Origin of the sequence: Bacillus salacetis, assembly GCF_049177075.1 — a bacterium.
GTDB classification, from domain to species: domain Bacteria; phylum Bacillota; class Bacilli; order Bacillales; family Bacillaceae_B; genus Rossellomorea; species Rossellomorea salacetis_A.
In genome coordinates this window covers 3,106,892-3,164,562 of record NZ_CP185377.1, presented here as the reverse complement: position 1 = coordinate 3,164,562, position 57,671 = coordinate 3,106,892, and the positions used below count along the sequence as shown (strand labels likewise).

The window sequence follows — 57,671 nt, the reverse complement described above, 5'->3', positions numbered from 1 at the left end:
ACGGCCCGATAACTCCCTAAATGGGCCAGCATCACTGGGAAATTCGGATCTCGATGGTCCGATAATTCTCTAAACGGGCCAACATCCTCCGGAAATCCGAATCTCACCGGCCCGAAAACGCTCGATATCATTTCCTTCCCCGGGAAAGTATGACAAATAAAAAAGCTTGCTGGCGCACACCAGCAAGCTTCAATTTGAATTTTAACGATTGTTAGAAATTGATCTTTTCCTCAAGGAATCCTTTTACTTCGCTGATCGGCATGCGGACCTGGTCCATGGAGTCACGGTCACGTACCGTTACCTGACCATCTTCCACAGAATCAAAATCAAATGTGATACAGAATGGTGTACCGATTTCATCCTGGCGTCTGTAGCGCTTACCGATGGATGCTGTTTCATCGAAATCAACCATCAAGTCCTTAGACAGTTCTTCATATACTTTGAAGGCATCATCTGATAGCTTCTTGGAAAGAGGAAGAACTGCAGCTTTGAATGGCGCAATAGCAGGATGGAAACGAAGAACAGTCCTTGTTTCTTTCTCAAGTTCTTCTTCCTCATATGCATCACAAAGGTAAGCAAGTGTTACACGGTCTGCTCCAAGTGATGGCTCGATACAGTAAGGCACATATTTCTCATTTGTTTGGGGATCCATGTAATGGAAGTCTTCATTGGAATGTTCCATATGGCGTTTAAGGTCAAAATCAGTACGGTCAGAGATACCCCATAGCTCGCCCCAGCCGAATGGGAATTTGTATTCAATATCCGTTGTCGCATTACTGTAATGAGATAACTCATCATCATCGTGGTCGCGAAGCCTCATGTTGTCTTCTTTCATGCCCAAGGATAACAGCCAGTTTTTACAGAATTCTCTCCAATAGGAATGCCATTCAAGGTCTTCGCCGGGCTTGCAGAAGAATTCAAGCTCCATCTGTTCAAATTCCCTGGTGCGGAAAGTGAAGTTACCAGGAGTGATTTCATTACGGAAACTCTTTCCGATTTGTCCGATTCCGAACGGAACTTTTTTACGCATGGAACGCTGGACATTTTTAAAGTTAACGAAAATTCCTTGTGCTGTTTCAGGACGAAGGAAAATTTCATTTGTGGATGACTCGGTTACTCCTTGATGTGTTTTGAACATCAGGTTGAACTGGCGGATTTCCGTGAAGTCACGGCTGCCGCAGTCCGGGCAGGCAATTTCATATTCATTGATGATTTCAGCCATTCTTTCAAACGGGAGGCCATCGACGATCATTTCAACGCCTTTCTCTTCAAGAGCATTTTCAATGATTTTATCTGCTCGATGACGGGTCTTGCAATTTTTACAGTCGATCATCGGATCATTGAAATTTCCTACGTGTCCTGATGCTACCCATGTCTGGGGGTTCATCAGGATGGAAGCATCAAGCCCCACATTATAAGGGGATTCCTGTATGAATTTTTTCCACCATGCCTTTTTGATGTTATTTTTCAGTTCGACACCAAGGGGACCGTAATCCCATGTGTTTGCAAGGCCTCCATATATTTCAGACCCAGGGAACACGAATCCTCTGTGTTTTGCTAAGTTAACGATTTCTTCCATGGACATTGTCAACAACTCCTTAAATTTTTGAAAAAGTGAAATAAAAAAAGCTCGTCGCTAGGCATTATGCCTAGGGACGAGCTTTGCCCGCGGTTCCACCCTAGTTGATATACGTTTGGGTATATCCACTTTCGTTTCAGATGCTCAGGAATGCCGTTTCCTTGTCTTCCGGGCTTTCACCACCCCCGGATCGCTAATTATACAAGTACTTATCTTTCCATCAACGCATATAACATTATTGATTTTTGATTTTCAAAGAAGAGCTCTTTGAAAGATGGAATAATTTTATCACTTTCTATAAGAATATACAACATATGATCCACAATACAAAATAATTGCAGTCTTCCAGTTAAAAAGCTAACCTAATGAAAGAGGGCTGTATCCTCCTTAGTGATGATAAAATAGGCTTTTTCAAAAAGTCTTTCTTTTCTTTTTTCTTTAATAGTATATAATATTTAGTATAAAGTATAACACTTATTTTATACATTGTCCGTTAGGTGGTGAGCGAGATGGAACTAAATAACCGGCAGGAGCATATTCTGCAAATTGTAAAAGATAATGGACCGATAACAGGAGAGCAGATTGCTGAGAGGCTGAACCTGACCCGAGCCACATTGCGGCCCGATTTGGCCATATTGACGATGGCGGGCTATTTGGATGCAAGGCCGCGTGTAGGATATTTTTATTCAGGGAAGACCGGTACACAACTTTTAACAGAAAACCTTAAAAAAATACTTGTAAGAAATTATCAATCCATTCCTGTAGTTGTGAATGAGAATGTTTCAGTATATGATGCAATAGTGACAATGTTTCTTGAAGATGTAGGCACCTTATTCGTAATAGATGAAAACACCCATCTGGTGGGTGTTCTCTCAAGGAAGGACCTGCTCCGTGCAAGCATAGGCAAACAAGAGTTATCTTCCATACCGGTGAATATCATTATGACCAGGATGCCTAACATCACAACTTGTGAAAAAGATGATTTGTTGATTGATGTAGCTAAGAGCCTGATCGAAAAACAGATTGACGCTGTCCCGGTGGTGAATGTTACGGAAAACGGAGACCTCGAAGTAACCGGGAGGATCACAAAGACAAACATAACTAAAGCATTTGTTGCTTTAGCGGAAGACATTTAACTTGTAATTTTGACTGGGTGGTGATGATTTTGAAAGAACCATACATTTATGTTGTATCCGATTCAGTAGGGGAGACAGCTGAACTTGTTACAAAGGCAGCGATCAGCCAGTTTGACGGTTCCAATACCGTAATCAAGCGGTTCCCATACGTAGAAGATTTTTCTCATCTTGATGAAGTTCTTTCATTGGCAAAATTGAATAATGGATTAATTGTCTATACTCTGGTTAAGCCTGAGATGAGACAATACCTCAAGGAGCATGCTGAAAAGGATCAGTTATATGCTTTTGACATCATGGGGCCAATAATGGATACCTATCAGGAAAAGTATGATAAAACACCTTTAAATGAGCCTGGGGTTGTCCACAAGCTGGATGCCGATTATTTCAAAAAGGTTGAGGCCATTGAATTTGCTGTAAAGTATGACGATGGAAGAGATCCAAGGGGTCTTTTAAGAGCGGACATTGTTCTGATCGGTGTTTCCCGGACATCCAAAACACCGTTGTCTCAATATTTGGCACTGAAAAGATTGAAAGTGGCCAATGTGCCGTTGGTACCGGAAGTAGACCCTCCCGAAGAACTTTTCAAAGTTTCTCCTTCAAAGTGCTTTGGATTAAAAGCTGCACCGGAAAAACTGAACAGTATCAGAAGGGAAAGGCTTAAATCCCTTGGATTGAACGACCAGGCAAGCTATGCAAATCTGGATCGTATACAGCAGGAAATTGAATACTTTGAAAAAATTGTTGATAAAATCGGCTGCAGTGTAGTGGATGTTACCAATAAAGCGGTTGAAGAAACAGCAAATATTATCATGCACGAAATTCATAAATCAAACTAAGGATGGCATTCAAGGATGTCATCTTTTTTTCGCTTCTTCTAAAAATATAAGATGTCATTTGAAATGTACGTCAATAAAATATCAACGCGAAAATAATGTGTTTCAATCAGGAATACGCAAGGCTTAGAAAAAATATATTGTAAACGGGGTTTTTAGTGGTCAAACAGAAGAAGATATACTATAATAAAAAATTGTGATAAAAATATATTCAAAAATAGGTTTAGACTGATGTATAAACGAATAAACTAATTATTGGGTTATGTCAAGTCACTGGCGAAGAAAAAAATCGACAAAATGTTATCTTTAAGATGGACAATGTGAAAGTTGTCATATGAAGAAGGATATTTTGGGGTGATGTAGAATAGATAACAGTAACAACAAAGACGCTGTAGTCTTTGTGGATGCGGACGCATGTCCTGTAAAAGAAGAAATCACGGACATTTCAAGTGCGTTTGGAATAAAAGTCATCTTCATTGCATCAAATGCCCACAGAAAGAGCAATCCTGATGGGGGTGAATGGGTGTATGTGGATTCATCCAAAGAGGCAGCGGACCTTTATATCATGAACCATATAAAAAAAGGGGATTTGGTCGTCACTCAGGATATTGGGCTGGCGAGCGTCGTATTGCCGAAAGGCGTTTATGCGATTTCTCCGAGGGGAAAAGAGTTTAGAGAAGAAACCATCTCTACGGCTTTGGATTTCCGGTATCTGTCCGCTAAAGAAAGACGGAAAGGAAAATTTGGAAAGGGACCAAAGCCATACTCATCAGAGGATAGAGAGAGGTTTATATCTACATTTAATAAAATATTGTCGAATTTTGCAGGAGATCATTAGGATTTATCGAATGCATTATTGAGAGTAAATAAATGATTCAGGTGATGTATTTGTGACAGGGAGAATTCCTGAAGAAAAGGTTAATGAAATTCGTCAGTCAATTGATATAGTGGACGTCATTAGTGAGTATGTACAACTGAAGAAACAGGGAAGGAACTACTTTGGTCTTTGTCCATTCCATGGAGAAAGCACCCCATCTTTTTCTGTTTCACCTGATAAACAGATTTTTCACTGTTTTGGCTGCGGTGCTGGCGGAAATGCCTATACCTTCCTTATGGATATAGATGGTATATCGTTTCAGGAAGCCGTTGTGAAGCTTGCCGAGAAAACCGGCCAGGAACTTTCGGTTGATGTAAGCCCGGCTGAAACAACAGCCAGCAGAGATGAAGAAAAAATGATAGAAGCTCATGAGCTGTTAAGTAAATTCTATCATCATTTGCTCGTAAATACAAAAGAGGGTCAGGAAGCATTGGAATACCTTCTCCAAAGAGGCTTTACCCGTGAGAGTATCGATAAATTCCGAATCGGCTGGAGCCTTCCAAGCTGGGAATTCACCGTTAACTTCTTAACAAAACGGGGATTTGAACCCAATTTGATGGAGCAAGCAGGACTTCTTGTAAAGAAAGAAAGCGAAGAACAATATTTCGATCGGTTCAGGGGAAGGGTTATGTTTCCGATCCATGATCATCGCGGAAAAACCATCGCATTTTCCGGAAGGGCCATGGGCGGGGAAGAGCCTAAATATTTGAACAGCCCTGAAACCATTATTTTCAACAAGAGTTCCGTCCTCTATAATTTTCAAAATGCCCGTCCGGTAATCAGAAGGAAGAGCCAGGCAGTTCTGTTTGAAGGCTTCGCGGATGTCATCTCAGCTGACAGGGCAGGGGTTGAAAACGGAATTGCTTCAATGGGAACATCCCTGACTCCGAAGCACATGCAAATGCTGAAACGGGTGGCAGAATCCATTGTCATTTGCTATGACGGTGATAAAGCAGGGTTGGAAGCAGCTTTCCGGGCTGCCAAAATGCTCAATGAAGAACAATTTAATATAAGAGTTGCAATGATACCTGAAAAACTTGATCCTGATGACTACATCAAAAAGTATAGCGCTGAAAAATTCCAAAATGATGTAATAGGGGCAAGCTTGACCTTTATGGCATTCAAACTAATTTATTTTCGTCAAGGAAAAAATTTGAATGATGAAGGAGATAGGCTTCAGTATATAGAAGAAGTATTAAGGGAAATCAGTTCGCTGCAGAACCACATCGAACGTGACTACTATCTGCGCCAGCTGGCTGATGAATTCTCATTGTCGCTGCAGGCCCTTCAGCAGCAGCAGAAACAAATATATTTCTCGAAAAAGAAATCGGATAAAAGGGAACAAAGAAAGCCCGATTTTATTCAACCTGTACAGCCAAAAGCTGAAAATAAACTGTTTCCTGCATATCATACGGCTGAAAGAAGACTCATTGCCCATATGATGAAAAATCCTGATATCTGTTTTAAGGTGCAGGACCTGCTGGGCGGAAACTCGTTTAACCTTGATGAACACCAGGCAATCATTACGTATTTATTTGGTTATTATGAAGAGGGGAATGAGGCTGACTCCAGCGGATTTATTCAATTCCTGCCAGACAGCAGGCTCAGGAGGGTTGTATCTGAAATAGGAATGATGTCGGTTTCAGATGAATGCAGTGAACAGGAATTAATTGATTACGTAAATCAGGTGTTAAAACATCAAAAGATGTTGACAATAAAAGAAAAACAATCAGCCCAAAAAGAAGCGGAAAGACAAAAAGATTATAACAAAGCTGCTTTGATTGCTATGGAAATCGTGCAGCTGAGAAAATCGTTATAAAGCGGAATCAATTGCAAGGAAGTTGGAAGGAGGGGAACAAATGGCTGAAAAGTCAGCACGTTCCAAAGAGGTAGAGTCAGAAGTTACAGTAGACCAGGTGAAAGAACAGTTAATGGAGCTCGGAAAAAAACGAGGAGTATTAACATATGAAGACATTGCGGAAAAATTAGCAAATTTCGAATTAGAATCAGACACGATGGATGAATTTTATGAACAGCTTGGTGAACAAGGTGTGGAGATCATCAACGAAAATGAAGAGGACGATGATCCGAATATCCAGCAGTTGAATAAAGCTGATGATGAAGAATTTGATTTGAACGACCTGAGTGTTCCTCCGGGAGTTAAAATCAATGATCCGGTTCGTATGTACTTGAAGGAAATTGGAAGAGTGGATCTTCTGTCTGCCCAAGAGGAAATTTCTCTCGCTAACCGTATTGAAGAAGGGGATGAAGAGGCGAAGCGCCGTCTTGCTGAAGCCAACCTTCGACTTGTTGTAAGTATTGCCAAGAGATATGTTGGACGTGGAATGCTGTTCCTTGATCTTATACAAGAAGGTAATATGGGTCTCATCAAAGCAGTTGAAAAATTTGATTACCGCAAAGGATTCAAGTTCAGTACCTATGCCACTTGGTGGATCCGACAAGCGATTACGCGTGCCATCGCTGACCAGGCAAGAACCATTCGTATTCCTGTTCATATGGTGGAAACGATTAACAAACTCATCAGAGTTCAGCGTCAGCTCCTTCAAGATTTAGGCCGTGAACCTTCACCTGAAGAAATTGCCGAAGAAATGGATCTTACACCTGAAAAAGTAAGGGAAATCCTTAAAATTGCTCAAGAGCCTGTATCCTTGGAAACACCGATTGGTGAAGAGGATGATTCTCATCTTGGAGACTTCATTGAAGATGCAGAAGCTCAATCTCCTTCTGAACATGCTGCATATGAACTGCTTAAAGAACAGCTGGAGGACGTTCTGGACACATTAACAGACAGAGAAGAGAATGTGCTTAGACTCCGTTTCGGACTTGATGATGGACGTACAAGAACGCTTGAAGAAGTTGGAAAAGTTTTCGGTGTAACAAGAGAACGTATCCGTCAGATCGAAGCGAAAGCGTTGAGAAAACTGCGTCACCCAAGCCGAAGCAAACGCTTGAAGGATTTCTTGGAATAGAATATGCCGGCAGATAGTTTACTTTCCTACTAGGAGAGTAAACTATTTTTTTTATTTATTAAAAAAGGGTTCCGGAGTATCTGCGGCGAAAAATAGAGTACAGGATGTGGTTCTATGGATACTAAATCTCAAAAAACAAACATAATCATTAATGAAATTCATTTCTGGAAACAAAACAAGATGCTTCCTGAACAGTATTGTGATTATCTGCTCGCCCTTTATAACCAAGGTGAGGATCTGGAAGATACAGATGGGAAACCGTCAAGTCTTTGGGGAGCCTATTTTTCATCTGCTCTTTTAATAGCTTTGATTCCGTTTTCATTATTTGTCATTTATTTTACTGAATTGTCATTCGTTTTGCAAACAGCGATTTTGGCGGGTTTTGTCGTCTTATTGATTTTTGCAGGAATTTATTATTCTAAAAAAGAGATGGTTTTGCCGGTTGTTTATATTGCAACAGCCCTTATTCTCCTCATTTATTCGGTGCATCTTTCGGATGCTGTATTGCACGGAGGTAAGCTCACTACATATATAGTCTTGTTTTGTAATTGTTTTCTATGGACGTTGGCAGGTCTCTATCTGAGGTTGATATATTTCACCATTGCAGGGGCAGCTGGATTTTTAATATTGATTGTCTCTATTGTAATATAATATCTTAATTTTAAAAAGTTTTTAAAAGTTGAGAAAATTATGCCAATCCTTTTATAATAAAAGTGTAAGCGCGTACAAAAGGTCTTTAGCTTAAAATGATTTCAAAGACAGCTGTCTGGTTGTGCGTCAATTTAAAATCTGTAAAGGTTACAGATGTTTGCATACTAAGGGGGATGGACATGAATTTTGATTTAACTTCTGAACAAAAGATGATTCAAAAAACAATTCGGGACTTTGCCAGGGAAGAAGTGGCTCCCGGAGCAATTGAAAGAGATCGGACGAAAGAATTCCCGAAAGAAATTTTCAAGAAATTAGCAGACCTTGGAATGATGGGACTGCCTTTTCCTGAAGAATATGGCGGGGCAGGCGGGGATACCGTCAGTTTTGCCATTGTTACAAAGGAGTTGAGCAAAGCCTGTGCCTCAACTGGGATTACCTATTCAGCTCACATTTCTTTGGGTGGAGCTCCTATAAATATGTTTGGTACCGAGGACCAAAAGCATAAATATCTTACACCTATTTGTACTGGTGAATCTTTTGGTGCGTTCGGGCTTACCGAACCTAATGCAGGATCTGATGCAGGGGGGACTCAGACAGCAGCGGTCACTGAAGGAAATGAATATGTTATCAACGGCAATAAGAGCTTTATTACAAACGCCAGCTACGCCAAACATCTCGCGCTGACTGCCATAACTAATAGAAGAGAAGACGGAAGTAAAGAAATCAGTGCAATCATTGTACCGACTGATGCTGAAGGATTTACGGTTGTCGATAACTATGAAAAAATGGGGCTTAATGCATCCAATACAACGGAACTTGTCCTTGAGAATGTAAGGGTACCTGAAGAAAATCTCCTCGGGAAAAAAGGGGAAGGGTTCAAGCAATTCCTCGCCACCCTTGATGGAGGACGTATTGGTATCGGAGCGATGGCACTTGGAATTGCAGAAGCTGCGTTTGAAAGGGCTCTGCAGTATTCCAAGGAAAGAAAACAATTTGGCAAAACATTATCTCAGTTCCAGGTTACCCAATTCAAACTCGCTGATATGGCGATGAAAATTGAATTGGCACAAAACATGATCTATAAAGCGGCTTGGCTTAAGGATCAGGGAAGGCCGTTTGCAAAAGAAGCTTCCATGTGTAAACTGTACGCATCTGAAATCGCGATGGAGGTCGCTGATGAAGCCATCCAGATACATGGTGGCTATGGCTATATGAAGGAGTATGAAGTGGAGCGCTACATGCGTGATGCGAAACTCCTTGAAATCGGGGAAGGAACATCTGAAGTTCAAAGAATGGTCATTTCTCGTTTGATTGGATGTTAATCATCGTTTTGGATTGAAGCCCGGATAGCTGTCCGGGCTTTTTATGTTGGAGATTACCGAGAGATAAAATTCTTCGACTCACCTATAATCGCTTTTGTTTTTGTCTAATTTGCGACAAACGTCGAAAAAGTGGTGGTTAGGACTTTTACTTTCCAGCTTTTTAAAGTAAAATATATATTGTTTATAATAAACACAACCTATACTAACAAACGTTACATAAGGGAGGTTAATCTATGAATCGCAATCCGATCATTCCATTCATTCTAATTATGGTATTTGGAATCGGCCTTGTTTTCTTTATGTCTTTGGAAGGATTGAACAACTCTGAGGAGATGGCAGAAGAACATGGTGAGCAAGGAGCCGAGGGTGAAGCTGAAGGCGGCGGTACTGCTGAAGGCGGAGAATTCGATCCTGAGGCACACTATGAGCAAGCATGTATTTCTTGTCATGGCCAGAACTATGAAGGCGGTGTAGGTCCTGCGCTTACTGGTGTTGGTGACCGCTATTCTAAAGAAGAAATCGTAGATATTCTTCAAAACGGTAAAGGCGGCGCAATGCCAGCTGGCCTGGTTCCACCGGAAAACCAAGATGCTATGGCTGAATGGTTAATGTCATTATAATTCCTTAAAAAAGTTCTTTGCATGTGCAAAGAACTTTTTTTTGTTATGAAACTTGGTTAGAATGAGAAACGTATACCATAAGCTGAAAGAATAAATTGTACATCCCATAACAAATACATATAAAAGGTGAAAATATGAATGCTGAAAAATTATCTAAAAGACTAGAAACAGTTGTATCGTTCATACCAGAGGGCTCCAGAATCGCCGATATCGGCTCCGATCATGCCTATCTTCCATGTTATGCGGTAGATAAAGGAATCGCTGTCTCGGGCATAGCGGGGGAAGTGGCAGAGGGACCATATCAATCCGCTTTAAAACAAGTGAAATATTCACAGCTTGAAGATGTCATTGCTGTCAGGAAAGGGGACGGGCTTGAAGTCATTTCCCCTAACGAAACGGATTGCATCACAATTGCCGGCATGGGAGGCGCCCTTATTGCCAGCATCCTTGAGGAAGGAAAGGGCAAACTGGAAGGTGTCAGCAGACTGATTCTCCAGCCGAATGTAAGTGCTGTTTCGATTAGAAGCTGGCTGCTTGAGAATGGCTGGGAGTTAAAAGCTGAAAAAATCCTGGAAGAAGACAATAAAATTTATGAAATATTGGTGGCGGATAAAGGAGAGCCTGAGGCACCGTATGACAATATGGAAAGTGAATTGCTCCTCGGGCCTTTTCTTCTGAAAGAAAACAGTTCGGTGTTTAAACAGAAATGGGAACAGGAATTAAAGCAATGGAAAAACATAATTGAAAAAATGAAAAAAGCTGAAGACTCTCCGGAATTAAAGCAGAGGAAAGCTCAGATTCAAAAGAAAATCGGCATCGTTGAGGAGGTATTGGATGAAAAGCGTTAACGGACATGAAATCATCTCTTTATTCGAAACCCTGGCTCCTAAAGAACTGGCTGAGGAAGGAGATCCCATTGGGCTGCAGATTGGCCGCTTGAATCAAAAGATTGATAAAGTTATGATCACTCTGGATGTGTTGGAAGAGGTAGTGGATGAAGCTGTAGAAAAAGGTGTAAAACTGATTATTGCCCATCATCCGCCGCTGTTTCGCCCTTTAAAGGCAATCCGGACGGATACAGCTCAAGGCAGGATGATTGAGAAACTCATTAAAAACGATATTTCCGTTTATGCAGCCCACACTAATCTGGATGTTGCTGAAGGCGGAGTGAATGACTTGCTGGCTGAAGCACTTGAACTGAAGGAAACTAAGCTTTTGCTGCCAACCTATAAGGAGAAATTAAAGAAACTTGCCGTGTTTGTTCCTGAAGAAGATGCAGAGCAGGTCAGGACTGCATTAGGAGAAGCAGGTGCCGGCCATATTGGGAACTACAGCCATTGTTCTTTCTCAAGCGAGGGGACGGGAAGATTTTTGCCTGGAGAAGGGACGGATCCCCATATTGGGGAAAAAGGAAAAATGGAATCAGTAGGAGAAGTAAAGGTTGAAACCATTTATCCGGATAAGCTGGAAAGGAAAGTACTTAGAGCTCTCTTTAAGAGCCATCCTTATGAAGAAGTGGCTTATGATATCATCCCTTTGGAAAATGAAGGAGAAACCCTCGGGCTTGGCAGGGTAGGAAAGCTTGATTCCCCTATGTCTCTGAAAGAATTTGCTGCCTATGCAAAAGAGAAGTTGAATGTTGAGAATGTCAGGGTCACAGGCACTTTAACAGACTCCATACAAAAAGTGGCAGTCCTTGGCGGTGATGGAAACAAATTTATCCATAGTGCCAAGTTCAGCGGAGCGGATGTTTTTGTAACGGGAGATTTATATTATCACACTGCCCATGATGCAATGATGCTTGGGTTGAATGTACTGGATGCCGGACATCATATCGAGAAAGTGATGAAAGAAGGGGTATCCCGGTGGATGACTGAAAAGAGCCGGGAAAAGGGAATGGAAGTAGAATTTCTGGTTTCAAACGTGAACACAGATCCTTTTACTTTCTTATAAGAAACAAAAGAAAGAAGGCATTCATGACGAATGCCTTCTTTTTATTCTACAGTTGTCTTTGGTTTTTTCACCTTAGGCAGTATTTTATTTAACGGTACTTTTTTCTCGCGAGTCCATGTCTCTTCGTTTTCTGGATCGAACTGGCTGATAAAGTTCATTACTTCCTTCACAATTGGTGTTGGTGTTGAAGCGCCCGCCGTGACGGCAACCAATTCAGCATCCTTGATCCAGTCGATTTCCAGCTCGGAAATATCCCCGATGCGGTATGCCTTTGTTCCGGCAACTTCTTCTGAAACCTGAGCAAGACGGTTGGAGTTATTACTTTTTGGGTCTCCGACTACTATCAGAACATCCGCTTCACCAGCTTGCTCAGCGACTGCTTCCTGTCTGACTTGAGTCGCCAGGCAGATCTCTTTATGCGCTTCTGAATGAGGATATTTTTCTTTCACTTTTTCCATGACGTCTGCAACGTCCCATTGGCTCATCGTCGTCTGGTTCGTCACAATGATTTTCTCATTTTTGATATCGAGCTTATCAACATCATCCATTGTTTCAACCAAGTGGACGATTCCTGGCGCTACCCCGACAGCCCCTTCAGGTTCAGGGTGGCCTTTTTTACCGATGTAGATGACGTCAAATCCTTCTGCTTCTTTTTCCCTGATCAGGTCATGGGTTCTTGTAACATCGGGGCAAGTAGCATCAAGAGTGACAAGCCCTTTTTCTTTTGCCAGTTTTTTCACTTCAGGAGAAACACCGTGTGCAGTGAAAATAACCGTTCCTTCTTTTACCTGGTCTAAGATATCTTTACGGTTCTTGCCATCCAAGGTGATGATTCCCTCTTCTTCAAATGCATCCGTAACATGTTTGTTATGGACGATCATTCCAAGGATATAAATCGGCCTTGGCAGGGATTTATCTAAGGCGGCGTTGCGGGCAATCACCATTGCATCAACGACACCGTAACAGTAGCCTCTCGGCGTAATTTTTTTAACCTTCATATTTGGAAATCCTCCTGTATATATAGTCGGATGTTTACTTGTACCTACAGGTTCATTATAAAGTAGATTCTTACTGATGACAAAGAATCTTTTCTGCAGACGAATAAAATGATACCAAAGTTCCTTGTGATTTTGCAGTAAAATGTTTGTGATGCGCAAAATAAAAAATGCCCTCGATTGAGAGCGTTGATTAAATATATAATTTCGGCTGTGAACTCCGTTTAGTCTCTGTTTTCTTTGGCTTTACAGCAGCAGAAGATTTACTTTGTTTTTTCTTCGGATTTTTCTTAGCAGACTTGGCTTCAGATTTAACCTCATCATTCACTTCTTCGTCAATCTCATCTTTAGATTCTTCGTCTTGAGATTCAGCAGCACTTAAGCCTCTATACAGCTTCCACATGGCAGGAAGATTCTTCACAAGCGGACCATACTGTTGAACTTGTTGAATCATGGGTCCAACCTGCTGGGCGGTCTTTAACATTTGCTGGGTATTGTTGAGAAAGCCGTTAAGTGATCCAGGGTTCATTATATTCTTTAAAAAAGAGCCTCCGCCGGCTTGTGCGGTCCGTTGGAAACCTGCAGCACCCTGAAGCGGGTTGAATTGACTGGCGGCAGTTTGGGCAGCGTTTCCTCTGTTCAGGAGTTTTGATAAAATCCCTCCGGACCTTTGTTGGCCGGCTCCCCCTGGAAAGTTTCCTTGCATTCCTCTTGGCCTCATCATCCCGAATCCTGAAGGACCGGGCCCTCTCATGCCTCTCATAGGTTGAAAAGGCTGCTGCCCGAAAGAATTTGGATTAAAAGGCATTTGCTGTCTTGGCGGCATAATAGGCCTCCTTTCTGGTTACGCTCATAAGGTCTCTTAATACAATATGCAAATTGGGTAAAAACGTCTAAGAAAAGTGCCTAAATTAATAAATATGTATATCTGCTAGAACTTTTAAAAATTGTTTATTATAATGAAGAGATGGAATTTTGTCTTGGAATAGATTGATTTGTAAAATTATGCAGCTATATTTTGAATTTGCGGGGAAAAACGGTATTGTTATATATGAAAGTCTTATTCTCCAAAGCGGAAAGATTACGAAAAACTGTATGAATAACAAAGCGTGAAGTCAAAGATAATCTCTTCAAATAAATTATGCAATAGTAAGGAGTGATAAAATGGGAAATCAATTTGGACAATATGAATTTCAACCATTTATCAATGATGCGATTGAAAGGCTGGGCTTTTATGAGCCTACCGAGATACAAAAGAAAATGATCCCTTTGATCAACAGAGGGGAAAGTGCAATCGGGCAATCACAAACAGGAACAGGAAAGACACATTCCTATCTGCTGCCTATCCTGAACAAGATAGACAGGAATTCTCAAGAGGTGCAAGCGGTCATCACTGCGCCGACAAGGGAACTTGCTCAACAGATTTATCAGGAGATATTGAAAATTACTGACGACGAGGAAATCACCTCCCGCTGTTATATTGGCGGAACAGACAAGCAGCGTATGATTGATAAGCTGAAGACACAACCTCAAATTGTCGTAGGGACACCTGGCAGAATTAATGATCTTGTAAAAGAAGGGGCGCTGCTTGTCCATAAAGCAGATATACTTGTAGTGGATGAAGCTGACCTGATGCTGGATATGGGCTTCATTTATGATGTGGATCAAATTGCAGGAAGAATGCCTGAGAAACTTCAGATTCTGGTTTTCTCAGCAACCATTCCTGAAAAGCTGAAACCTTTCTTGAAAAAATACATGGAGAATCCTCAATATGCCCATGTAGAACCTGAACATATTTCGGCAAAGAATATAAAACATATCTTGCTGCCAAGGAAAAGCAGGAATAAGGAGGATCTGCTTCATGATGTTTTATCCTCTCTTAATCCATATCTGGCCATAGTCTTCACAAATACTAAAGTTAAGGCTGATGAAGTGGCAGATTACTTGCTCAGCAAGGGGATGAAAGTCGGAAGAATCCACGGGGACCTGTCTCCCCGGGAAAGAAAGAAAATGATGAAGCAAATCCGCGCGTTGGAGTATCAGTATATTGTTGCTACCGATTTGGCGGCGCGGGGAATTGATATTGAGGGAGTCAGCCACGTTATCAATTATGAGATTCCTGGTGAACTCGATTTCTATATTCACAGAACAGGAAGAACGGCCAGAGCAGGCCATTCAGGCATAGCTGTCACGATTTATGAGCCTTCCGATGAAGATGCACTGAATCACTTGGAAAAGATGGGCATTACATTTGAGAACCAGGATCTTATCCATGGAGAATGGAAAGAACTGGCTGACCGTAACAAACGAAAAAAACGCCAGAAGACGGAAGATGACATCGACCAAAAGGCTAAATCACTTGTCCGTAAGCCAAAAAAGGTCAAGCCTGGATATAAAAAGAAAATGAAATACAAAATGGATCAGATCAAGAAACGTGAAAGAAGAGTAAAAAGACGTAATAATTCTTGATTGAACGAATGCAAGGGAGTTGGATGCACATGGTAAAGTTAGGTTCACATGTTTCAATGAGCGGAAAGAAAATGCTGCTTGGTTCAAGTGAAGAGGCAGCTGCATACGGAGCAAACACCTTTATGATTTATACTGGTGCTCCTCAGAATACAAGAAGAAAGAAAATTGAAGACCTGAACATTGAAAATGGTCTCCTTCATATGAAAGAAAACGGTATTGATGAGATTGTGGTCCATGCACCGTACATCATCAATATCGGTAACACAACGAACCCTTCGACTTTTGAGCTGGGGGTAAACTTCCTGCAGTCTGAAATCGAGAGAACGGCTGCGCTGGGAGCCAAACAGATCGTGCTCCATCCCGGTGCTCATGTGGGAGCCGGGGCAGAAGCAGGTATCAAAAAAATCATTGAAGGGTTAAATGAAGTATTGGTTAAAGACCAGGAGGTTCAGATAGCTCTTGAAACAATGGCTGGGAAAGGTTCTGAATGCGGAAGGTCCTTCGAAGAACTTGCCATGATCATTGAAGGCGTGGAGCACAATGACAGGCTGTCCGTATGTTTTGACACTTGCCATACTCATGATGCAGGCTACGATATTGTCAATGATTTTGATGGAGTTCTTGATGAATTTGACCGCATAGTCGGTATTGACCGTCTGAAGGTCCTTCATATCAATGACAGTAAAAATGAACGCGGGGCTGCGAAAGACAGGCATGCAAACATTGGGTTTGGCCATATCGGCTTTGATGCATTATCCAAGATTGTTCATCACCCTCAACTGGAAGATGTTCCAAAGATACTTGAAACACCATTTGTAGGTGAAGATAAAAAGAATAAGAAAGCACCATATAAATTTGAAATCGCTATGTTAAGGAACAAATCCTGGGACGAAGACCTATTGCCAAAAATCCAGGAAGCAGAATAACAAAACAATGAGGGCTTCTCTTTAAAAGAGAAGCCCCGCTGATTTTAACTTACAAACTTTGTGAATATTTTATTAACCTCTTTGGCTGTGGCCGGGCCTGCAATTTTGGCTATTTCCTTGACCACTTTGCTTCGTTCTGCATCATTAAAGATGTTAATGTTTTTTCCTCGTAAGTAGGCGGCAATTTTTTTGGCTTGCTCTGGACTGATTTTAACACCAAACTGCTTTCCGTAACTCAATAGATCGTCACCGGTTATGTTATTGATTTTATGGTTTACTACATTTTGCAATAGCTTCATCGATCATCACTCCTCATAGGATACATATGAGCAGGACGGGATGAGTGTGACAATAAAATACTTTTGGAGCTTGGTCTTTTTAATGCTCTAGCATAGGGAGGAGAGAAAAATGGCACAACGTATACATAAAAAAGAGAGTGTCTTCCATTTGATCTACCGGTTCTTCTTTATCATTGTAGGGGCAGGGCTGGCGGCAATATCCATTGAGCTCTTTTTGATCCCCAATAATATCATAGATGGGGGAATCATCGGTGTCTCCTTGATACTGGATTATTTGCTGTCAGGCATCCCATTTGTGAATTTTGCCACCCTGCTGGTGGTTCTGAATCTTCCGTTCATGTACTCCGGCTATAAACAGATCGGTAAAACGTTCGTGATATCCTCGTTATTTGGTGTTGTCGCTCTTGCAGTAATAGAGAGCTTCCTGCATCATGTCCAGCCTTTTGTGACAGAGGAGATCCTCGCGACTGTCTTTGGCGGTTTGACCCTTGGCGTGGGGGTAGGACTGGTCATTAGACACGGAGGTTCTTTAGATGGAACAGAAATCCTTGGTATCCTGCTTACAAAGAAACTTCCATTTTCCGTTGGAGAATTTGTCATGTTCATCAATATCTTCATATTTGGCTGGGCGGCATTTGTATTCGGGATCGAAGAAGCAATGTATTCAGTCATGACCTATTATATTGCATTTAAAACGATTGATACGGTCATTCAGGGGATGGATGAAACGAAAGCAGTCATTATAGTCTCCGATTACTACAGCGAAGTCTCTGAAGCCATCCTTGACCGGCTTGGAAGAGGCACCACGATGCTGAAAGGCCGCGGCGGATATACAGATAACGATAAAGAAGTAATCTATGTCGTCGTCACAAGGCTGGAAGTAATGAAGCTGAAGGGAATAGTCGGCGATGTCGACCCCAATGCCTTCATCACCATCATGAGCACACAAGAAACCAAAGGCGCAAGATTCAAATCTGCCATACATTAAAATATTTAAATGGAGGATGAAATCACCAGGATTTCATCCTCCTCTTATTTGGCCTGGCTAAAAGCAATATTTCTCGGTTTACATTAAATTATCCATCCTGTATACTTCTTATAGTAAATCGGAATGATTCTTAAAGAAGGGATTTTTCTCATGGAGAATAACAAATCAGTCATTGACATAAATCATGTAAGCTTTCGTTATGATAAAGAAACAGTCTTAGAGGACATTAACTTGTCGATTCCCAAAGGCGCTTTTCTTGGGATAGTCGGTCCAAACGGCTCAGGTAAATCAACATTGCTCAAATTGATCCTCGGATTATTAAAGGCAAAAGACGGTGAGATTTATCTGTTTGGCCAATCTCAGCCAAAATTTAAGGATTGGGACAGAATCGGATACGTTTCTCAAAAAGCCAACTCATTCAATACCGGGTTTCCAGCAACAGTAAGGGAAGTTGTATCAAGCGGCCTGACGAAAAAGATCGGTCTGTTCAAGATGATTGGGAAGAAACATGCCGATCAAATCAATAAAGCCATCGAGTCGGTCGGTATGTCAGCTTTTTCCAGCCGGAACATCGGTGAACTTTCAGGGGGACAGCAGCAGAGGGTCTTTATTGCAAGGGCGCTTGTAAGTAAACCTGAAGTCCTGATTCTTGATGAACCAACTGTAGGTGTCGACAGCAAAAACGTGCAGGCCTTCTATGAAATGCTTGAGCATCTGAACAAGGATCTGGGCATTACCCTGCTTCTTGTAACGCATGATATTGGGACCATTTCAAACAAGGTTACACATGTAGCCTGCTTAAATAAGCAGCTTCATTTCCATGGAAATACCCAGGAATTTGAGAATCTGAGAGAGAGTGAACTATCGGGTATTTACGGTCATGAGGTCCACTTGCTTCATCATGATCACAGCCATGAGGAGGCGGAAAGATGATTGATGCATTGTTGAATTATGAATTTTTACAGAATGCTTTTCTGACAGGCCTCCTGATTGGCATAATAGCTCCGTTAATTGGTGCTTTTATTGTTGTAAGACGATTATCTCTTATTGCTGATGCCCTGAGCCATGTAACGCTCTCAGGCATTGCAGCGAGTTTGTTCTTAAGTAAAAACATCAGTGCATTGGCAGGATTGAATCCTTTATATTTGGGAATGGCCTTTTCCGTGACGGGTTCTTTATTTATTGAACGGCTGAGAAGCCTTTATAAGCATTATCAAGAGCTTGCCATTCCCATCATTCTATCAGGCGGGATTGGAATCGGTGTGATATTCATCTCTTTGGCTGATGGTTTCAATACAGATCTTTTCAGTTATCTTTTCGGGAGCGTCAGTGCTGTCAGCCGAACGGATTTGTATTTGATACTGGCTGTGGCAGTGGTTGTGATTGCCATCATTATCTTTCTTTATAAAGAATTATTTTTATTATCATTTGATGAAGAGTTTGCCAAGGCATCGGGGATTTCTGCAAAGACAATCCATTTTCTATTCATGGTCATGGTCGCTTTAGTCATAGCAGCATCCATGCGGATTGTCGGCATTCTTTTGGTATCTTCCTTAATGACACTGCCTGTAGCAGCCAGTATCAGGGTAGCCAGGGGATTCAAGCAGACGATTGGATTTTCTCTATTATTCGGTGAATTGGCAGTTATTACCGGATTGATATCCGCATATTATCTTGATTTGGCACCGGGGGGTACAATCGTGCTTTCAGCCATTTTGATTCTGTTATTGACGATTTTATATAAAAAAATCACTTCCTATAAAGCAGTGAAAAAGGACGGGGTGAATTTATGAAATTGAATGAAGCCTTGACGTTGATGAAGGAAAAGGGTTACAAGCATACAGGGAAGCGCGAGCAGATGCTGGAGTTGTTTTCACATTCCGACAGGTATTTAACAGCAAAAGATGTTCTGGAAAACATGAAGGACGATTATCCAGGTTTGAGTTTTGATACAATTTACCGGAATCTTTCCATGTTTGTGGATCTTGAAATCCTGGAAGAAACGGAACTATCCGGGGAAAAACACTTCAGGTTCACATGTTCAAATGACCACCATCATCATCATTTTATTTGTATGGATTGCGGAAAGACAAAAGCCATCCACACTTGTCCCATGGAAGTCCTTCAGGAAAGTTTAAATGGTTACGATATCTCCGGACATAAATTTGAGATTTATGGGAAATGTCCTGAATGCAATTAAATAACGAAAAGCCGGTGACTTAAGTCTGCCGGCTTTTTTCTGTATTATTAAGAAAGCTTTAACCAGTTATCGACCCATTTGCGGGCTTCCTGCCAGTCATTGACCCGGATGACTCCTTCAGGGATGTTGTCCTGATTGTAGGGAGTGTTGAAGAGAATGACAGGGATGTTCAATTCTTCATGAATTGATACTGCATTATCATGTTTATCTTCGAAGAATATATCTACATCATATTTCTCAGCTGTTGACACTTTATCATGGGAGCCGATCAATTCAATGTGATGATAAAGAAGGTCCTGGTAATTGAACCATTCCTTTGTAAGCTCCAATAAATGTGATGGACGTGCGCTGATAAAATAAAGTTCATGGATATCTTTCCAATTGTCCAGTACGGTTTTTGCACCTTGTGCTAAAGGAGATTCCTTGTATATGGTACCTTCCGTTTTCTTGAACCATTTCCCAAATACTTCCGGTGTTATATTTAAAACTTCTGTTAATTCATACTGTGTGATGTCATTTAAAGTCAAATTTAAGTTGAACTCCTTATTGATGAAGGGAAGGAGAGAGGTTGGACATGTCACAGTACCATCAATATCTATACCAAATCTTTTCTTCATTTGTACATCTCCTTAAGTTTCTACTACAAAACAAAGTGTACCATATTCCTGCTGGTAATAGGGTATACGTCTTTTTTGTGCTTCATGATTGACAATCATTAGCATAGGTAAAAATACGGACTTTGACAAACACTAATAGTGCTCCTGAACACGGAAAGCGAGGGATTGTGTAATGGATAATGAGAGACGCAAAAATGACAGCGTTAATCAAGATCTTCAGAATATAGACATCTATAATGACTATATCAATGTGAATGACAATCCGGAAGTTGAAGTGGTTCAAAACAAGTATAATGAAGAAACTGCAGCAGAACTTACAACTCCGATGGCGCTTGGAAGCGACTTTGAAAAGGATTCAGCTGAAGAAACCACTGCCTCAGGCAGGATTCTGGGATATTCAGCATTGGCTCTTTCCATTTTGTCGCTATTCATAGTCCCTGTCCTTTTTGGGGCAGCAGGGATCGTTCTTGGATTTGTGGCCAGACGAAGAGGTTCAGATGCTCTTGGGGCATGGGCTATCGGAATCGGTGCCGTCTCCATCATTGTTGGAATCTTTGTCCTGCCGTTCTTCTAGACAAATGTTATCCGGAATTGGGAGCATCCGGAAACAAAAAAAGCATGGCTGATATTCAGCCATGCTTTTTATTATACTTCCTGCTTTTCTTCTTCTTCTCTTTGTTTTCTGTAGTGTTCTTCAGCTAGAATATCGATTTCCTTCTTAAGTTCTTCCACCATTGTTTCTTCAGGAACTTTTCTGACCGTTTTACCATGGCGGAAGAGCAATCCTTCTCCGCGTGCACCGGCAATGCCGATATCAGCCTCTCTTGCTTCACCCGGTCCGTTTACCGCACAGCCGAGAACAGCAACCTTGATTGGCGCTTTAATTTTGGAGATGTATTCTTCTACTTCATTGGCAATGCTGATTAGATCGATTTCAATCCTTCCGCAAGTAGGGCAGGAAATCAATGTAGCGGCATTTGAGGCTAAGCCGAATGACTTCAAAAGCTCTCTTGCTACTTTTACCTCTTCAACAGGATCCGCACTCAACGAGATGCGAAGAGTGTTACCGATACCTTTGCTTAACAAAGCTCCAAGACCCGCGGCACTTTTGACTGTACCGGCAAAAAGTGTACCTGACTCAGTGATTCCCAGGTGCAATGGATAATCAAATGTCTGTGCTGCCTTGGTATACGCTTCGATGGCAAGATTAACATCTGATGCTTTCATTGAGACAATGATGTCATGGAAATCAAGGTCCTCAAGAATCTTGATATGATGAAGCGCACTCTCTACCATGCCGTCTGCTGTCGGGTATCCATATTTTTGAATGATCTTTCTTTCAAGGCTTCCTGCGTTTACTCCGATACGGATTGGAATGCCTTTTTCTTTGGCCGCTTTGACTACTGCTTCAACCTTTTCCCTGCGTCCGATATTACCAGGGTTGATTCTGATTTTATCTGCTCCGCCTTCTATTGCTTTTAATGCCAGCTTGTAATCAAAATGAATATCTACCACAAGCGGAATATTGATTTGTTTCTTTATATCGGCGATCGCATTAGCTGCCCTTTCATCGGGACAAGCGACACGGACTACCTGGCATCCCGCTTCTTCCAGGCGGTGGATTTCTTTGACTGTTGCTTCGACATCATGAGTCTTTGTCGTTGTCATACTTTGTATTATAAGCTCGTCATTGCCGCCGATTGTCAGGTTTCCGACTTTGACGGGACGAGTTTTAGAACGATGGATTATTTCACTCAAGGGTTATTCGCTCCTTTTGGAAAATTCATTTTTAGTGAAACAAAATAATAAGCGTACGAAAGTATTGTAACAATGTTTGCTTGGAGTTGACAAGAAATAGATGCCGTCAGAGAAGAAAACTCATTGTTGGTTCCCAGGGGTTTTTTAATCCCCAGGTTTAAACTGCTAATAAACTGGGAGTTTATAGGATTTCCCTACCTGGATATCTTGTGGAGACTGGCCTTCATTCAGAAATTCGAAATCCTCAATTAATTGATCGATTGATACAGGGAGCGGTCCATCGAGTTTTTCCTCCATTAGGGACAGAACGGTATCCCCTGATTTAATTGTTACTGAAATATACTCGATTTTAATTTCTTCTTCTGTTTCTTCAGGAGGAGACTCCTTGGATTCATTTGCAGTGACTTGGATTGCGGATTCTTCAGCTTTAGGAAGTGTACCCGCTTTTAAATCATAATATATGCTATAAGAAACAATCATAATCAATAGAAAAATACACAGCCTCTTCAAGCAGCCCGCCTCCACTTTATTAAGGGTTTAATTCAGGAAAGTGTTTCTATATAATACATTCGGTATTCATGGGCCTGTTTCCTACTATATGAAGGTTCTATATTTGTCGAAGCGGGAAAGGGACTAAAGCGGAGTATAGGATAAGGTTTCAAATTCATACGCTGCATCGGAAAGAAACTGGAGTCTTTATCAGATTCCCTTGCAGCTTTATGCAAAAAGTTTGTCGTAAAATAAAAAGGTGTCCCAAAAACTGATTTTGGGACACCTTTTCTTGTGGGACACTTAATTCATCTTCCTTTGGGGCATTTCTTTAATACTCAGATAAAGGACAATTGATGTGACAAGCCAGTCAAGGAAGAAACTTGCCGGAATAAAAGTGTTTAGCATCTCCATAATAGTGAAAAAGATGGTTGAAAGCGTTATACTGTATGCGGTGATTCTCCATGCTTGTCTGTATGGGAGTTTCCTTTTTAAAGCGTTTGCAAGCAGCATGCCGAATATAGCAAACAGGCTGACTTTGATGAAGGCCATCGCTGTTGAAAAAAGATACAGAATGATTATCAACACAGAAAGGATAATGCCCTTCAAAGAGTCAAGCGAAGACAGGAAATCTGCTATATCGGCATTATCGGCATTCAATCCTTCAAAGAGAGAATATGGATAAGTTTGTACCTCGCCTGCCGCTGCAATCGCAAACTCATCTTTTAGAAGCCCGACAGCATTCATCTCTTCACTTAATTCTGTAGATTCAACTTTGCCGCTGCTGTCCAGGACGATAGTCAACTCATCTTTTTCAACCCTCACGGGATCTTCAGATTGGGAAGTAAGGGTCCCGTTTTCAATGGTGAAAGAAGGAAGCTCTTGTTCTACTGTTTCAATGCTTTCTTCAATTGCTTCGTTAGCAAAAATTGTTAGACTATAAGCGGCAGGCAGGATAGACACTAGTACCAGGAGAAAAATATACAGAATGGTTTTTCCGATACCTTGAAAACGGAAAGCAGCTATATCCCTGGGAGAATATAGGCTCTTATACAACTGTTTGAATATGTTCATTTACTTATTACACTCCCTGAATTCTTAGTTCCTATCTCATTTTATGCTGGTATAGTGCTTTACTTCAAGCAGTTAATGAAGATTGAATCTGGAGGTTTAATGTTTTGTTAAAAAGGGTAGTGAAAAAATTTTAAAAAAGTCTTTACATTATAATGATTATGCCTTAATAATTGAAAGGGGTTTTTGTTGTTAATTGTCGAAATCTTTAATTTAGGGGTTGAAATCTTTGGAACTAAATTGGCAAGAGATGTTATTTCAATTTTTTGGCGGTCTTGGGATTTTCCTATTCGGGATCAAATACCTTGGAGATGGATTGCAGAAATCTGCGGGTGACCGTCTAAGAGATATTCTTGATAGATTCACCACAAATCCTTTCATGGGTGTTCTTGCTGGTGTCATTGTTACGGTTCTTATCCAGTCGAGCAGTGGTACTACTGTTATTACAGTCGGACTTGTAAGTGCCGGATTCATGACACTCAGGCAGGCAATTGGTGTCATCATGGGTGCCAATATCGGTACGACTGTGACAGCTTTCATCATCGGTATCGACCTTGGGGAATATGCACTTCCGATCATAGCGGTAGGTGCGGTGATGTTATTCTTCTTTAAAAATAAAAAGGTTCAATATCTCGGACAAATTGTGTTTGGCTTTGGCGGTTTATTCTATGGTTTGGAATTAATGAGCGGCGGGATGAAACCTCTGCGTTCTTTAGAAGCCTTCCATGATTTGACTGTCAGCATGAGTTCAAACCCTATTCTGGGTGTTGTAATCGGTACAGTTTTCACTGTCATCGTTCAAAGTTCTTCAGCTACAATCGGGATCCTTCAGGGATTATATGCTGAAGGATTGGTCGATATCAATGCGGCATTGCCGATTCTATTTGGTGATAATATCGGTACGACCATTACAGCGGTCTTGGCTGCAATCGGTGCTTCCGTCGCTGCCCGAAGAGCTGCTGCAACACATGTTCTATTTAACTTAATTGGAACGACCATATTCTTGATTATATTGCCGTTGTACCATAGGCTGGTTCTATTCCTTCAGGACATCTTTGGTCTCAATCCAGAAATGACGATTGCATTTGCACATGGTACCTTTAACTTGACGAATACGATTATCCAGTTTCCTTTCATCGGATTACTGGCATTGATTGTAACCAAGTTAATCCCGGGAGAAGACGCTTTGGTGGATTACAAAGCGAAACATCTCGATCCAATGTTCATCGAGCAGTCACCATCCATTGCTTTGGGACAAGCGAAAGAGGAAGTTCTTCGCATGGGTGAATTTGCAGTGAAGGGCCTTGAGGAATCAAACTGTTTCCTGAAAACAAAGCAGAATAAACATTCTGATGTTGCTTACCAAATCGAAGATGCTATTAATAATCTTGATAAAAAAATCACTAACTATTTGGTGGATATCTCAGCTGTCTCACTAACAGAAGCTGAGTCAGAGAAGCATTCAATCTTGATGGATACGGTCAGGGATATCGAACGGATCGGTGACCACTTCGAAAATATCCTTGAGCTTGTCGAGTATCAGCAAGCCAATAAAGTAAAAATCACTGAGGATGCAATGGCCGATCTGGATGGCATGTTTGAATTGACGATTGAAACTGTCAGAAAAGCTGTATCTTCATTGGACAACAATGATCACCAGATGGCACGTGAAGTCGCTGAGAAAGAAGATATGATTGACAAGATGGAACGTAAACTGCGCAAAAAGCATATCCTGCGACTTAATGAAGGATTGTGCTCCGGCCAGGCAGGAATTGTATTTGTAGACATCATCAGTAACTTGGAGCGTATCGGTGACCATGCAGTAAACATTGCGGAAGCAGTGCTTGGGGAAAATAACGAATAATTAAGTTATAATAGGACTGGCCAAGAGGTGTAATGCCTTCTGGTCAGTCTTTTTTTGTTAACTGGAGGTAAGTGAAAATGACGGTTATTTACTGGGGCATTATCATTATTTTGATTGCGGCTTCTTTTATTGGGCTGGTCTACCCGATTATCCCAAGTGTGCTTGTACTGGTTGGAGCGTTTCTTCTTTTTGGAGTATTTTTCAGTTTTGAACCGTTCAGCTGGCTGTTTTGGAGCATTCAAGGGTTATTTGTTCTCTTATTATTCGGGGCAGATTATGCTGCAAATCTAATTGGAATCAAAAAATATGGCGGCACAAAAGCCGGCATTTGGGGCAGTACGATCGGACTGATCATCGGACCCTTTATCATTCCGATAGTCGGAATCATCGCCGGACCATTCCTGGGAGCTGTAATTGGAGAAATGGTTGTCAATCGTACACGATTCAAGCAGGCCCTAAAGGTTGGAGCAGGCTCCTTAGTAGGTTTCATTTCAAGTGTTTTAACTAAGGGGATCATACAGGCCATAATGGTTATTTATTTTATTATAGTAATTTGATTCGAGGGTCTCTCTCAAAAAGGGTTAAAGGTTTAACATTAAGTATTTCAGTTTTGGTGCGGGGGTTAAAATAAGAGAAAATTTTTCCGTTAAACTTTAGAATTTAGCTGGGGAGAGGTAAATAAGGGAAGAATTTTCCGTTAAGCATGCTCAATATCCCATTTTTCATGTTTTTTAAATAAATAGCGGAAAATTGTTCCTCTATTTGACCTGTTTTTCCCGATATTTCTTAGATAAGGGAAATTTCTTCCCTTATATTAGTTCACCGCCCGCCCTGTGGAGTCGTGCCTCTGGAGCGGAAATCAATAGAAGGAATATTACCTCCTTTTTTGGTGATGATAATGATGTCATCAAACTTTTAGCTATCCGAGAGCATTTCGTTTGAAGGAATAAGCTAAATTTGGTAATCTAAAAATGAAAAGACCGGAATCGTTCAACGATTCTAAATATTACATAGGGAGGAATTTATCATGGCATTTGAATTACCGCAATTACCTTATGCTTACGATGCATTAGAACCTCATATTGACAAGGAAACAATGAATATCCACCATACTAAGCACCATAACGCTTACGTAACAAAATTGAATGATGCTCTTCAAGGAAACGACGAACTTCTCAGCAAGTCTGTAGAAGAAGTTGTTGCTAACCTTGATGCCGTTCTTGAAGGTGCCCGCACTGCAGTCCGCAATAACGGCGGCGGCCATGCGAACCACTCTTTATTCTGGACAATCCTGTCTCCAAATGGCGGCGGAAACCCTGATGGTGAACTTGCAAGCGCAATCGAAAGCAAGTTCGGCAGCTTTGAAAAGTTCAAAGAAGAATTTGCAGCTGCAGGAGCAGGCCGCTTTGGTTCCGGCTGGGCTTGGCTTGTTGTAAATAATGGTGAGCTTGAAGTAACAAGCACTCTTAACCAAGACTCTCCGCTTATGGATGGAAAAACACCTATCCTTGGATTGGATGTTTGGGAGCATGCTTACTACCTTAACTATCAAAACCGCCGTCCTGACTACATCAACGCTTTCTGGAACGTAGTAAACTGGGATGAAGTTTCTAAGCGTTTCAGCGCTGCGAAATAATTTAACTTTAATGAAGAAGGTCCTTTTTGGGACCTTCTTTTTTTAATGGGTATAACTTAACCTCCTTTTTCAAAAAATAAGCGTACGAAAAAGGGGAGTAATAAAAATGACCAGGTTTAACAGGCTTTTAGGTGATATTGAGTTAAAAAAAGATATTGTGTTCCTTCTGTTAATCGGCGGGTTATATTCAATGAGTGTCGCTTTATCGAATACATTTGTGAATATTTACTTATGGAAACAGTCAGGGGAGTTCCTGGATCTCGCCATATATAACTTAACAGTCGTCATTTTTCAGCCTTTGACATTTATATTGGCAGGGAGATGGGCAAAGAAAATAGACCGGGTAATCGTTTTAAGGATAGGAGTCATTTTTCTGGCTTCTTTCTATTTATCTGTGCTGTTTTTTGGTGAAAATGCGGGAGATAATCTGGTGATTTTAGGGGCCCTGCTTGGAATAGGCTATGGGTTTTACTGGCTTGCATTCAATGTTCTTACTTTCGAAATTACAGAACCGGAGACAAGGGATTTTTTTAATGGATTTTTAGGTACTCTCACTTCAGCAGGAGGGATGGTAGGCCCAATCCTTGCAGGGTATATCATTTCAAGGTTTACATCTTTCCAGGGGTATACCATCGTATTCGGGCTGTCTCTGGGCTTGTTTTCCCTGGCTGTTGTTTTAAGTTTCTTCCTGAAAAGGCGGCCTGCACACGGGAAATACTTCTTCAGGCGGATTCTTAAAGAGAGGCGTAATAATGAAAACTGGCGGTTGATTACAAACGCCCACTTCTTCCAGGGGTTAAGGGAAGGTACGTTTATCTTTATCATTTCGGTTTTTGTTTTCATCAGTACCGGAAGCGAGTTTGCCATTGGAACTTTTGGATTGATTAACTCGGGGATAGCATTTATCGGTTATTTTCTGACATCGCGGCTGATTAAAAAGAAGTACCGAAAAAAGTCGATTTTAGTTGGTGGCTTATTATTGTATCTGGCCATCTTTCTGATTGTTTTCGATCTGACGTACGCAAAGCTGCTAATTTATGCGGGTACAATTGCCGTTGCTTACCCTCTCTTACTCGTTCCTTATATTTCCATGACCTATGATGTGATCGGCAAAGGCTGGAAGGCTGCTGAAATGAGAATCGAATATATAGTCGTACGGGAAATCTTCATTAACCTCGGCAGAATCGTTTCCATACTGGCTTTCATGTTTGCAATCACATTTTTCAACGAGGAGAAGAGTATCCCGATACTGCTCCTGATCCTTGGTTCCGGCCACTCCATTATCTATCTGTTTGTCAGAAAGGTTAACCTTTCAACGACGTAATCACTCTAAAAAGAGAAGAGATTCCTCTTCTCTTTTTATTTAAGGAATTGGAAAATATTAATTTTAATCCCATGAGATGTTATGGGTGGAAAATGGCCTTTTTTTTCTATAATATAAAGAGTATGAGAATGATTTTACTTAGAATTACGATAGAGGAAGGACTGGAAGAGCTTGAAAAAAAATAAGAAAAAGAAAAAGACGCATGTGCCTGTTCGGATGAACATCTTGTTTTTTGCTGTCTTTTTATTATTTTCTTTACTGATCCTGCGGCTTGGAGTTGTACAGATCGTTTCAGGAGAAGAATATAAGCGTGAAGTCGAAAGAACGGAAGACGTGCTGGTCAATAACAGTGTGCCAAGAGGGAAAATTTATGATCGTGTAGGAAATGTCATTGTCGATAACACTCCGATGAATGCCATCACTTATACCCGCACACAGTCCACTAAGACAGAAGAAATCATTGATGTTGCGCGCAAACTTGCACAGTTAATCGACATGGATACGGAAGCTGTAAGGGACCGTGATAAAAAAGACTATTGGATGTTGATTAATAAAGAAGAGGCAGAGGAGAAAGTCCCTAAGAAAGAAATTGAACAAATCAGCAGTAACAAAGATTTATCTCAGGATGAAATCAATTCAAAAATTTATCAGCTGACCCTGGACAGAATAACGGAAAAAGACCTGGCTTCATTATCGAAACAAGATTTGGAAGACTTGGCTATTTTCCGGGAGATGAACAGCGGATATGCACTGTCACCGCAGATGGTGAAAAACAAAGGTGTCACACAAGAGGAATTTGCTCGTGTCAGTGAACATCTTTCTGAACTTCCAGGGGTCAATACAACGACAGACTGGGAAAGAACCTATGTGTTTGATAAAACATTGCGCTCGATACTTGGGAATGTATCTTCCTCGCGAGAAGGTCTTCCAAGGGAAATGGTAGATTACTATTTAGCAAGAGATTATACACGTAATGACCGGGTTGGGCAGACATATCTGGAATTACAATATGAAGATGTCTTAAAAGGGCAGAAAGAAAAAATTAAGAACATTACCAAAAACGGAAGTGTCCTGGAATCTGTTTTGATTCAGGAAGGGCAACGTGGGAAAGATGTTGTATTGACGATCGATATGGAACTTCAGCAGGAAGTGGAGAAGATTGTAACAGAAGAGCTGCTGAAGAATGTTCATAATCCGCAATCATCTCATCTGGACAGGGCTTTTGTTGTCATGATGGATCCCAATACTGGTGAGGTTCTGGCGATGGTTGGCAAGAAGTACGCCAAAAGTTCGGAAACGGGAAAATATGAAATCCAGGACTATGCGCTGGGAACATATACCAGCTTCTATGAGGTGGGTTCAGTAGTTAAGGGAGCTACCGTGTTAACAGGATATATGACCGGTGTTTTGACTCCAGGTGAAGTAATACGAGATGAGCCAATTAAAATTAAGGATACACCTATTAAGAAATCTTGGTATGGCGGATCTAGAACCTTGACTGACCAACAGGCTCTTGAGGTATCTTCCAACGGTTACATGTGGAAAGTAGCCATGAGAATAGCCGGTAATCCCTACTATGTCAGAGATGCTCCGATCAGCGGTTCAGCAAAAGACCTTGATAACATGAGAAATCATTTTGCTCAATTTGGTCTCGGCGTCAAAACAGGTATTGATTTGCCAGGGGAAGTTGACGGTTATAAGGGCACCTTTGATACTCCAGGTAACATGATGGATTTTGCCATTGGACAGTTCGATACCTATACACCGTTACAGCTCGCCCAATACGTTTCTACAATCGCAAACGATGGCTACCGTGTGAAGCCTCATATCCTTAAAGAAATACGCAAGCCAAGTGATGATAAGGAAAGCATGGGACCGATTGAGACAGTGGAACAGCCGCAGGTCCTGAATAGGGTGAATGTGACACAATCTCAAATGGAACATGTGCAGGGCGGTTTCTACAGGGTTTATCATAATAGTCAAGGTACCGCTTATAGTCACTTCAGAGATGCGCCGTATGTAGCAGCAGGTAAATCAGGAACCGCTGAAGCCCGTTACAGGGATCCGGTAACTGGAAAATATTATGACACATATAACACTACATTGATTGGCTATGCCCCGTATGATCAGCCGGAGGTTGCATTCTCGACGGTTGTTCCATGGTCGCATAATGGACGTCAGGATCCTTATATAAACAAGGAAATATCAAGAAAAATCATGGATGCTTACTATGAACTGAAGAAAAAACGTGAAGATGAAGGCTTGAACTCTTCCGAGGTTGAACGCAAAGTTGAAAATGTAGATGATGCGGAACAACTTCAGGAAGAAACCAGACAAGAAAATGCCGAGGGCGAAAGTACAGAAGAAAATACTACTGAAGATTAACACTTATTTTTAGGGACCTTCCAGAATGGGAAGGTTCCTTTTTTTATTCTCAAGAATGAATTTGATGGGTGTGGCCTATAAAGTATGAAAATAAACATGAAAAAAGTCGAATTTACAAAACCTTTACATTCGATTAAAACCGGATTAACACTTCTCTATTATTCTAGTACTCGTAGGAAAGATAAAAACAAAATTTCTTTAGGGGGAATTTAGGAATGAAGAACTTCAAAGGACTACTTCTATTAGTAGTAATGGCAGTTGTAGTGATGTTCACTGCTGCTTGTGGATCTAACAACGGAAACAACGCTGCCAGCAATGGCGGAAATGGTGAAGGCGGAGAATCAATCGAAGGAAGCGTAGTAATCGATGGTTCTGGAACAGTTTATCCGTTCATGGCTCAAATGGCAGAAAACTATATGACTGAAAATGAAGATGTTTCTGTAGAAGTAAGCCGTGCAGGTACATCTGCAGGATTCAAGAAGTTCTTAGTTGAAGAAGGCGGAACAGACTTCAACGATGCATCCCGTCAAATCAAGGACGAAGAGAAAGCTCAAGCTGAAGAACTTGGCATTGATCCAATGGAATTCCAAGTAGCTCTGGATGGTTTGACTTTCGTCATCAACCCTGAAAATGACTGGGCAACTGAAATGACTCAAGAAGAAGTGGTTAACATCTTCCTTGCTGAAGGCGGAGTAACAAAATGGTCTGATATTAACCCTGAATGGCCGGATGAAGAAATCAAGCCGATGGGTCCGAACGAAAACCATGGTACGAATGAATTTATGTACGAAACAATCATGGAAGAAAAAGATTTTGTAGACAGCATCAACTTGCAGCAAGAGTACTCTACGCTGGTTGACCTTGTTTCAAAAGATGAGAACGCAATTGCATTCTTCGGTTACGGTTATTATGAAAACAACAAAGACAAGCTTAAAGCAGTTTCAGTTGACTTTGGTAATGGTCCTGTTGAACCAAGCCTGGAAACGATCGGTTTGAATGATGCGCCATATGCACCATTCACTCGTCCGGTATTCACTTACCTGAACGTAAATATGGCTAAAGAAAAACCGCAGGTTCTTGATTATGCTAAATTCATTATGAACAACGCACAAGACGTGGCTGCGGAAACTGGGTTTGCACCACTGTCAGATGAAACAATTGAAGAGAACCTTTCTAAACTAGAAGAAATTCAATAATAATTGAGTGATAATCAACGCTCAGAAGATGAGAAGCGAAACCTTTCTCATCTTCTTGTGTGTTTTATATAGTCAGGAATTTTCTTCCTGAAGGGATGAAGGATGAAAGGGGTTATCAACATGAAGGATCCAGGATTGAATGGCAAATTGAATGTCCGGGAAATGATTGAGGAAAAGAAGAGTACCGTAAACATCAATTCTGTCATGGAAAAATTCGTTCCAAAGTTTTTATTTGCCATTGCGGCAATTTCCATTTTTACGACTATTGGAATCGTTATTACTTTATTGACTGAAACGGTTAACTTTTTTAGAGATGTTCCATTTTTAGATTTCTTTACCGGGACAGAGTTGAATCCGATCGGAAGAGAACCGCAGTTTGGGGTGCTGCCGTTACTGACAGGGACAATCATTTCTTCTGTCATTGCTATGTTCGTAGCAATTCCGGTAGGGTTGATGTCAGCCGTTTATTTAAGTGAATATGCATCAGAAAGAGTAAGAAGAACACTGAAGCCTATATTGGAAATTCTTGCAGGGATACCGACAATAGTGTATGGATTCTTTGCATTTACATTTGTAACTCCTCTATTAAGATCATTTATTCCTGCGCTGGAGCCCACTAATATCCTCAGTCCAGGAATAGTAATGGGAATCATGATCATCCCGATGGTGGCATCTCTTTCTGAGGATGCTATGAGTTCTGTACCTAACTCAATGAGAGAAGGAGCCCTTGCACTTGGTGCAACAAAACTCGAGGTAACTTGGAAAGTAGTTATTCCTGCTGCTATTTCTGGTATTATCTCTTCCTTTGTTCTTGGAATTTCCCGTGCGATTGGTGAAACAATGATTGTCACGATTGCATCCGGAAGTAATAAGAACTTTACATTTGATATTACCCAGTCCATGCAGACAATGACAGCGTATATCGTAGAAGTGACCGGCGGTGAAGCAGCGGCTGGAACAACCATCTACTATAGTTTATATGCAGTCGCAATGACATTGTTTGTCTTTACATTAATTATGAATCTAATTGCGCAATATATTTCTCGAAGATTCAGGGAGGAATATTAATTATGAAATATGTAGACTCAGCACAAGTGCAAAAGCAGATGGGAACTCGATTATTTAAAAATAAGCTTGCCAAGACACTTTTCTTGCTATCAATCTTATTTGGATTAGTAGTATTAGTTACATTGATTTACCGAGTAGCTGCTGACAGTATCGGATGGCTTGATCTGCAATTCCTATCCGGTAAACTGTCCGTCAATCCTGAAAAGGCGGGTATCATGGGAGCAATACTTGGTACCCTCTGGTTGATGGTGGTGGTGGCGCCTGTGACAATGTTCCTGGGTGTCGGAACGGCGATTTATCTTGAAGAATATGCAAAAGAAGGCAAGCTAAAGAACATTATCCAAACCAATATTAGTAACCTTGCCGGTGTTCCATCGGTCGTATTCGGAATCCTGGGTTTGACTGTGTTCGTCCGAATGGCTGATTTAGGAAACATTGTCCTGGCCGGCGGATTGACAATGTCCTTGCTTGTACTTCCAATTGTAGTGGTGGCAAGTCAGGAAGCTTTAAGAGCAGTTCCTCAGTTTCTTAGAGAAGCTTCCTATGGAATGGGCGCGACAAAATGGCAGACGGTTAAAAATATTGTTTTGCCTACAGCAATACCTGGAATTTTAACTGGTGTTATCCTGGCGTTATCACGAGCAATCGGGGAGACTGCCCCGCTTGTTGTTATCGGAATTCCAGCCCTATTGATACCTCTGCCGGAAGGCGTTTTTGACAAATTCACCGTAATGCCTATGCAGATTTATTATTGGACGGTCGACTCTGCTTTGACAGATGAATATGCATTTTTAGCGGCGGCTACAATTGTTGTCTTATTGATTGTGTTGTTTGCTATGAACTCAATCGCAATCATCATCAGAAACAAATTTCAAAAGAGATTTTAATCTTAGGAGGTTTTTTCAATGGCAGTACTATCTGATAACGAGAAAAAAAGTAAGGTTACTTTAAATGAAGACATAAATAGCAGCAAGAAAAAGAGCGTGGTATATGAAACAAAAGACCTTAACCTTTGGTACGGTGAAGACAAGGCGTTGAAAAATATCAACCTTGCGATAAATGAGAATGAAGTGACGGCGATTATCGGACCATCCGGCTGCGGTAAATCCACATTCATCAAGACCCTTAACAGAATGGTCGAATTGATTCCAGTTGTCCGAATTTCTGGTGAAATCAATTATAGAAACAAAAGTATCCTGGATAAGTCCTTTATGGTTGAAGACTTAAGAACAAAAGTTGGAATGGTATTCCAGAAACCAAATCCATTTCCAAAATCCATTTATGATAACGTTGCTTATGGACCAAGGATCCATGGCATCAAAAATAAAAAGGTTCTGGACGAAATTGTTGAAAAAAGCTTACGTGGCGCCGCTATATGGGATGAAGTAAAAGACCGCTTAAAAGAAAATGCTTACGGACTTTCAGGCGGTCAGCAGCAGCGTCTGTGTATTGCCCGCTGTTTGGCTATTGAACCAGATGTCATCCTTATGGATGAACCGACATCTGCATTAGATCCAATTTCAACTCTAAAAGTGGAAGAACTGGTTCAAGATCTGAAAAAAGACTACAGCATCATTATCGTTACGCACAATATGCAGCAAGCAGCCCGTATCTCAGATAAAACGGCCTTCTTCCTGAATGGGGAAGTCATCGAATTCGACAAAACGGATACCATCTTCTCTACTCCAAGCGATAAAAGGACAGAAGATTATATTTCAGGTAGATTCGGTTGATTGGGAAAATATCCTTAGTGTCTTGCTAAGGGTATTTTCATATGAAGGTAAATGAATTCTTTAATAAAACAATCGGAGGGGTAATAATGGCTAGAGGAAAATTTGATGAAAGTTTACAGGATCTGCAGTCAAAATTAATGGAACTTGGCAGACTTGCCAATACAGCACTTGATGCAAGTGTAAAAGCTCTTGAAGAACAGGATATCGAAAAAGCGTTGGAGATCATTGAAGATGATACACATGCAGACCTGTTAGAAGAAGAAATCAATGATATTGCCATTTTGCTGATTGCAAAACAACAGCCTGTAGCGACAGATTTGCGCCGCATCATTGTAACCATAAAAGTTGCTTCAGATATTGAAAGGATTGCTGACTTCGCTGTCAATATTGCAAAATCCACGATTAGAATCGGTAAGGAACCATTGATAAAGCCTATACAAAATATCAAAAAAATGTACTCTCTTACATCTAATATGATTAATCTGACACTTGAGTCCTTTGTGGAAGAAGATGTTGTAAAGGCAAAGAAAATTGCTGACCTTGACGATGAAGTGGATGATTTGTATGGCGAAACCATCAGGGAGCTGCTTACATTGAATAAGCAAAAGCCTGAATTCACTGACCAGATTACACAGTTATCTTTTATTTGCCGATATCTTGAACGTGCTGCTGATCATGCGACAAACGTAGCGGAAGGTGTTTTTTATCTTGTCAAAGGCAGACGCTTTGATTTAAATGCATGAGTATTGAAAAAGGCAGCCTCTAAAGGGCTGCCTTTTTACTCTGTTAATAGGGTTGATATTTCCTCCAATGTCATCTCAGAATGAAGTTTGTATTCACCTATTTGAATTTTATTTGCCAGGCCGCTGTTAACAAGGTAACTGTTCAGGTCGCTGGCATTCCGAATGATTCCGCTGCTCTCCAGTTCTTCTGCAATTTCAATCGGTGTCATGCCGGGAGAAACGGTTAAAGAGATTTCACTTCCGGCAGCACCGTTATTTTTCTCTATTTCTTTCTCTTGATCTTCAGCATTGGTCTCACTTAGCTCTTTAACCTGTTTCTTTAAGTTTGATAATTCTTCTTTACGTTTTGTTTCCTCTTCTTCTGTAAGGATGATATATCCCTCTTCATTCAGAAGTTTTACAGGGTCTTTGTTAATTTTATTAAAGTAAGAAAAAATGACAAGTATAACAGCAGAAAGAAATATTCCGGCTGCAAAAGCCCTCGTACTTTGCTTGTTCATGAAAACTCCTTTCAGATACTTTTATCCCGGATGATTTCTTGGACATCACTTATTGGTAAAGCGGACTGCCTGGCGATTTGTTCCAAGTTCATTCCTTGGCCATGAAGTGCAAGTACCTGGTTTTTTACAATTTCATGGACTTTCTTTTTAGGATTTCCCGCTTGTGGTGTATGAAAGACCGGCGTCTCATCCATTAGAAGTTCTTCTTCAAGAACCTTAAGTCTTTTCTTTAATGTGTAATTTTCCTGAAGAAAATTCATTGAAAGTTCTTCCATATCTTTTTCCAATGTTTTATAACGGTCTCTCTGGAAAAAAGAAATTATGAAAAGAAAGGCCGAAAGTGAGAGCAGGCTTATAATAACTGTTGTCATAATTTCACCTCATATGTGTTTGCTACCTATTATTTATAGCATAGATTCCTCCAATTCTCTATACTTTCCATCTTTATAATCATCTTCTGGACAACTTTCCACAAAGGCTGAAATTTTTTAAAGGGAAATATGGGGTCGCAGAAATAAACATCAAGTGAAAACACTGTATTATTAACGCTATAAGATAGAAGAAACTTGTCGTTTTCCGTTGAAGGACTGATGGAAAGTCCGCAAAATCAACAGAAAACGAAATTTTTTTAATCTTCTTTTACAGTCTTTATGCATGCCAGCAAAATGCGACAAAATGCGTTTATTGTAGGTTTTTGCCCACGGTGATACGATTAAATAGACGAATAAATATTGTAACCAATGCATATACCCCCTAAATTAATCCCAGAGGTGAACATGATGCTTGAGCAAATTATTGAATACCGCAATCAAGGCTTATCTTTTAGAAAAATAGCTAAAGAAATGAACAGTACAGTCGGAAAAGTACAGTATCAATGGGTGAAATATCAGAAAGCGATGGAGGAGGCCAAATCAGCAGTTGCGGCCGCCTCTGAGAGATCAGAAAAGAAGCCTGTACCTAAACGGCAAGGTAAGTTCAAGGGCAGGGCCGCTGTTATAAAGAGGAAACCTAAGCCGCTTAAAGCGGAATTAACAGTAATGTTCTCAGAACCAACAAGGGTGTTGTGCTACTGGGATATCCCCGTCTCGATTATTAAACAAGTAAGAGAGTTTCAGGGACTTAAAGAAATGCAATTCCAGCATTGTTTGAGAGTTTTTGATATCACCTCGATCTCCTTTGACGGCCATAACCATCATGGCCATACAGACATCATTATACAACCGCATGCTGCTCATTGGTTCATTAACAGCCTCAAACCTAATAGAGCCTATTGTGTGGAGTATGGAATAATCGATGAAAACGGCCATTTTACAGGCATCACCAGGTCCAGTGTATTTCATACACCACGGACCGGCCATGACCAGGAATATCACCAGCTCCACGAACTGCATGATTTTGTTTCGGGTACTGCGAAAAAGCCTCAGTGGGTTGAACATGTGAGTACATATTCTTATTACTTGAAAAACTAGGAGGAAGTCATGGAAAAGAATTCAGTATCGATGTTGATCTTGTCTAATACCGTTTCACGATTCCCATCAGATATAAAGAGGAACCCGGATTTCGTTTATCAATTAATCAATGAGTGCCTTTTACTGGTAAGCAGGGCGGAAGAAGAAACACCAGGCATTGCCTATGTTGTTAATCCATTGATTGTTGATTGGCTGTCAACTGTTGAAGCGAAAGAACATATTGAACAATTCTTCATGGTTTCCATGCAGGAAAAAAGAAATATGAAGAACGGTAACATCGAAGAATTATATTCCATTTGGATAAGGATCCAACGTAATATTCCTTCTGCTCTTAATTCTTTGCAGGAACAAAACAGGCTGACTGTCATTCCTTCAGCCATTACAAACTTTCCAATCACTCACCTCATAACCGGATGGGGAATACAAATGATCCTTCAGCAATCATTGCATCTCTACAGCAAGCATTTTGAAAAACGGACGAAAGGATTCTGGCTTCCAAAGTGTGCATACAGTCCAGGGATTGATCTTTTCTTGAAAGAATCCGGGTTAGAATACACCTTCATCTCTGGGACAACGTTTGAATTCAGTGAGAAGGATGACACAGGAGCTTCCATTCTCAAGACTCCCCGTGGACTCCATTTGATTCCGGTAAATCTGAAAACTGAGGAACATCATCTTCTTATTAGCAAAGATGTTCCTTTAAAAATAGAACAACAAACTGAGCATATACCAAACAACGGAAATGCGATTCATCATTTTGATGAAAATTCACTGCTTCTAAATCGGGCTGCTCTCACAAGAGCTGGATTCGGATTCCACGGAATGGAAAAAGGAGCGGCAGTATTATCTGATGATGTCCTTGTCCATATGCGTGAATTGCATGACATGGAACGTACTCTTAAAGACATAAGTTCTTCCAAGTCTGTTAACCCAAGGGCTTTAAAGCAGATGGTCAGAGAATGGTTATCGAGTCTGCATCATTTGGAAACAAGGCAGGAAGTGAATGCCTCCTTTTTGCAAGCTTTCAAGGACATATCCCCCCAACAGAAAGTTTCAGAGGAAAGCAGCAGGCTGTTAGAGTACAGAGAGAGTCTTGAATATCTGCCAATTGAGCTGGCAGAAGACGGGAATGTGGAAATCCCAACTTCAATTAAAAAGCACACTGTTTTGATTCTCTCGTGGGAATATCCTCCTAACATTATAGGCGGCCTTTCCAGGCATGTTCATGATTTATCCAAGTCACTGGTTAAAAAAGGATGCAGGGTTGTAGTCCTCACTGCTTCTTCAGATGGGCTACCTGAATTTGAAGTGGATGAAGGTGTACATGTATATAGGGCCGGTCCTCTTCATCCGATGGAAGAAGACTTTCTTCACTGGGTGTTCCAGCTGAACCTTTCATTTATTGAGAAAGCAAGTGATATCTTTTCAAGAGAACAAATCGATTTGGTCCATGCACATGACTGGATTGTCGGCAAGTCGGCTGAAATGTTGAAAATGCATTACAGTGTCCCTTTAGTGACGACTATCCATGCTACTGAAGTTGGACGGAACCAAGGAATTTATACAGATTTGCAGCAGCGGATTCACGAAGAAGAAAAAAGGCTGGTTGCATCATCCGATCAGGTGATCATTTGCAGCGAGCACATGAAAGAAGAACTTTCACAACTCGATCCACGGGATAATTTGCCTGTATCCGTCATTCCTAATGGAGTGAACCTTCAAAATGTCTTTTTGGATAAAAGCTATCCTTTAAGAGAGCCTTTCCGTGGGAAGAAATATTATTTTTCCATTGGCCGGATCGTTCATGAAAAAGGGTTCGAGACCATTATTGAGACGGCAAGGCTCATAAGCAAGGAGAATAAGATACATTTTGTCATTGCCGGCAAAGGTCCTCTTTTAGAACAGTACCGCCAGCAAGTCAAAGAAATAGGATTAGAAGGGTACGTTCATTTTGTTGGATATGTAAGTGATGCCGAACGGAATGCTCTCCTTTTCCAGAGTGAGGCGGTTATTTTTCCAAGTATCTATGAACCATTCGGCATCGTGGCATTAGAGGCTATGGCGGCAAGGAAAGCAGTGATTGCTTCCAAGACTGGCGGGCTGAAATCCCTGGTGGAACATGGGTTAGCAGGCTTACTTTTCAATCCTGGTGATGCTGAAAGTCTTCAATCAAGCATCATGCAGCTTGAGGAGACGGCAGGTTTGAAAAATGACATGGGAGAAAACGGGTACAAAATGGCTGAGATGATGTTCAGTTGGGAAAGAATTTCAAAACAGACCATTGAGATTTACGAGGAATTGGCTCTTCAACATAAAGTGGAAGGCTCAATGTTATGAAAGGAGTCATTCTTGCAGGCGGTAAAGGGACCCGCTTAAAACCGTATACACTCTCAGTTCCAAAGCCAATGGTCACGATCATGAATAAGCCGATTCTTGAATACAATATTGCATTGTTAAAGGCAAATGGGATTACTTCCATTATGATTACTACCTGCTACAAAGCTGACAAAATTTCAGAGTATTTTGGTGATGGAAGTGAATTCGGGGTTAATATCACCTATTTACATGAGGAACTTCCGCTCGGCACCGCTGGAGGGGTTTTTAACTCAAGCCAATACCTTGATGAGCCTTTTATTGTCATTAGTGGAGATGCCTTTACAAGCCTTACCTTAAGCGATGCCATTCAATTCCATCAAGAAAAGGGCTCGCCCTTGACAATTGTGGGAAAGGAAATGGAAAATCCACGGGGATATGGTGTTTGCAAAACAAACTCGGAAGGAAGGTTGATCGAATTTGTTGAAAAACCTGAACCAGGGGAAATCATCAGTAATTTGGTCAATACAGGAATTTATGTAATCCAGCCGGAAATGCTGGAGAAATACCAATTCAATGGCTACACCGACTTCAGCAGGGATGTATTCCCAAGGATGATAGAGGAACAGGAAAAAATTTATGTGTATCAAACTGAAGATTACTGGAGGGATATCGGAAATCCTGAACAATATAAGCTGGCAAGGGAAGACTTCTTGAACGGTAAAATGAAAGAGAAGGAAGAAAGGGTAGGAGCAGGTTTATTGGAGGAATTTTGCTCTGTAAAAGATGGTTTGGAAAGCACACTGAAATACCTTACCAGGATGATTGTATCCTGCCCTGACAATCAGAAGCAGCAAATCATTAATAAACTGGTGCAGGAACAAAGGGAAACACCGGTGTTGAATCTGGATGGGATATTGATCTCCCATAGTGTTGGCGGATGGACCAGAATTATCGATCAGCCAAGCAATGGATTTATCATCTATTCAAAAGCAGAGAGAAGGAACCTTGCCAAGGAGTTCGCAGGTTATTATTTTAATAAAATAAAGCAATGGCAAAAGGTGTAGTGAGATGAAAATGAAAACAAATTTATCGCATGCACAAATGTACAGCAATCCTATCAACCATTTTAATTATGAGATTTTTGCTTGGTCACAAGAAAATAACAGAGTTGAATCCCAACAGCTTTCGAACTTCTCAAATTGGAAGGATTTCAACTGCATCATCAATGAGGAAGTCCTCTCTGAAGGCAGTGTCCTCAGCTTTACTGTTGAAAATAGGAAAAGGATTCACCGCCGCTTGAAACTTTTCTTCCTTATGGATTGGAGAACAGACGGAAATGAAAGACTCAGTTTCCTGTCTCCGGATAGCCACCTGGTTTATCACTATTCCTCAACAAAGTATTCCCTGGTAGACTACCAGGTGAATAACAGCAGCGGAATCATCCGAAGAGCCGTTTACCCACTTACGGATAAAGGGATTTATCATTGGAAAGAAACTTTGAAAACAGGGTCGATTCCTTATCATCCACTGCTGAAAGGACCTGCTTTGACAGTACTTTCATTCGATTTATTATTCGCTCCACTGCAGAAGTTACAGGGCCGTGTAATAGGAATTGAAGCAGGATCCAGGGAAGATTTAAGAAATTTACACAAACACTTGAAAAACAGACTAGCATTTCATCTGAAAAAGTGATATTATAGAAAAGTCGTATGAACAGATGAAGATAGCTAAGTTTGGAGGGAAATAAACAATGCGTGTAAACATTACTTTAGCTTGCACTGATTGCGGTGAGCGTAACTATATTTCTACAAAAAACAAACGTAACAACCCAGACCGTTTAGAGCTAAAAAAATATTGCCCTAGAGAAAAACGTACTACAGTGCATCGTGAAACAAAGTAAGCAGCCGGGATTTTTCCTGCTGCTTTTTTTTGTGCTCAAAAAAAGATAAATAGGGGTGTATCCTATATGGACAAGAAAGAGCTTCGGCAAAGACAGAAAGATTTGCTTTCTTCCTTTGAAAGGCATATTTACGAACATAAATCCCTTCTTATTGCCCGCCGCTTGTATGAGACAGACGAATGGAAAACAAGTAAGACCATCGCTGTTACTATTTCAAATTTTCCAGAAGTCGATACTTGGCAGGTTATTCGCAAAGGTTGGGAAGAAGGGAAAAAGATAGTGGTTCCCAAGTGTGTCCCGAAAGATAAAAAGCTTGATTTTTATTACTTGGACTCGTTTGCAGGTCTGGAAAAAGTTTTCTATGGTTTGTTCGAGCCGAACCCGGAAGAAAGTAAGTTGGCTGATACAGTCGATATCGACTTGGTCATTGTTCCGGGTCTTGCTTTTATGCAGAACGGTTTCAGGCTGGGGTTTGGCGGCGGCTACTACGATCGTTTTCTTGAAAATTTCCGGGGGAAGACGCTTTCCCTGGCTTTTCAGGAACAGTTAGTAGAACAAGTACCTGTAGAACATTTCGATATACCGGTTGCTAAAATTGTCAGTGAGGGAGCTGTCATTAAGTGTGAGTAATCAGCCTCTTCTGCTGTTTATATTCATAGTTTTGGTCAGTATAGCCGGCTGGAAGACAAGAAATCTAAGTGTGAGCGGAGCAGTTGCTGCTGTCTTAACAGGAACAGCGCTTGCCTTGGCTTTCAGCTGGCAGGGGCTGCTGGTGCTTGGAGTCTTCTTTGCAACGTCCAGTTTTTGGTCTAAATACAGAATCAGAGACAAATTAGCAATAGAACAAAAGTTGGCCAAGACTTCAAAGAGGGATTGGCAGCAAGTAATGGCAAATGGCGGCAGCGCTATGATTTTTTCTTTTCTATACATTTGGACAAAGGATGCAAGTTATATGGCCGGAGCGTTCGCTTCCATATCAGCAGCAAATGCTGATACATGGGCATCGGAAATCGGACCGTTGAGCAAGGCAAGTCCTGTATCCATAAAAACTTGGCAAAGGGCAGAGAAAGGAACTTCCGGAGCCGTTTCGTTTCTTGGAACTGCTGCGAGCTTGGCAGGTGCTTTAACGATTGCGTTAGTTTCTTTTGTAATGTTTCCGGAAACAGGGTGGAAGGGAGCTGTCCTGATTGTGATCACAGGGTTTTTAGGAAGCCTGGTCGATACATTTCTCGGGGCATATATCCAGGTAGAATACATGTGTCCCAGCTGCGGAATGGTGACGGAAGCATCGATTCATTGCGGAGGTAAGTGTAAGAAAGTAAAGGGGACTTATCTGGTGAACAATGAGTTTGTTAACTTTTTTGCCAGTCTTTTTGCCGGTGCAGCAGCTGCTTTATTGCTGGAAGTGATCATCTGAGCAGCAGCAAAACAAAAAGAGCTCATTTTAGAAAAATCACTGAGGCAAAGGGATAAAATGTCATAAAGGTACACAACATAGAACGAGGAGGCTGATGACTATGAACGGAATCATTAAATGGATTATCATTGCCAGCTTTGTTTCTGTGTTTTACCAATATCGTTATAGACTTTTGAATGTGATACTTGGAAATTTCACAATCCGAAGATTTGTTGTCAGAGCGACGATGAGTATGCCGTGGCTGCGTTCAAAATTCCTGAGTTCGGCATTTCGGTAAATCAGATCAATAGAAGAAAAAAGGATGTTCAACATAAATAGCGGATACTTGCGCAGACGCCCAGAAGTCTGTAAAAATGTGAGCCGTCTATTATTGGTGGACATCTTTTTTTATTTCCTCCCGGTCCCCCGGGTATAGGAAAACATATGCCTTTACTTTTAACTCTGATGGTGATTAAGTAGAAGAAAGTCAAAATTATCGAAAAAGGCAGAGGAGAATTTTTGAATACCAACCTTAACTATTTATTTTGGAGAATTGCACACTATTTAATAGTAGAAAAAGGATTCCGCATCATAAATATGTCTCAAGATCAACAGCAGATATGGCTTGAAAATCCTGCTTACAAACAGGCACCTGTGATAAGGCTGTTCCGTCATGATCTAGATTGGGGCAGCAAAATGAAACGGGATGTTCATTTAACAGCTGCTAATGGAGAAAAGATTCGAAAAGCATTAAAGAAGAATAAACTGTTTGTTAAAAATATTTATATAAGCGCCTATCCTCCGGTGGATGATTTTGAGGCATTAACTTCCCAAACTGTGACTCTTCCTCAAGCACCTAAGACAACAGTAGATTCATCGATTATCCCTTGGGTTGATTATAAAGATGAAGTCAAAGTACTATCTGCTTTATTCAATGAAGAGAGGGACTGGGAAATCAAAGAAGATCCAGAAGAAATTGAAGTATATGCTTTAAAAGAAAGCGTCCTATCTTACGCTGCTAATAAAGCAAAAGAAGAACAATCTCTATTTACAAGGGGAAAACCTTTTTTCACCTATGTTTTCATTGCGGTGCAGCTCTTGATGTTTTTTGTTATGGAGATGGCAGGGGGCACACAGAATACTGAGAATCTTATCAGGTTTGGTGCTAAATATAATCCGTTAATTGTGGATGGGGAGTGGTGGAGATTCTTTACTCCCATTGTCATCCATATCGGGTTTCTGCACTTATTAATGAATACTTTTGCCTTGTACTTTTTAGGTACTGCAGTTGAAAGGATTTTTGGCAGTTCGAGATTTTTGTTCATCTATATCTTTGCAGGTTTCTGTGGAACATTAGCTAGCTTTGTATTCACCAATTCCTTGTCTGCAGGAGCGAGTGGTGCTATATTTGGCTGTTTTGGTGCCCTGCTTTATTTTGGCACCGCCCATCCCAAGACTTTCTTTCGTACGATGGGCACGAATATTCTGGTTGTCATTGGGATCAACCTTGCATTCGGCTTTACGATTCCGGGAATTGATAATGCCGGCCATATCGGGGGATTGGCAGGAGGGGCTCTTTCTGCAGCTATCGTTCATTTACCGCGTTCAAAAAGGATTTGGATGCAAGTGATGGCTTTGATAGCAGCCGCAGCAGTCATCCCGGCGTTCCTATGGTACGGATATCACAATGGCCCTGTATTTGCGGACCCTTCCATCAATAATGCTGAAGCCCAGGAGATGCTGAATGACGGTGATATTGAAGGTGCATCTGCCATCCTTGAAGATGTACTTGAAGATGGCAGCGGCAACGCCCATACTTATTTTTTATATTCCATCGTTAGTATTAAGAATGAGGAGTATACGGAAGCTGAGTCGCTGCTTCGTGAGGCTTTAAAGCGCGATAGTGAATTTCCTGAGGCCCATTATAATCTTGCTGTTCTCCTTGTGGAACGAGGAGAAGAAGAAGAGGCAAAAGGCCATGCGGAAAAAGCTTACAGACTCCAAGAGGGCAATAACCAATTTCAAGAACTGCATGAACGACTTAAAGATTATTGAACAGGGAACTTTTGCTGAAGCAACACGGGCTCGCCCTCTTTTGTCGTCAGGAGGACGAGCACATTCCCGGTTTTCGGGCCAATTAAGATTAGCGGCATCGAACTGTCTATCGGGTCTGCGATATTTCCTGCAGAGGTTCTGATGCCAAGAAAGTAATTTTTATAAAGGCCTTCCCACAAATTTCCTACAAGTTCATTCCACTGTTCCGGCTGGAACCCTTCAGGTGGAGAGGAGGTATATTCAGGCAGCTTTATTAAAGGTATCTGTAAATACTCCTTTCCGTTAATTTTGAACTCCTTCATTGCTTTTTCCCAGTTGTATTGAAGCTGCTGGCCTGTCACTTTGTCCAATATGGATTTCCATTCCTCTTCAGAAGAAGTATCAGGCTTTCTGAAAGAGCTCAATGGACTGAAATTGGAATCAATTACATACAGTTGATCCTCAGACATACTTTGTGCGCTTGTATACGTTTCCTCATTTTCATGTATTTCCGAATAATGAAAAGAAATGGTTTGAAGAAGGCTGCTCTCCTTCCCCTGGGCAGTTTCCTCCTCGACAATCCTGTCAGTGTTCTGTTCCCATTCACTCATCTTCGCCTTCAGTCTTCCATTAAAATACAGAAAGCCTATATCCTGCCGCAGATAAGCATCCTGATCGAGGACAGAAGATATTTTCCAATTCACTTCATAAGAGTCGTTCACTTTCTTATCGTTAAGGGTCAGAAGTGTATTGGCTGACTGGTACTGCGCTTTCTCATTCAATGGAAAAAAGATGATGCTCTCCCTTGCCGGCTGGTTTTCCCCCACTAACAACCACCACGTAAGGAAGAGTCCGGCCGAGCCTATCAAGATATGTATTAAGTGTTTTCTCTTCATATAGTCCACCTACTTAATCAGGTTTGTCCCTTTTAGTGCAATTCTATGAGAAAGGCAGAAATATTATGTTCAGAATGTATGATTTTAGCAGCCGATGTCTAGGATGGTAAATATGGTTATGACAAGTAACGAATGTCAGTTTGAAAGCAAGTGAATCAGACTGGCTGGTTTTATAGAGAATGAGGTGAACTTACCCGTGTCTGATAACAAGAAACCGGTTTCTACGTCTCTGAAGGAGAATACAGACTATCTTAAAAATCTCCTTGCGGTAGACAAGAGCTTTGACGTCATCCAGCTGGACTTGTACTATGCTGGAAGAAACATGGCCATGTATCTTGTAGATGGTTTTGTTAAAGATGATATTATGCATTACCTGATGAAGCTGCTGGCAGACTTGGATGAAGAGCAGCTTGATGGAGATACCCTTCAAAAGTTGATGAAAACCTATATCCCCTATGTGGAGGTAGAGGAAGCTGATGATCTGAATAATGTAGCGGATATGGTGCTGGCAGGTCCGACAGCACTTGTAGTGGATGGAATAGATAAAGTCATCCTGATTGATGCAAGGACATATCCAGTCAGGGGTCCCCAGGAACCGGATATGGAGAGGGTTGTCAGGGGATCGAGAGATGGCTTTGTAGAGACCCTGGTATTTAATACAGCTTTGACCCGCAGAAGAATCAGGGATCGTTCGCTGCGGATGGAGTACATGCAAATCGGCAGAAGATCCAAGACAGATATTGTCGTCTGTTATTTAGAAGACATTGCCGATCCGGCATTGGTTGACAAAATCAAAAATGATTTATCAAAAGTGGACACTGATGGCCTTCCGATGGGAGAAAAGACCCTTGAGGAGTTTATTTCGGGCAGGCATTGGAACCCTTATCCCATGGTCCGTTATACCGAGAGGCCGGATACAGCCGCAGCCCACCTATATGAGGGACATGTTTGTATAATGGTCGATGGCTCACCGAGTGTTCTGATCACACCGACGACATTTTGGCACCATTTACAGCATGCGGAAGAATACCGAAACAAGCCGATGGTCGGTGCTTATTTGAAATTCGTCCGGTTCATCGCAGTATGGGCATCCATCTTTTTGCTTCCTCTTTACTATTTATTTGCAATGCAGCCGGAACTGCTTCCAGCCGGCTTGGAATACATCGGGCCTGATGACTCCGGAGAAATACCGTTGATATTCCAGTTTCTAATAGTGGAGATAGGCATAGATATGCTGAGGATGGCGGCGATACATACACCAACCTCGCTGGCGACTGCCTTAGGACTTGTAGCTGCTTTGATGATTGGACAGGTAGCGGTTGAAGTAGGGTTATTGGTTAATGAGGTCATCCTTTACCTGGCGGTTGCCGCAATTGGTACTTTCTCGACACCAAGCTATGAATTGAGCCTTGCGAATCGTATCATTCGAATCGTCTTGCTTATAGCGACAGCAATCTTTGGCGTGTATGGCCTTGTAATCGGAATAGCTGTCTGGATCCTGCTGCTGTCAAGAATCAAATCATTTGGAGTACCATACATGTGGCCGTTCATTCCATTTAACTGGAGGGCAATGAGAGATGTACTGCTGCGGTCTCCCATGCCATTAAAAAACAGGCGGCCGAGGTTCCTCAATCCCCAAGATCCAGATCGTTGATTATCAGCTGGGGTCCTATTGAATATAAGCAAATATAAAAGAATAAATTGAAGATACACAACAATCAAGGGCGAAATCTTAAATGATTTCGTCCTTTTGGTCTGGGTGTTAATAACACGATTATCGGAATATTGACATCATTGCTCATGGTCTTTTCTGATTACAAGAGATTCGCTTGAGTAGACAAAGACTTTATTTTATACTGAAAGGGTTAGCAAAGCTTGAAAGACGGTGCTTCTAATGAAAAACATGTATGATGTTCAACAAATGTTAAAAAAATATGGAATCTTCATTTACTTAGGTGACCGTATGGCGGATTTGGAAATGATGCAGGAAGAAGTGAGGGAACTCTATCAAACAGGCCTCATCAGTCCAGCTGAATTCCAAACTTCCATGTTAATTCTCCGAAGTGAATTCTCAAAAGGAAAACAATAAACAGAAACAGGGTGAATAAATCATGGCGGATAAATGGCTTGTTGGCGTAGATTTAGGAGGAACAACAACTAAATTAGCCTTTATTAGTTTATATGGCGAGATAGTACATAAGTGGGAAATCCCTACAGATACATCGGATAACGGAAAGAATATAATTGTCGATATTGCAAAATCCATAGATCACCATCTGGATGAACTGGGTGAAACAAAAGGGAAATTAAAAGGCATCGGAATGGGCGCTCCAGGACCTGTCGATATGTCCAGCGGCATTATTTATGAAGCGGTCAACCTGGGATGGGAAAAGAACACACCGCTGAAAGACTTGCTTGAGGTGGAAACCGGCCTTCCATGCGTGATCGATAATGATGCAAATTGCGCTGCATTAGGAGAAATGTGGAAAGGTGCGGGTAATGGTGCCAAGGATATAGTTGCCGTTACATTAGGAACAGGAGTCGGCGGGGGTGTCATAACCAATGGTGACATAGTCCATGGAAGCAGGGGAGCTGCTGGAGAGATAGGTCATATTACCGTGATGCCTGTAGGCGGGTTTCGATGTAACTGTGGAAAGACAGGCTGTCTGGAAACGGTCGCTTCTGCTACAGGTGTCGTGAGGCTGGCTGTTAAAGCCCTGGAGGAGAGCGAGGAACAATCTGTTCTTCGGTCCGAATTGGAGGCGAATGGAACAATCAGTGCAAAAGAAATCTTTGATGCTGCCCGCGAAGGAGATGCTCTTGCTGTTTCCACTGTAGACCAGCTTTCCTTTTATTTAGGACTTGCGGTTGCGAACCTGGGGAACGCCTTGAATCCTGATAAAATTGTGCTGGGTGGAGGAGTATCCAAAGCTGGGGAAGTCCTGTTGACTCCTGTTAATAAATATTTTAAATCGTTTGCATTTCCCACTGTATCTGCGTCAACTGCCATTTCCATCGCGACTCTTGGCAATGATGCGGGTGTCATCGGGGCAGCATGGCTGGTAAAAAATAAATTGGACTGACTATAGAATTGAATAGGAATTTAATGAAGGAGCTGATCTGCATCAGCTTCTTTTTTATTGTTTTAGGAAATTATAAAATTCTTAGGGTGTGGAATAAGATAGGTTTCTCCTTTTACCGCCAAGACCCTCGGATTACTGTTTTTAATTTGATAAGAGTTGGCTCTAGGGAAGGGGATACACCAAAAGCTGAAAAAGAGAAAATGCTGTATCTCGCTCGGGAAGCGGGGTACAACAAAAGCTGAAAAAGACGAAATGATGCCCTCAAAGAGGGTCAATGCCGACATCAAAAGAGGAACGTATAGAAAATGATGTCCTCAAAGAGGGTCAATGCCATCATCAAAAGAGGAGCGTGTAAAAAATGATGCCCTCAAAGAGGGTCAATGCCGACATCAAAAGAGGAACGTATAGAAAATGATGTCCTCAAAGAGGGTCTTTGCCATCATCAAAAGAGGAACGTGTAGAAAATGATGCCCTCAAAGAGTGTCAATGCCGACATCAAAAGAGGAGCGTGTGAAAAATGATGTCCTCAAAGTGATTCCGTCCCAACATCCACTTCAATCCTTTGCATTGCTCCTCCAGCTTAAGCCACCATTCCCGGACACCCAAATCCCCCGGTCATTCATCCGAGGGAATTTTGTTCTTCTAATAATAGTGTACTAGTTTAGCTGTATCCTAAATTGTTAGTCTTTTAGACCTGTTTATGCCATGTTTCATACAATATTCAGGCCGATTAGGAATAAAGAGCGATTTTTCCATTGAACTCATACTTTATTTAGCCAGTGGAATAAATTTGCTATTGCTTTTACCGAATAAAGGAGTATTATGAAGAACATCATTTATCCATAAGCTACTGCTTGTTATCACTGGAAGTCACAAGGATAAATGATTCATAATTTGGACACAATATCCGTTATAATATTTACCTTGTCCTCATAACATTTCAAATATGTTCAGGAGGCTTAGAACAAGCTGTCTGCCTTAAGTATTTGAACTCTTTCTGAAAAAGCTTGGCTGTTTATCGAATTAGGTAAAAGGTATCGTTTTAAAAAAAAGCTTCTTTTATTGAAACTTTTACCGGTTTGGCTCGTCTTATATAAGGGAAATGTAAATCAGCCCAATATCCCAGTATAAACAGTCTTAATTAACTTACAATTGACTGGATGTAAAAAAAGTATTAAGATATTGATTGATTATCAGAGAGAAGCCCCTGATAATGTAAAAATAAGTCAATATCTTCCATTAGAAAGCTGTTGCGCAACATAACGCAGCAAGGAGGTAAAAAATGAATAACCTTAAATTGCCTAAAGTTTCACTAGTCATCATTGCTTCAGTGTTACTATGGCTGAAAACGTACATTGTCTATCAAACTAGCTTTGATATTAAGATCGAAAATGTAATGCAGGAATTTATATTGTTTATTAATCCGCTAAGCTTTCTGCTGTTCATCTTTGGCGTAAGCTTATTTATGAAAAATGAGAAGTCCAGGGTCAGGTACATTTTGATTACCAGCTTTATTCTTTCTTTCGTCCTTTATGGAAATGTTGCCTTCTACCGATTCTTTGATGACTTTCTGACTCTTCCTGTACTGATGCAGACAAGCAACTTTGCCGATCTTGGCACAAGCGCAGGAGAGATCGTCAGCTGGTCAGACTCGCTTTATTTCATTGATACAATCATTCTTGCCCTGCTGGTCAAGTTTAAGCCATCCGTATTTGAAGTGAATACATTCAGCAGAGTGAACAGAAGGGCATATTTCTTTGTGGCAATTGCACTGACTTTCTTTAATCTTGGTCTTGCTGAAGCAGAGAGACCTCAGTTATTAACACGTACGTTTGACCGTGAGATCCTTGTAAAGAATATCGGAACTTACAACTACCATATCTACGATGCATTCCTTCAATCCAAGTCATCAGCACAGCGTGCGCTGGCTGACGGCAGTGAGCTTGCTGATATTGACAATTATGTCCGTGCAAGCCAGGTTGAACCTAATGAAGATTTGTTTGGTGCAGCAAAAGGAAAGAACCTGATTGTGGTTTCTTTGGAGTCACTGCAATCTTTCCCAATCAATAACACAATGAATGGTCAAGAGGTAACTCCTTTCTTGAATGAGTTCATCAAAGACAGTTACTATTTCGAGAATTTCTATCATCAAACACAGCAGGGGAAAACTTCTGACTCAGAATTCATCCTTGATAACTCGCTTTATCCATTAAACCGCGGTGCCGTATTCTTTACGCATTCCGGAAACGAATATCAGTCCATGACTAAAAGTCTGAATGAAGCAGGATATTTCACTTCGGTCATGCATGCTAACAACAAGAGTTTCTGGAACCGTGACATTATGTATGATTCTCTTGGGTACGATAAGTTCTATTCCATGACTGAGTATGACATCACGGAAGAAAATTCGGTTAACTGGGGAATGAAGGATACACCATTTTTCCTTCAGTCCGTTGAACACATGAAGCAAATGGAAAAACCATTCTTTACTAAGATGATCACGTTGACTAACCATTATCCTTTCTATCTTGATGAAGAGGATAAATATATCGATGAGTTTGATTCTAACTCCGGTACCCTGAACCGCTATTTCCAAACTGTCCGCTATATGGATGAAGCTGTAAAGAACTTCATTCAAGAGCTTAAAGACAGCGGCCTGTATGAGGATTCAGTGATTGTCATGTATGGTGACCACTATGGTATATCTGAAAACCACAATGCGGCTATGAGTCAATACCTTGGAAAAGAAGTAGATCCATTCGTTCACACTCAGCTGCAGCGTGTCCCGTTGATCATCCATATTCCTGGTGAAGAAGGAAAAACAGTCTCAGAAGTTGGAGGTCAAATTGACCTTCGTCCTACAATCCTTAACCTTCTGGGAATTGACTCAAATGGCGATATTCAATTCGGGTCAGATTTATTCTCTAAAGACCACGAAGACTTGGCAATCTTAAGAGATGGAAGCTTTATCACGGAAGACCATGTTTATACTGAAGGCATATGCTATAACAAAGAAACGGAGCAGCCTGACGAAATGACCTTCTGTGAACCATATATTGACCGGACTCAGGAAGAACTGAATTACTCAGATCAAATCATTTATGGAGACTTGCTTCGTTTCTACGAACAGAAGAATGGCATTATCACTCCTGAAAAAGAATAATCTTACTCTTAAAGCCTGCGGTTCAACCGCAGGCTTTTTGTTGTCATCAATCGATTTTTTGAACATAAATGTAGTAAGAGAGTTTGTTAACAGGAGGAATGAGCAATGGAAGTTAAAGTTCGAAGAGGAGATACCTTTTACTATTACAGCCAATTGTTTTATCTTCCCCTTCCGTTGATTTCTGATTCTAATCCGGGGATTAGCAGCAGTTCCTTACAAGTGGGTCAAACAGTAAGGATTCCCGGCTTTTATATCGGACAGTATACTATTCAATCAGGTGATACGTTCTGGGGGATTGCAAGAAGCCGAAACCTTGCAGTCGACGCGCTCCTGCTGTTGAATCAGAATGTTGATCCCAATGCCCTGCAGACTGGATCGATTATTGATATTCCCCTTAGGATCACCCGCCCTATAGTGGTCGGCCAGCGGGCCTATCCTTTTGAAGTAATGGAGGAGGATATCAATCGGTTAAAATATGCTTTTCCCTTTGTAAGGGTGAACCAAATAGGTGAAAGCGTCTTGGGGAAGCCGCTTTATGAAATTCTGATTGGGAATGGTCAGAAAAAGGTTCATATTGACGCTTCCTTTCATGCTAATGAGTGGATCACCACACCAGTCCTGATGAGATTCATGAATGATTATGTACTATCATTAGTTAACCGTGGAGCAATCAGGGGTGTAGTGACAGAACCTCTCTACAATAATGTCACTTTATCCATTGTTCCTATGGTGAATCCGGATGGTGTCGATCTGGTCATTTCTGGTCCTCCTGCTTCATTGAGGGAACGATTAATTGAAATTAATAAGGGAAGTACAGATTTTTCAGGTTGGAAAGCCAATATTAATGGAGTGGATTTGAATAATCAATACCCTGCAAAATGGGAATTGGAAAAGGAAAGAAAAGAAGAGAAGAGTCCCGCACCGCGTGATTTCCCGGGATATAAACCTTTATCTGAACCTGAATCCGCTGCGATGGCAGAACTCGCCAGAAAAGGTGACCTTGACAGGGTGCTGGCGCTCCATACGCAAGGGGAAGAGTTCTATTGGGGGTATGAGGGACTGGAACCACCTGAATCAGAAATGCTGGCAGAGGAATTTGAACGTGTCAGCGGATACCGTTCTGTACGATATATAGACAGCTATGCGGGCTATAAAGATTGGTTTATTAAGGAGTTCCAGCGCCCTGGCTTTACAATAGAACTGGGTAAAGGAATCAACCCCCTGCCTTTATCTCAATTTAACCAAATCTATGAATCTGTCCTGGGGATATTTCTGGTGGCCATATACAGGTAAATATAATATGAGTAAATATTGACTTAACTAATTGTTAAAACTGAAAATGCGAGTTAAAATGTAATATAGTCATTTGTTCATATGAAAAAGGTTGTCCAGGTCTAAAAGCCCTGACAGCCTTTTTTTAGAACCATTTTAGGTTTTTCGTTTTATTGGGAAAGTTTCCTGTATGATTAAGAGGATCAATAAACCGAGCAGAAAACAGCTCATATTTTTTCGATAAATCTGAAACATTTCTGATATTAAAACGTACTAATTATTATGGAGACATTTTTGAGGGAGGGGATAACTTGAATAGAGTACATAAGCTTTTTTTTGTTTTGTCATGCTTATTTTTGTTAGCCTCCTGCAACGGTAATACTCCCGAAGATAATGAACATGTTCATCCTGTCCCTGAAAAAGAACAAGAGCCGGATCAGTCAGTGGTAACCGAGAAAAAATTAACTCCATTGAGAATGAAAGAAACTGCTTTTTTGAGAGTGATAGATTGGATTGATTCTGAGAGAGTATTGATTTTATCTAAAGCAGAGGGTGGGAACCAGCTGCTGGAATATAATATTTTTAATGGTGATCAAAAGGTAATATATACAGATGCTGAATATATAGTCGATGTCTATATGGGGCCAGACAGGAAGAAAATCTTGGTACATACGGCGCCGCTGACTTATTCAGCTTCGGCCACAGTCATAGATTTGACTGGTAAGGTATTGTTTCAAAAAGAAATTGAATCCTATGAGGTTGCCTTTGAATGGAATGAACATAACACTGATTTATTGTTTATCACCAGTTTTGCGGAAGATTGGAGCTTTGAAACGATGCTCGCGGATATTTCTGAGAACACCTTAACAGTGGTTGAGACACCTCAGCCATTCATCAAATGGCATTTGGAAAACAGTTTTCTATATCAAGCATGGCCGGAAGAAAATATCAGTCTTACAGCTCCTCTTTACTCCCAAAACCTTTATTCGGAAGATAGAGCGCTCGTAGAAGAGAATACGATTCACTTCGATTCCATGAATCCATATATCTTATCCATCTCAATGGCAGATGAAACAGAAGGAGAAGGGATATATGAATTTATAACAAAAGATGGGATGATAGCATCAACATTTGCTCAGCCATTGCTGAGCAGCTATTCTAACTGGCTGATTCCTTATTATGATAAGATAGACTTCGAAGATGAATTTGTCTCATTGACTGCTTCTGAATCTGTGCCTGCCGATACTTACCAGGAGTCATTTTCATTGGAGCGGTGGAATCTTGAAACTGGAAAGCGGGAAGAAATCCTGCCAGGCCTTGAAAACGAACCACTACAATGTTCACCTGAGGGAGATTACTGTCTAACAGGATATGAATTAAAAACAGCAGTCGATTTAAATAATAAAGAGGCAACTGACTTAATTATCATTGAATAGAAAGGATGAGGCAGACTTGGCAATTGTAGACGTTACCGTTATACCGATCGGAACTGAAACACCCAGTGTAAGTGATTATGTAGCTGAAGTGCAGAAAATCCTTCAAAAACATCAAGAAGAGGGAACCATTACTTTTAAGCTCACTCCTATGAGTACATTGATTGAGGGGGAACTATCTGATTTATTCAGGGTCGTGCAGGAAATTCATGAGGCGCCTTTTAATCAGGGGATTCAAAGAGTAGCGACCAATATCAGGATAGATGACCGCCGGGATAAGAAGAGGAAAATGGAAGATAAACTGACTTCTGTTGAAAGCAAACTTTAACTGTAAGTAAACTTGAAATGAATCATTATTGAATAATAAAAAAAATGGAGCCAAAGGGCTCCATTTTTTAGTGTCCGCCAGGATAACCTGAGTGAAGGACCGTCATGATTGTGAACCAGCCGAAAACGCCAAGTGTTCCCAATCCGAAAAGAATGCCAAGAGCATTTTTGTTTTTCAACGCACTTATGCTAGCAAATAGAGCAAGCAAAGTCACTAGAGCTGTAATGATAACAAAACCCATCGGTCAAAACTCCTTTCAATTAATCCCCTTTTAACACAAGTCCCAAAAGTGGGATAATAATAGGATATGTAATAAATTGCACTTACATTTATTTTATATTTTTTTAAAGCGTTTGTACAGTTCAAATGTTTGACACTTCTATGTCTAAGTTGTAATAATCGGCCACAATTTAACTGCTATAACTTTTTTTACTCCAATACTATTTTTCCAATGATTAGACATATTAAACCCTTTATTATAGTTAATTCAGGTGAACCCTGTATCATATAGAAATTAAAAAAGATTTTTTTATTAAAAAGGCTTGTAATGATACAATGAGAGTAAATTATTATGGGAGGTGGCCCTAGTGAAATGGAAACGTTTACCTTTAGGCCCTTTACAGACAAATTGTTATTGCCTTTGGAATGACAAGAAGGAATGCGTGATTTTTGATCCGGGCGAGGAAGCCGGAAAGCTGATTAATTGGCTTAATAACAATCAATTAAAACCACTCGGAATATTGCTGACCCATGCTCATTTTGACCACATTGGTGCGGTCGACAAAGTCAGGGAAGCCTTTGATATCCCGCTTTATGTGCATGAGAAAGAAGCGAAATGGCTGCTGGATCCATCCTTGAATGGTTCTCAGCGTTTTGGTATGAGTGAGTTGTTACGGTTAAAGCCGGCTGATTACATATTGACAAACGAAAAGACTCTTTCATTAGGAGATTTTAGGTTTGATTTATACGAAACTCCAGGGCATTCACCAGGAAGTATTTCTTACTATTATGAAGAGGAACGGATCGTTTTTGCGGGTGACACTTTGTTTATGGGAAGTATTGGGAGAACAGATCTACCTGGAGGCAACCACAATGAATTGTTGAAAAGCATTCATGACCACTTGTTGACCTTACCAGAAGATACGATTGTTTTATCAGGGCATGGACCGGAAACAACAATCGGAAATGAAATGGATTCGAATCCATTCCTGAACGGCTTCTGATAATACGTCTGCTTCATAAGATATAAAAAAAACCTTAAAGCTAAAAAGCTTTAAGGTTTTTTTATTAGTGCGCTGCGCCAGGCGTCATCATGAACACAGTCCAATATGTGAAGCCGGCAAAGAAAACAGTTAAGTATCCGAAGAAAATATAAATATACATACGCTCAGATAATTTCAAATAGCCCAGTAGAATGAAGAATCCTGTTTGTCCTAAAAAGATCAGTGAAGTCGTCTTCATATCACCAAGGAAAAACATGACTGCAAATATCCCAGTCCAGAATCCTAATACTCTGTACATACGATCCATATGTATCCCTCCTTTGCACCCTCAGTCCATCAATAAACATTATAAAGGAAAAATCCATCAAAAGTAAATAATCTTTGTAACCAGTTTGTGACGATTACCGCAAATAGTGGCAGTTTTCGATAAATCATGAAGTCTTAAGTATAATATACCACCTACTCGGAAGAATTACCCACTTTTTTGAACCGTGTGGAGCGAAACGAGGGTGAAGTATTCATTAATTACTCAAATAATAAAAAAAGCAGGATAAATCAGTGTACAATAGTTATACATGTGGTATACAATTAATATATAATTTGTATAAGTAAATTTTAGGGAGGATACAGTGATGATGAAACTCACCTTTTTTACCTATCCCAGCTGTACATCGTGTAGAAAAGCGAAGAAATGGCTGAAATCGAATTCCGTTGATTTTGAAGAAAGACATATTTTCAGAGAAACTCCTACCCAGCAAGAAATCATCGATTTATTATCTTTGACTACAAATGGAGTAGACGAAATTCTAGCGACACGAAGCCAAACGTATAAAGCTTTAAATATAGACATTGAGGAAATGAGCCTTTCAGAGGTGGCCCGATTAATTTCAGAAGAACCTAAATTGCTTAGAAGGCCGTTGCTTACTGACGGGAAAA

58 protein-coding genes (1 of these 58 cut by a window edge) are annotated in these 57,671 nt (G+C 40.9%); 45 read left to right on the top strand and 13 right to left on the bottom strand.

The annotated features are described in order from the left end of the window. Window positions 1-211: 211 nt before the first annotated feature. On the bottom strand, window positions 212-1,585 hold the full coding sequence (locus ACOJQI_RS16620) for a glycine--tRNA ligase (protein ID WP_421379918.1): 1,374 nt from the start codon (window positions 1,583-1,585) through the stop codon (window positions 212-214). 503 nt (window positions 1,586-2,088) lie between these two features. Between ACOJQI_RS16620 and ACOJQI_RS16615 the strand changes: the two genes are divergently transcribed. The 10 genes from ACOJQI_RS16615 to ACOJQI_RS16570 all read left to right on the top strand — a co-directional run bounded on the left by ACOJQI_RS16615 (window position 2,089) and on the right by ACOJQI_RS16570 (window position 11,961). After that, a complete protein-coding gene (locus tag ACOJQI_RS16615) occupies window positions 2,089-2,715 on the top strand; it encodes a helix-turn-helix transcriptional regulator (protein ID WP_421379916.1) in 627 nt (208 codons plus the stop codon). A 23-nt stretch (window positions 2,716-2,738) separates the two neighbouring features. Continuing rightward, window positions 2,739-3,551, top strand: a complete 813-nt coding sequence (locus tag ACOJQI_RS16610) for a pyruvate, water dikinase regulatory protein (RefSeq protein WP_421379914.1) — start codon at window positions 2,739-2,741, stop codon at window positions 3,549-3,551. Between the two features lie 397 nt (window positions 3,552-3,948). Further along, window positions 3,949-4,386, top strand: coding sequence for a YaiI/YqxD family protein (locus tag ACOJQI_RS16605; protein ID WP_421379912.1), 438 nt, complete (start codon window positions 3,949-3,951; stop codon window positions 4,384-4,386). 52 nt (window positions 4,387-4,438) lie between these two features. After that, window positions 4,439-6,244, top strand: a complete 1,806-nt coding sequence (gene dnaG / locus ACOJQI_RS16600; protein ID WP_421379910.1) for a DNA primase — start codon at window positions 4,439-4,441, stop codon at window positions 6,242-6,244. A gap of 40 nt (window positions 6,245-6,284) precedes the next feature. Continuing rightward, complete coding sequence (gene rpoD / locus ACOJQI_RS16595; RefSeq protein WP_409251395.1) at window positions 6,285-7,415, top strand: RNA polymerase sigma factor RpoD; 1,131 nt, start codon at window positions 6,285-6,287, stop codon at window positions 7,413-7,415. Between the two features lie 114 nt (window positions 7,416-7,529). Beyond that, window positions 7,530-8,066: a hypothetical protein gene (locus ACOJQI_RS16590; RefSeq protein WP_421379907.1), complete on the top strand. Its 537-nt coding sequence runs from the start codon at window positions 7,530-7,532 to the stop codon at window positions 8,064-8,066. A 179-nt stretch (window positions 8,067-8,245) separates the two neighbouring features. Then, window positions 8,246-9,388 (top strand): acyl-CoA dehydrogenase family protein, encoded by a 1,143-nt coding sequence (locus ACOJQI_RS16585; protein WP_421379905.1) that lies wholly within the window; start codon window positions 8,246-8,248, stop codon window positions 9,386-9,388. A gap of 233 nt (window positions 9,389-9,621) precedes the next feature. Beyond that, the gene (gene cccA, locus ACOJQI_RS16580) at window positions 9,622-10,008 is read left to right on the top strand and encodes a cytochrome c550 (protein WP_421379903.1); all 387 of its coding nucleotides are present in this window, start codon (window positions 9,622-9,624) and stop codon (window positions 10,006-10,008) included. A gap of 134 nt (window positions 10,009-10,142) precedes the next feature. Further along, window positions 10,143-10,856 carry a tRNA (adenine(22)-N(1))-methyltransferase gene (locus ACOJQI_RS16575; protein ID WP_421379901.1) on the top strand — a complete coding sequence of 238 codons (714 nt, stop codon included), beginning with the start codon at window positions 10,143-10,145 and terminating at the stop codon, window positions 10,854-10,856. Further along, window positions 10,843-11,961: a Nif3-like dinuclear metal center hexameric protein gene (locus ACOJQI_RS16570; protein WP_421379899.1), complete on the top strand. Its 1,119-nt coding sequence runs from the start codon at window positions 10,843-10,845 to the stop codon at window positions 11,959-11,961. The genes ACOJQI_RS16575 and ACOJQI_RS16570 overlap by 14 nt, the downstream gene beginning before the upstream one ends. Before the next feature lie 41 nt (window positions 11,962-12,002). Here the strand turns inward: ACOJQI_RS16570 and ACOJQI_RS16565 are convergent, their stop codons facing one another. Then, a complete protein-coding gene (locus ACOJQI_RS16565; RefSeq protein ID WP_421379897.1) occupies window positions 12,003-12,959 on the bottom strand; it encodes a 4-hydroxy-3-methylbut-2-enyl diphosphate reductase in 957 nt (318 codons plus the stop codon). 190 nt (window positions 12,960-13,149) lie between these two features. Continuing rightward, window positions 13,150-13,782, bottom strand: a complete 633-nt coding sequence (gene vrrA / locus ACOJQI_RS16560; protein WP_421379895.1) for a VrrA/YqfQ family protein — start codon at window positions 13,780-13,782, stop codon at window positions 13,150-13,152. A 338-nt stretch (window positions 13,783-14,120) separates the two neighbouring features. Here vrrA and ACOJQI_RS16555 point away from each other — a divergent pair, with 338 nt between their 5' ends. After that, the gene (locus tag ACOJQI_RS16555) at window positions 14,121-15,425 is read left to right on the top strand and encodes a DEAD/DEAH box helicase (RefSeq protein WP_421379892.1); all 1,305 of its coding nucleotides are present in this window, start codon (window positions 14,121-14,123) and stop codon (window positions 15,423-15,425) included. 29 nt (window positions 15,426-15,454) lie between these two features. Next, window positions 15,455-16,351 (top strand): deoxyribonuclease IV, encoded by an 897-nt coding sequence (locus ACOJQI_RS16550; protein ID WP_421379890.1) that lies wholly within the window; start codon window positions 15,455-15,457, stop codon window positions 16,349-16,351. 44 nt (window positions 16,352-16,395) lie between these two features. Here the strand turns inward: ACOJQI_RS16550 and ACOJQI_RS16545 are convergent, their stop codons facing one another. Then, window positions 16,396-16,650: a DUF2624 domain-containing protein gene (locus tag ACOJQI_RS16545; protein ID WP_421379888.1), complete on the bottom strand. Its 255-nt coding sequence runs from the start codon at window positions 16,648-16,650 to the stop codon at window positions 16,396-16,398. Window positions 16,651-16,759: 109 nt separating this feature from the next. On the opposite strand from ACOJQI_RS16545, the gene ACOJQI_RS16540 reads away from it, so the two are divergent. The 4 genes from ACOJQI_RS16540 to ACOJQI_RS16525 all read left to right on the top strand — a co-directional run bounded on the left by ACOJQI_RS16540 (window position 16,760) and on the right by ACOJQI_RS16525 (window position 19,838). Continuing rightward, on the top strand, window positions 16,760-17,638 hold the full coding sequence (locus ACOJQI_RS16540) for a YitT family protein (protein WP_421379886.1): 879 nt from the start codon (window positions 16,760-16,762) through the stop codon (window positions 17,636-17,638). 150 nt (window positions 17,639-17,788) lie between these two features. Beyond that, window positions 17,789-18,571 (top strand): metal ABC transporter ATP-binding protein, encoded by a 783-nt coding sequence (locus tag ACOJQI_RS16535; protein ID WP_421379884.1) that lies wholly within the window; start codon window positions 17,789-17,791, stop codon window positions 18,569-18,571. Beyond that, window positions 18,568-19,431 carry a metal ABC transporter permease gene (locus ACOJQI_RS16530; protein WP_421379882.1) on the top strand — a complete coding sequence of 288 codons (864 nt, stop codon included), beginning with the start codon at window positions 18,568-18,570 and terminating at the stop codon, window positions 19,429-19,431. Before ACOJQI_RS16535 ends, ACOJQI_RS16530 begins: the two co-directional genes overlap by 4 nt. Further along, window positions 19,428-19,838 carry a Fur family transcriptional regulator gene (locus tag ACOJQI_RS16525; protein ID WP_421379880.1) on the top strand — a complete coding sequence of 137 codons (411 nt, stop codon included), beginning with the start codon at window positions 19,428-19,430 and terminating at the stop codon, window positions 19,836-19,838. Before ACOJQI_RS16530 ends, ACOJQI_RS16525 begins: the two co-directional genes overlap by 4 nt. 47 nt (window positions 19,839-19,885) lie before the next feature. Here ACOJQI_RS16525 and ACOJQI_RS16520 read toward each other — a convergent pair whose 3' ends face one another. Then, the gene (locus ACOJQI_RS16520; protein WP_421379878.1) at window positions 19,886-20,455 is read right to left on the bottom strand and encodes a hypothetical protein; all 570 of its coding nucleotides are present in this window, start codon (window positions 20,453-20,455) and stop codon (window positions 19,886-19,888) included. Between the two features lie 172 nt (window positions 20,456-20,627). Between ACOJQI_RS16520 and ACOJQI_RS16515 the strand changes: the two genes are divergently transcribed. After that, a complete protein-coding gene (locus tag ACOJQI_RS16515) occupies window positions 20,628-21,029 on the top strand; it encodes a DUF4190 domain-containing protein (protein ID WP_421379876.1) in 402 nt (133 codons plus the stop codon). A 71-nt stretch (window positions 21,030-21,100) separates the two neighbouring features. Here the strand turns inward: ACOJQI_RS16515 and ispG are convergent, their stop codons facing one another. The 3 genes from ispG to ACOJQI_RS16500 form a co-directional block, all read right to left on the bottom strand. Continuing rightward, window positions 21,101-22,213 carry a flavodoxin-dependent (E)-4-hydroxy-3-methylbut-2-enyl-diphosphate synthase gene (ispG, locus tag ACOJQI_RS16510; protein WP_119548256.1) on the bottom strand — a complete coding sequence of 371 codons (1,113 nt, stop codon included), beginning with the start codon at window positions 22,211-22,213 and terminating at the stop codon, window positions 21,101-21,103. A gap of 165 nt (window positions 22,214-22,378) precedes the next feature. Next, window positions 22,379-22,723: a hypothetical protein gene (locus tag ACOJQI_RS16505; protein ID WP_421379874.1), complete on the bottom strand. Its 345-nt coding sequence runs from the start codon at window positions 22,721-22,723 to the stop codon at window positions 22,379-22,381. 282 nt (window positions 22,724-23,005) lie between these two features. Next, window positions 23,006-23,776, bottom strand: coding sequence for a DUF1189 domain-containing protein (locus ACOJQI_RS16500; RefSeq protein WP_421379872.1), 771 nt, complete (start codon window positions 23,774-23,776; stop codon window positions 23,006-23,008). A gap of 247 nt (window positions 23,777-24,023) precedes the next feature. Here ACOJQI_RS16500 and ACOJQI_RS16495 point away from each other — a divergent pair, with 247 nt between their 5' ends. The 10 genes from ACOJQI_RS16495 (at window position 24,024) to phoU (ending at window position 35,722) form a co-directional block, all read left to right on the top strand. Then, window positions 24,024-25,637, top strand: coding sequence for a Na/Pi cotransporter family protein (locus ACOJQI_RS16495; protein ID WP_421385494.1), 1,614 nt, complete (start codon window positions 24,024-24,026; stop codon window positions 25,635-25,637). A 77-nt stretch (window positions 25,638-25,714) separates the two neighbouring features. Then, the gene (locus ACOJQI_RS16490; protein WP_421379870.1) at window positions 25,715-26,194 is read left to right on the top strand and encodes a DUF456 domain-containing protein; all 480 of its coding nucleotides are present in this window, start codon (window positions 25,715-25,717) and stop codon (window positions 26,192-26,194) included. Between the two features lie 470 nt (window positions 26,195-26,664). Beyond that, window positions 26,665-27,273 (top strand): superoxide dismutase, encoded by a 609-nt coding sequence (locus tag ACOJQI_RS16485; RefSeq protein ID WP_421379868.1) that lies wholly within the window; start codon window positions 26,665-26,667, stop codon window positions 27,271-27,273. A 106-nt stretch (window positions 27,274-27,379) separates the two neighbouring features. After that, window positions 27,380-28,597: an MFS transporter gene (locus ACOJQI_RS16480; protein ID WP_421379865.1), complete on the top strand. Its 1,218-nt coding sequence runs from the start codon at window positions 27,380-27,382 to the stop codon at window positions 28,595-28,597. Window positions 28,598-28,813: 216 nt separating this feature from the next. Next, window positions 28,814-30,982 (top strand): peptidoglycan D,D-transpeptidase FtsI family protein, encoded by a 2,169-nt coding sequence (locus ACOJQI_RS16475; protein WP_421385493.1) that lies wholly within the window; start codon window positions 28,814-28,816, stop codon window positions 30,980-30,982. Between the two features lie 215 nt (window positions 30,983-31,197). Beyond that, entirely contained in the window at window positions 31,198-32,178 is a 981-nt protein-coding gene (locus ACOJQI_RS16470) for a PstS family phosphate ABC transporter substrate-binding protein (protein WP_421379862.1), read from the top strand. A 120-nt stretch (window positions 32,179-32,298) separates the two neighbouring features. Beyond that, the gene (gene pstC, locus ACOJQI_RS16465) at window positions 32,299-33,246 is read left to right on the top strand and encodes a phosphate ABC transporter permease subunit PstC (RefSeq protein ID WP_421379860.1); all 948 of its coding nucleotides are present in this window, start codon (window positions 32,299-32,301) and stop codon (window positions 33,244-33,246) included. Between the two features lie 2 nt (window positions 33,247-33,248). Beyond that, window positions 33,249-34,133 (top strand): phosphate ABC transporter permease PstA, encoded by an 885-nt coding sequence (gene pstA, locus ACOJQI_RS16460; protein WP_421379858.1) that lies wholly within the window; start codon window positions 33,249-33,251, stop codon window positions 34,131-34,133. Window positions 34,134-34,151: 18 nt separating this feature from the next. Continuing rightward, window positions 34,152-34,979: a phosphate ABC transporter ATP-binding protein PstB gene (gene pstB, locus ACOJQI_RS16455; protein ID WP_421379856.1), complete on the top strand. Its 828-nt coding sequence runs from the start codon at window positions 34,152-34,154 to the stop codon at window positions 34,977-34,979. An 86-nt stretch (window positions 34,980-35,065) separates the two neighbouring features. Next, on the top strand, window positions 35,066-35,722 hold the full coding sequence (gene phoU / locus ACOJQI_RS16450) for a phosphate signaling complex protein PhoU (protein WP_421379854.1): 657 nt from the start codon (window positions 35,066-35,068) through the stop codon (window positions 35,720-35,722). 35 nt (window positions 35,723-35,757) lie between these two features. Here the strand turns inward: phoU and ACOJQI_RS16445 are convergent, their stop codons facing one another. Then, entirely contained in the window at window positions 35,758-36,222 is a 465-nt protein-coding gene (locus tag ACOJQI_RS16445) for a hypothetical protein (RefSeq protein ID WP_421379852.1), read from the bottom strand. 11 nt (window positions 36,223-36,233) lie between these two features. Then, the gene (locus ACOJQI_RS16440; protein WP_421379850.1) at window positions 36,234-36,593 is read right to left on the bottom strand and encodes a hypothetical protein; all 360 of its coding nucleotides are present in this window, start codon (window positions 36,591-36,593) and stop codon (window positions 36,234-36,236) included. Between the two features lie 405 nt (window positions 36,594-36,998). Here ACOJQI_RS16440 and ACOJQI_RS16435 point away from each other — a divergent pair, with 405 nt between their 5' ends. From ACOJQI_RS16435 to ACOJQI_RS16395, 9 genes are all read left to right on the top strand, one after another. Then, window positions 36,999-37,691, top strand: a complete 693-nt coding sequence (locus ACOJQI_RS16435; protein WP_421379848.1) for a DUF4912 domain-containing protein — start codon at window positions 36,999-37,001, stop codon at window positions 37,689-37,691. A 9-nt stretch (window positions 37,692-37,700) separates the two neighbouring features. Further along, window positions 37,701-40,028 (top strand): glycosyltransferase, encoded by a 2,328-nt coding sequence (locus ACOJQI_RS16430; protein ID WP_421379845.1) that lies wholly within the window; start codon window positions 37,701-37,703, stop codon window positions 40,026-40,028. After that, on the top strand, window positions 40,025-41,071 hold the full coding sequence (locus tag ACOJQI_RS16425) for a sugar phosphate nucleotidyltransferase (protein ID WP_421379843.1): 1,047 nt from the start codon (window positions 40,025-40,027) through the stop codon (window positions 41,069-41,071). The genes ACOJQI_RS16430 and ACOJQI_RS16425 overlap by 4 nt, the downstream gene beginning before the upstream one ends. A gap of 4 nt (window positions 41,072-41,075) precedes the next feature. After that, the gene (locus ACOJQI_RS16420) at window positions 41,076-41,699 is read left to right on the top strand and encodes a hypothetical protein (protein ID WP_421379840.1); all 624 of its coding nucleotides are present in this window, start codon (window positions 41,076-41,078) and stop codon (window positions 41,697-41,699) included. 58 nt (window positions 41,700-41,757) lie between these two features. Further along, a complete protein-coding gene (gene rpmG / locus ACOJQI_RS16415) occupies window positions 41,758-41,907 on the top strand; it encodes a 50S ribosomal protein L33 (RefSeq protein WP_006837007.1) in 150 nt (49 codons plus the stop codon). 66 nt (window positions 41,908-41,973) lie between these two features. Next, the gene (locus ACOJQI_RS16410) at window positions 41,974-42,537 is read left to right on the top strand and encodes a 5-formyltetrahydrofolate cyclo-ligase (protein ID WP_421379838.1); all 564 of its coding nucleotides are present in this window, start codon (window positions 41,974-41,976) and stop codon (window positions 42,535-42,537) included. Next, window positions 42,530-43,324 (top strand): DUF92 domain-containing protein, encoded by a 795-nt coding sequence (locus tag ACOJQI_RS16405; protein WP_421379836.1) that lies wholly within the window; start codon window positions 42,530-42,532, stop codon window positions 43,322-43,324. The genes ACOJQI_RS16410 and ACOJQI_RS16405 overlap by 8 nt, the downstream gene beginning before the upstream one ends. Window positions 43,325-43,424: 100 nt before the next feature. Further along, on the top strand, window positions 43,425-43,601 hold the full coding sequence (locus tag ACOJQI_RS16400) for a hypothetical protein (protein WP_421379834.1): 177 nt from the start codon (window positions 43,425-43,427) through the stop codon (window positions 43,599-43,601). Window positions 43,602-43,822: 221 nt separating this feature from the next. Beyond that, complete coding sequence (locus ACOJQI_RS16395; RefSeq protein ID WP_421379831.1) at window positions 43,823-45,358, top strand: rhomboid family intramembrane serine protease; 1,536 nt, start codon at window positions 43,823-43,825, stop codon at window positions 45,356-45,358. Here the strand turns inward: ACOJQI_RS16395 and ACOJQI_RS16390 are convergent. Further along, a complete protein-coding gene (locus tag ACOJQI_RS16390) occupies window positions 45,352-46,233 on the bottom strand; it encodes a hypothetical protein (protein WP_421379829.1) in 882 nt (293 codons plus the stop codon). The genes ACOJQI_RS16395 and ACOJQI_RS16390 overlap by 7 nt on opposite strands. A 196-nt stretch (window positions 46,234-46,429) precedes the next feature. Here ACOJQI_RS16390 and ACOJQI_RS16385 point away from each other — a divergent pair, with 196 nt between their 5' ends. The 7 genes from ACOJQI_RS16385 (at window position 46,430) to ACOJQI_RS16355 (ending at window position 55,512) form a co-directional block, all read left to right on the top strand. Further along, entirely contained in the window at window positions 46,430-47,887 is a 1,458-nt protein-coding gene (locus tag ACOJQI_RS16385; RefSeq protein ID WP_421379827.1) for a spore germination protein, read from the top strand. A gap of 240 nt (window positions 47,888-48,127) precedes the next feature. Next, window positions 48,128-48,322, top strand: a complete 195-nt coding sequence (locus ACOJQI_RS16380; RefSeq protein WP_421379825.1) for a YqgQ family protein — start codon at window positions 48,128-48,130, stop codon at window positions 48,320-48,322. A gap of 22 nt (window positions 48,323-48,344) precedes the next feature. Next, a complete protein-coding gene (locus tag ACOJQI_RS16375) occupies window positions 48,345-49,316 on the top strand; it encodes an ROK family glucokinase (protein ID WP_421379823.1) in 972 nt (323 codons plus the stop codon). 1,282 nt (window positions 49,317-50,598) lie between these two features. Next, the gene (locus tag ACOJQI_RS16370) at window positions 50,599-52,479 is read left to right on the top strand and encodes an LTA synthase family protein (RefSeq protein ID WP_421379821.1); all 1,881 of its coding nucleotides are present in this window, start codon (window positions 50,599-50,601) and stop codon (window positions 52,477-52,479) included. A 105-nt stretch (window positions 52,480-52,584) separates the two neighbouring features. Continuing rightward, on the top strand, window positions 52,585-53,772 hold the full coding sequence (locus ACOJQI_RS16365; RefSeq protein WP_421379819.1) for a M14 family metallopeptidase: 1,188 nt from the start codon (window positions 52,585-52,587) through the stop codon (window positions 53,770-53,772). 290 nt (window positions 53,773-54,062) lie between these two features. Continuing rightward, complete coding sequence (locus tag ACOJQI_RS16360; RefSeq protein ID WP_421379817.1) at window positions 54,063-55,187, top strand: hypothetical protein; 1,125 nt, start codon at window positions 54,063-54,065, stop codon at window positions 55,185-55,187. 16 nt (window positions 55,188-55,203) lie between these two features. Then, a complete protein-coding gene (locus ACOJQI_RS16355) occupies window positions 55,204-55,512 on the top strand; it encodes an MTH1187 family thiamine-binding protein (protein WP_421379815.1) in 309 nt (102 codons plus the stop codon). A 67-nt stretch (window positions 55,513-55,579) separates the two neighbouring features. On the opposite strand, the gene ACOJQI_RS16350 is transcribed toward ACOJQI_RS16355, so the two are convergent. Next, window positions 55,580-55,753 (bottom strand): DUF2759 domain-containing protein, encoded by a 174-nt coding sequence (locus ACOJQI_RS16350; RefSeq protein WP_421379814.1) that lies wholly within the window; start codon window positions 55,751-55,753, stop codon window positions 55,580-55,582. A 346-nt stretch (window positions 55,754-56,099) separates the two neighbouring features. Here ACOJQI_RS16350 and ACOJQI_RS16345 point away from each other — a divergent pair, with 346 nt between their 5' ends. Beyond that, complete coding sequence (locus ACOJQI_RS16345; RefSeq protein WP_421379812.1) at window positions 56,100-56,735, top strand: MBL fold metallo-hydrolase; 636 nt, start codon at window positions 56,100-56,102, stop codon at window positions 56,733-56,735. Window positions 56,736-56,799: 64 nt separating this feature from the next. Here ACOJQI_RS16345 and ACOJQI_RS16340 read toward each other — a convergent pair whose 3' ends face one another. After that, window positions 56,800-57,042, bottom strand: coding sequence for a DUF2626 domain-containing protein (locus ACOJQI_RS16340; protein ID WP_006837891.1), 243 nt, complete (start codon window positions 57,040-57,042; stop codon window positions 56,800-56,802). A gap of 325 nt (window positions 57,043-57,367) precedes the next feature. On the opposite strand from ACOJQI_RS16340, the gene ACOJQI_RS16335 reads away from it, so the two are divergent. Then, window positions 57,368-57,671: the 5' portion of a Spx/MgsR family RNA polymerase-binding regulatory protein gene (locus tag ACOJQI_RS16335; protein ID WP_421379809.1), read on the top strand. 77 nt of this gene lie beyond the right edge of the window; the window shows 304 of its 381 coding nt (coding positions 1-304); the start codon lies at window positions 57,368-57,370; its stop codon lies beyond the right edge, outside the window.

What these genes read in the sequence shown, in the direction of transcription:
- ACOJQI_RS16620 (WP_421379918.1), bottom strand. Translation starts at nt 1,585, where the DNA reads ATGTCCATGGAAGAAATCGTTAACTTAGCAAAACACAGAGGATTCGTG.
- ACOJQI_RS16615 (WP_421379916.1), top strand. Translation starts at nt 2,089, where the DNA reads ATGGAACTAAATAACCGGCAGGAGCATATTCTGCAAATTGTAAAAGAT.
- ACOJQI_RS16610 (WP_421379914.1), top strand. Translation starts at nt 2,739, where the DNA reads ATGATTTTGAAAGAACCATACATTTATGTTGTATCCGATTCAGTAGGG.
- rpoD (WP_409251395.1), top strand. Translation starts at nt 6,285, where the DNA reads ATGGCTGAAAAGTCAGCACGTTCCAAAGAGGTAGAGTCAGAAGTTACA.
- ACOJQI_RS16590 (WP_421379907.1), top strand. Translation starts at nt 7,530, where the DNA reads ATGGATACTAAATCTCAAAAAACAAACATAATCATTAATGAAATTCAT.
- ACOJQI_RS16585 (WP_421379905.1), top strand. Translation starts at nt 8,246, where the DNA reads ATGAATTTTGATTTAACTTCTGAACAAAAGATGATTCAAAAAACAATT.
- cccA (WP_421379903.1), top strand. Translation starts at nt 9,622, where the DNA reads ATGAATCGCAATCCGATCATTCCATTCATTCTAATTATGGTATTTGGA.
- ACOJQI_RS16575 (WP_421379901.1), top strand. Translation starts at nt 10,143, where the DNA reads ATGAATGCTGAAAAATTATCTAAAAGACTAGAAACAGTTGTATCGTTC.
- ACOJQI_RS16570 (WP_421379899.1), top strand. Translation starts at nt 10,843, where the DNA reads ATGAAAAGCGTTAACGGACATGAAATCATCTCTTTATTCGAAACCCTG.
- ACOJQI_RS16565 (WP_421379897.1), bottom strand. Translation starts at nt 12,959, where the DNA reads ATGAAGGTTAAAAAAATTACGCCGAGAGGCTACTGTTACGGTGTCGTT.
- vrrA (WP_421379895.1), bottom strand. Translation starts at nt 13,782, where the DNA reads ATGCCGCCAAGACAGCAAATGCCTTTTAATCCAAATTCTTTCGGGCAG.
- ACOJQI_RS16555 (WP_421379892.1), top strand. Translation starts at nt 14,121, where the DNA reads ATGGGAAATCAATTTGGACAATATGAATTTCAACCATTTATCAATGAT.
- ACOJQI_RS16550 (WP_421379890.1), top strand. Translation starts at nt 15,455, where the DNA reads ATGGTAAAGTTAGGTTCACATGTTTCAATGAGCGGAAAGAAAATGCTG.
- ACOJQI_RS16545 (WP_421379888.1), bottom strand. Translation starts at nt 16,650, where the DNA reads ATGAAGCTATTGCAAAATGTAGTAAACCATAAAATCAATAACATAACC.
- ACOJQI_RS16540 (WP_421379886.1), top strand. Translation starts at nt 16,760, where the DNA reads ATGGCACAACGTATACATAAAAAAGAGAGTGTCTTCCATTTGATCTAC.
- ACOJQI_RS16535 (WP_421379884.1), top strand. Translation starts at nt 17,789, where the DNA reads ATGGAGAATAACAAATCAGTCATTGACATAAATCATGTAAGCTTTCGT.
- ACOJQI_RS16530 (WP_421379882.1), top strand. Translation starts at nt 18,568, where the DNA reads ATGATTGATGCATTGTTGAATTATGAATTTTTACAGAATGCTTTTCTG.
- ACOJQI_RS16525 (WP_421379880.1), top strand. Translation starts at nt 19,428, where the DNA reads ATGAAATTGAATGAAGCCTTGACGTTGATGAAGGAAAAGGGTTACAAG.
- ACOJQI_RS16520 (WP_421379878.1), bottom strand. Translation starts at nt 20,455, where the DNA reads ATGAAGAAAAGATTTGGTATAGATATTGATGGTACTGTGACATGTCCA.
- ACOJQI_RS16515 (WP_421379876.1), top strand. Translation starts at nt 20,628, where the DNA reads ATGGATAATGAGAGACGCAAAAATGACAGCGTTAATCAAGATCTTCAG.
- ACOJQI_RS16500 (WP_421379872.1), bottom strand. Translation starts at nt 23,776, where the DNA reads ATGAACATATTCAAACAGTTGTATAAGAGCCTATATTCTCCCAGGGAT.
- ACOJQI_RS16495 (WP_421385494.1), top strand. Translation starts at nt 24,024, where the DNA reads ATGTTATTTCAATTTTTTGGCGGTCTTGGGATTTTCCTATTCGGGATC.
- ACOJQI_RS16490 (WP_421379870.1), top strand. Translation starts at nt 25,715, where the DNA reads ATGACGGTTATTTACTGGGGCATTATCATTATTTTGATTGCGGCTTCT.
- ACOJQI_RS16485 (WP_421379868.1), top strand. Translation starts at nt 26,665, where the DNA reads ATGGCATTTGAATTACCGCAATTACCTTATGCTTACGATGCATTAGAA.
- ACOJQI_RS16480 (WP_421379865.1), top strand. Translation starts at nt 27,380, where the DNA reads ATGACCAGGTTTAACAGGCTTTTAGGTGATATTGAGTTAAAAAAAGAT.
- ACOJQI_RS16475 (WP_421385493.1), top strand. Translation starts at nt 28,814, where the DNA reads ATGAACATCTTGTTTTTTGCTGTCTTTTTATTATTTTCTTTACTGATC.
- ACOJQI_RS16470 (WP_421379862.1), top strand. Translation starts at nt 31,198, where the DNA reads ATGAAGAACTTCAAAGGACTACTTCTATTAGTAGTAATGGCAGTTGTA.
- pstC (WP_421379860.1), top strand. Translation starts at nt 32,299, where the DNA reads ATGAAGGATCCAGGATTGAATGGCAAATTGAATGTCCGGGAAATGATT.
- pstA (WP_421379858.1), top strand. Translation starts at nt 33,249, where the DNA reads ATGAAATATGTAGACTCAGCACAAGTGCAAAAGCAGATGGGAACTCGA.
- pstB (WP_421379856.1), top strand. Translation starts at nt 34,152, where the DNA reads ATGGCAGTACTATCTGATAACGAGAAAAAAAGTAAGGTTACTTTAAAT.
- phoU (WP_421379854.1), top strand. Translation starts at nt 35,066, where the DNA reads ATGGCTAGAGGAAAATTTGATGAAAGTTTACAGGATCTGCAGTCAAAA.
- ACOJQI_RS16445 (WP_421379852.1), bottom strand. Translation starts at nt 36,222, where the DNA reads ATGAACAAGCAAAGTACGAGGGCTTTTGCAGCCGGAATATTTCTTTCT.
- ACOJQI_RS16440 (WP_421379850.1), bottom strand. Translation starts at nt 36,593, where the DNA reads ATGACAACAGTTATTATAAGCCTGCTCTCACTTTCGGCCTTTCTTTTC.
- ACOJQI_RS16435 (WP_421379848.1), top strand. Translation starts at nt 36,999, where the DNA reads ATGATGCTTGAGCAAATTATTGAATACCGCAATCAAGGCTTATCTTTT.
- ACOJQI_RS16430 (WP_421379845.1), top strand. Translation starts at nt 37,701, where the DNA reads ATGGAAAAGAATTCAGTATCGATGTTGATCTTGTCTAATACCGTTTCA.
- ACOJQI_RS16425 (WP_421379843.1), top strand. Translation starts at nt 40,025, where the DNA reads ATGAAAGGAGTCATTCTTGCAGGCGGTAAAGGGACCCGCTTAAAACCG.
- ACOJQI_RS16420 (WP_421379840.1), top strand. Translation starts at nt 41,076, where the DNA reads ATGAAAATGAAAACAAATTTATCGCATGCACAAATGTACAGCAATCCT.
- rpmG (WP_006837007.1), top strand. Translation starts at nt 41,758, where the DNA reads ATGCGTGTAAACATTACTTTAGCTTGCACTGATTGCGGTGAGCGTAAC.
- ACOJQI_RS16410 (WP_421379838.1), top strand. Translation starts at nt 41,974, where the DNA reads ATGGACAAGAAAGAGCTTCGGCAAAGACAGAAAGATTTGCTTTCTTCC.
- ACOJQI_RS16400 (WP_421379834.1), top strand. Translation starts at nt 43,425, where the DNA reads ATGAACGGAATCATTAAATGGATTATCATTGCCAGCTTTGTTTCTGTG.
- ACOJQI_RS16390 (WP_421379829.1), bottom strand. Translation starts at nt 46,233, where the DNA reads ATGAAGAGAAAACACTTAATACATATCTTGATAGGCTCGGCCGGACTC.
- ACOJQI_RS16380 (WP_421379825.1), top strand. Translation starts at nt 48,128, where the DNA reads ATGAAAAACATGTATGATGTTCAACAAATGTTAAAAAAATATGGAATC.
- ACOJQI_RS16375 (WP_421379823.1), top strand. Translation starts at nt 48,345, where the DNA reads ATGGCGGATAAATGGCTTGTTGGCGTAGATTTAGGAGGAACAACAACT.
- ACOJQI_RS16370 (WP_421379821.1), top strand. Translation starts at nt 50,599, where the DNA reads ATGAATAACCTTAAATTGCCTAAAGTTTCACTAGTCATCATTGCTTCA.
- ACOJQI_RS16365 (WP_421379819.1), top strand. Translation starts at nt 52,585, where the DNA reads ATGGAAGTTAAAGTTCGAAGAGGAGATACCTTTTACTATTACAGCCAA.
- ACOJQI_RS16350 (WP_421379814.1), bottom strand. Translation starts at nt 55,753, where the DNA reads ATGGGTTTTGTTATCATTACAGCTCTAGTGACTTTGCTTGCTCTATTT.
- ACOJQI_RS16340 (WP_006837891.1), bottom strand. Translation starts at nt 57,042, where the DNA reads ATGGATCGTATGTACAGAGTATTAGGATTCTGGACTGGGATATTTGCA.